Below are 57,671 nucleotides of genomic sequence, written 5' to 3'. Positions count from 1 at the left end.
GGCCAACTACCTGCGCATCGTGCGCGAGTTCACCCGGTTTCTCGGGCGCGCGCCCGACACGGCCACCGTCGAGGACCTGCGGCGCTACCAGTTGCATCTGGTCGATCACGGCACGTCACCCGTTTCGCTGAACGCCGCGATCACCGGACTGAAGTTCTCCTTCGGGATCACGCTCCTCACGCTCCATGAGCCCGACCTGATGGCCCGGATGCAGCCGGTGCGTGTGCCCCGCACGCTGCCAGTCGTGCTCAGCCCGGACGAAGTGGGCCGACTGATCGCTGCCACCGGCAACCTGAAGCACCAGACTGCGCTGTCGGTCGCCTACGGCGCCGGCCTGCGTACCAGTGAAGTCGTCGCGCTGAAGATCGGCGACATCGACAGCCAGCGCATGACGCTGCGCATCGAGCAGGGCAAGGGCCGCAAGGACCGCTACGCGATGCTCTCGCCGGTGCTGCTCGAGCGCCTGCGCGTCTGGTGGCGCGTGGCTCACGCGCAGGGCAGGATGCCCGACGGCGGGTGGTTGTTTCCGGGCCTCGATCCGGTGGATCCGCTGAGCACGCGGCAGCTGAACCGCGCCATCCATGCCGCGGCCGAGGCGGCCCAGATCGACAAGCGCGCGTCCATGCATACGCTGCGCCACAGCTTTGCAACCCACCTGCTCGAACAGAAGGTCGATATCCGTGTGATCCAGGTCCTGCTGGGGCACAGGAAGCTGGAGACGACAGCGCCCTATGCCCAGGTCGCCACCGACCTGCTGCGCGAAGTCATCAGTCCGCTGGAGAACCTGCACCACACCTAGCGCGCGGAGCACTTCCATGCCCGAAGTCGCGGACGTCTTCCGCGCGCATGGGCCGGCGTGGTGACAGACCGTACAGCTGAGCCAGGGACAGCTGAAGGTCATGTCGGCAATCGAACAGTGCCGCAGTGCGGCGCTGGGCGGACATGTGTTGCGCTGTTCCGGCTGCAAACAGATCGAAGTCGCCTACAACTCCTGTGCCGTAACCGCCATTGCCCGAAGTGCCAGGCGAGCGCCGCGCGCCGGTGGCTCGAGGCACGTCAGGCCGACCTGCTGCCCGTCGAGTACTACCACGTGGTCTTCACCTTGCCCGCTGCGATCAGCGCGATCGCCTGGTACAACAAGGCGGTGATCTATGCGCTGCTGTTCGATGTCGCGGCCGAAACCCTGCGCACCATCGCCGCCGATCCGAAGCATCTGGGCGCGCAGATCGGCGCGACGCTGGTGCTGCATACGTGGGGCTCGGCACTGACGCATCACCCCCACGTGCACGGCATCGTTCCTGGCGGAGGCCTGTCACCTGACGGCGAGCGGTGGGTCGCGTGCCGACCCGGCTTCTTCCTGCCGGTGCGCGTGCTCTCGCGCTTGTTCCGGCGCCGTTTCCTGGAGGAACTCGCGGCCTTGCATCGCCGCGGCCAGTTGCGCTTCTTCGGCGAGTATGCCGCGCTCACCGATCGGGCCGTCTTCGCCCGGTGGCTCGCGCCGCTGCGCACGTGTGAGTGGGTGGTGTATGCAAAGCGCCCGTTCGCGGGACCAGGGGCGGTCCTCGCCTATCTGTCACGCTATACGCATCGCGTGGCCATCTCCAACCAGCGCCTCATCGCGCTCGACGCGCGGGGCGTGACCTTCCGCTGGAAGGATTACCGCGCCAGGGGGCACACCCGCTACAAGACCATGACGCTCGAAGCCGGCGAGTTCATGCGTCGATTCCTGCTGCACGTGCTGCCTAGTGGCTTCCACCGCATCCGTCACTATGGGCTGCTTGCCAATCCGGTGCGGCGGCACAACCTGGCGACCCTACGTGCGTTGCTGCACGCTCCAGCAGTCATTGACGCCAGCGATGACGCGTCCGCGCATACCCGGGCGCCGACCTTTATCTGCAGACACTGCGGCGCGCCGATGATCATCATCGAGATCGTCCTGCGCACCCACCCGATTCGCGCGCCGCCGACATTGCGAGGCAGCGCATGAGCGTAAATGACCAGGATGTTCAATCCGACTGTCGGCTCTTCGGCAACGAGCGCCAACAGGAGATACTCGCGCCTGCCGCTCCAGGCGGACCTTGCCGCTACTCGCGGCATCGTCACAACATGGCGGGCGACAGCTTCGAAGCCACCCTTCGACATCATCCCGACCCGGGTTCGCCTCAGCATCCCCTGAAAAGGCAGCCGGTGAGCTTCCTTCAATCCCCATAGCCGCTCACGGTTCCGGCCGCGTCGGTCCACTCCGCGGTTTCCTCCCTCGAGCCTTGTCCAACGCCTGCCCGCATGCGTCGTCGTGCGCGCACGCAACAGCAGACAAGGGCAGGCGTCGAACAAGCCTTTACGGGAGTGTGAGTTCGCTGATGCAGGAAGCTGCCGCCCGGCCGCTCGATGCCGCCACCGTCGGCAATCTGTCCCACTGCCGACCTAGAACCCAGTACTCTCCAACGTCGGCATTGGCCGAATTGGTCGCCTGAAATCGTTACAATGGTCCAGATTCACCCCACCTTAACAGCATCGAGTGCGAGACATGCTGACTTCCTTTTTCTGGAGTGGCGACATCATCCGCAGTCGACGCGTGAGTGACATCGTGCTATCAGGCTCGGTTGACGTGCCCGTGCCCCCTGCGCGCCTGCTCGCAGATTGGGAAAGAGAGACATCGTCGCGCCTGGTCCTGGAGCCCGGGGACGTCGAGGCAATGCCTTTGGCGCGAGCGCAGGCGCGCTGGCCGGACTACACGCGCTGTGTGCAGGCAGTGTCCGATTGGACGTGCGCGCTTGGACTGCCTAAGGTGCTCGCCTCCAGTGACGTAGCCCTCATGGCCTGCCGCGGCGCGAAGTACCACCATGACGGTGCGCAATATGGCGGTGCGGCCTTTTGCAATCTCTTCCTGAGCGAGGACAGGGGTCTGGACTTGCATTTTCCCTCTACGGGCCATCGCATTCCCCTAACCCGGGGAACGGCTGTGATATTCGATACTGGTCAGCCTCATGGCGTCATTCAACGCAGCAGCAGCGGTTTTAACGTGGCCGACTTCGCGCCGGACCAGGATTGCATCCAAATATTTCTGACCTGGGAGCTTCCCATCGAAGATGCCCATGTTGGGCACGCCCTCAAGGTTGCCTTCGACATCGCGCCTTCAACCTCGTTGCAACTGGACGCAGAGGAAGTCTGGCTGAACGGCGCACGGGCCATTGTGTGCCCAGATTCTGGTCGTTGGTGCCAGGTTGACTAATCGTCTGCGTGACACCGCGGTGTTGCCATGACAGGCTCAAGTTCAGCGCGATAGCCGCGTGCAGCGTGCGCCGTTTGCGCTAGGGTCAACGATTTCAGGCTTCGCTATCAGACCCGTCACGCAGCGGCACAAAGCCGCAAAGTCAGGCTCCATCTTAAAAGCTTGGCACAATGACCGCTGTTGGCAGCCTGGCGCCTATGCTTGATCGGCGGCGCACGACCCAGATGGAATGGACACCGCCCTCCCTTCGGGGACGTGGGCACGATTGAGGGCCTCGGCACACGCTACCGTTCCTGACTTGGTGGTGAGGCAATTTCGCGCCCGTACAAGTCTTCGCCAATCAATCTGTTCGCTTCTCTCAGCAGATTTTCAAGAGCGTCATACTCGGGACCGACGTCCATCTTCCGTGCCGCAAGGTCCATGCAATTTGACCTTAGCTGCGTCGTCAAATCGCGTAGCGCAGCAATCACTTCGTCGTCACACGCAGACTCTTCCAACGCCTTGCGGCCGATCAAATATGCCTCGCGATACGCCGCAGCACGAACCATCTCTCGTACGCGCTGTGAGTTTAAGCTCATGGGTAATCTGTCCTCTGTCGGTTCAAGTCAGCAATTTTCAGCAATTTCGACGGCGACGTCGACCGACCGCACATGGCCGACTCTTGCCGAACTGCCATCCGGCAGAGCGCGACCCACAGCAGTCGACCGAATTTCTCCAAAGCAGCCGTTCGAACCGGGACCAACGATCTGGATCGGTCCCGATCCGCGGGTCCTGCTGTGACTGCTAGCGAGTCCGAGCGTTGCATATCATCGCCGCAAGGTATTGCTGTCAACCGTTTCTGCTAATAGTTCACCGTTTGTGGCGAGAACGGGTGTCCCGTGCGAGGTAAGGCCAGGAGGCCAGATTGACAATTCTGTCACCCTTAGCGTTGCAGTTAGGAATGAGCGACAGGATGTCCGTTGATTTTGGTAGCGTTCGGCGTGTCTTCGAATTTGGCTAGTGCGGCTGTCGAGGGGCGCGATTAGCGCATCGGCCTGAGGCGGCAGCAAGCGCAAATACCGGAGGTCATTTTTTTGATCTCGGACCGCGGACATCTCAGCGCGCAGACCAAAAACGCCAGGCAGTTTGGCACTTTGGATGTTTCTTAGGCGGCCTCCACCACTGTTCGCATTGATGGCGGTGAGAGTGTTATCGTGCTGCGCTTTGTCAGTCGTTCCGGGCAGTGAGTTCGTGCTCCGGGGGCAAAGCGACGCTAGCGGAAAAAACGGACACCGTCAGCGCTTCAATGGACACCGCTGGCAACATTCGCGATCTGCAACAGCAACTGCACTTGGTGACGGATAATAGCGGCTACATCATTTTGAGCACATTTTTGGAATTTCCCCATGGAAATTAAAGTCAATTTTCTCGATAAGCTACGTCTTGAAGCCAAGTTCGATGACTTCACGGTAGTGGCCGACCAGCCTATCCGTTATAAGGGCGATGGCTCGGCGCCTGGTCCGTTCGATTATTTTCTGGCCTCATCGGCTTTGTGTGCAGCTTACTTTGTGAAGTTGTACTGCGTAAATCGCAATATTCCTACCGAAAATATTCGTCTGTCGCAGAATAATATCGTTGATCCGGAAAACCGGTACCAACAGATTTTCAAGATTCAGGTTGAGTTGCCGTCGGATATCTCGGAAGTGGACCGCCGAGGTATTCTGCGCTTCATCGACCGTTGTACGGTGAAAAAAGTGGTGCAAGCCGGGCCCGAGTTTGTGATTGAAGAGGTAGAAAACCTGGATGCCGATGCTCAATCGTTGCTGACGTTGAAGTCGGCTTCTGATGCCAGCACCTATATTGCGGGCAAGGATTTGCCGTTGGAGCAAACCATCGCCAATATGTCGGGCGTTCTGGCGGGCTTGGGCATGAAGATAGAGATCGCTTCGTGGCGCAATATCGTTCCAAATGTGTGGTCGCTTCATATTCGCGATGCGCACTCGCCGATGTGTTTTACCAATGGCAAGGGAGCGACCAAAGAAAGCGCGTTGGCGTCAGCGTTGGGAGAGTTTATCGAGCGACTGAATTGCAACCATTTCTATGGCGGTGCATTTTGGGGCGAAGACATCGCCAATGCGGAGTTTGTGCATTACCCGAATGAGCGCTGGTTCAAGCCTGGCCCTAAGGATGTGCTGCCGGCTGAAATTCTGGATGAGTACTGCCTCGAAATTTATAATCCCGATGGCGAGTTGTATGGCTCGCGTCTATACGACACCAACTCCGGCAATGTGGAGCGCGGCATCTGTTCGCTGCCGTTTGTGCGGCAGTCGGACGGCGAAGTGGTGTATTTTCCGTCCAACCTGATCGAGAACCTGTTCGTCAGCAATGGCATGAGTGCCGGTAATACACTGGCCGAAGCGCAGGTGCAATGTCTGTCCGAAATTTTCGAACGGGCGGTAAAGCGCGAAATTCTGGAAGGCGAAATCGCTTTGCCTGATGTGCCGCACGAAGTGCTGGCGAAATACCCTGGCATTCTGGCCGGAATTCATGGATTGGAAGAGCAGGGCTTTCCGGTGCTGGTAAAGGATGCGTCGCTGGGTGGGACCTACCCGGTGATGTGCGTCACCTTGATGAACCCGCGCACAGGCGGTGTCTTTGCCTCGTTCGGCGCGCACCCAAGCTTCGAGGTGGCGCTGGAACGGAGTCTGACGGAATTACTGCAGGGGCGTAGTTTTGAAGGCCTGAACGATTTACCTCAGCCCACCTTTGTCAGTAACGCCGTGACTGAACCAAACAATTTTGTTGAGCACTTCATTGATTCCAGCGGTGTGGTGTCGTGGCGCTTTTTCAGCGCCAAAGCGAATTACGAGTTTGTTGAGTGGGATTTTTCGGGCCAGGGTGAAAACTCCAATGCCGAGGAAGCAGCAACCTTGTTCGGCATTCTCGAAGACATGGGCAAAGAGGTGTACACGGCGGTGTATGACCAACTGGGTGCCGTAGCCTGCCGGATTTTGGTGCCCGATTATTCGGAAGTTTACCCGGTAGAGGATTTGATCTGGGATAACACAAACAAGGCGCTATTGTTCCGCGCGGATATTTTGAACTTGCATCGACTGGACGATGCCTCCCTGGCAGCACTGCTTGAGCGGTTGGAGAACAGTGAGCTGGACGAGCACTCCGATATTGCCACTTTGATCGGCATCGAATTTGACGAGAATACGGACTGGGGGCAGCTAACAGTTCTCGAGTTGAAACTGTTGATTCATCTCGCCTTGAAGCAATTTGAGGAAGGGCAGGAACTGGTCGGAGCTTTTCTGCAGTACAACGACAACACGGTCGAGCGCGGATTGTTTTACCAGGCCTTGAATGTGGTCCTGGAGGTGATGCTCGATGACGACCTTGAACTGGACGACTACGTGGTCAACTTCCGTCGAATGTTTGGCAACGCCCGCATGGACGCGGTACTTGGGACAGTGGACGGCAGCGTGCGCTTCTTTGGGCTAACGCCAACGAGTATGAAGCTGGAGGGTCTCGACAGGCACCACCGGCTGATCGACAGCTACAAAAAATTGCATAAGGCGCGGGCCAATGCGGCGGCTATAGCGAAGTAGGGTTGCGAGTCATGGCTGGACGCGATGATACCGCTCATCCCCCGCTCAAAAAACACCCGTTCGATACCTGAGCGACCATCTGTGCCGGCGTGCATCAATGTTGATGCCGCCGACGTTGATGGCCAGATACAAAGGCAGATCGAGGGCCTTCGGTAGTCCCCCGTTTTTAACGGCGCTCAGAAGTAGAGCTTTCCGCTTCGGGCAACGATGTAATGTCGCTATTTCGGGCGGGCAGTATGACCGACCATAGTCCGCTATCTCACCCGCCCCGCTGATGAGATGTTGGGCGCCGCGCACCTTGTCACGACCGGAGCGGATATGTTTGTAGTCGCTATTTCTGCCGTTCAGGTTCACACGTTCTAAATCTTGCGCCGAGGCCACTGATGTCCGGTGGATCGGAACCTGTGCATGTTGGATCGTTTCGTAGAACCCATACGACGATTCGCGCGAACGCGTCGCCGATGTTCGCCGTGCCGAGGCGTGTACGTGCCCTCCCAAGGTGTCCCTGACGGGTGGTCACCTGATGCAGAGCGCCGGCCGGGTTGATCGGCGGATCGTCCACGATCCGTGGCGCGGCATCGACTGGCTGCTTGTGGCCGATATCTTGCATTGGAGCGCGCTTGTCCGCACGAATGCTGAAGACGTTGGCGAACGTCCGCGCGTCGCCCGCATGCAACGCCCGCCGCCCGCCTGGAGGTAACTCAGGCGATGACCTTCTGCTCCGCGGCAGCCTGCTCGCGCATGCGACGGGCTTCGTCGCGCAGGAACTGCTGGTAATCGTCCAGATCGCCGTCGAAGGGCTCGACGCCACCCTTGGTGACGAGCCAGAACTCGTCACATACCGCGCGCAGCAGCGACCGGTCGTGACTGACCAGCAACACTGTGCCTTCGAATTCGTTGAGTGCCATGCCGAGCGCTTCGCGTGTGGACAGGTCGAGGTGGTTGGTAGGCTCGTCGAGCAGCAACAGGTTGGGGCGCTGCCACACGATCATGCACAACACGAGCCGCGCCTTTTCGCCGCCGCTCATCGTGCCGACCGCCTGATGGACCATGTCACCACTGAAGTTGAAGGTGCCGAGGAAGGTGCGAAGCGATTGTTCGGTGCCACTCTGGCCGGGGGCACGCAGGTGCGCTGGCGTGTCCCTGGCAAGTCGGATCATGTGTTCCATCGGCGTGTCGAGAGGACGCAGCACGTCGAGTTCCTGTTGTGCGAAGTAGCCGATGTTCAGGCCTTTGCCTTCGCTGATTTCGCCGGCAATTGGCGCCAGCGCGTGCGCCACCGTCTTCACCAGGGTGGATTTGCCCTGGCCGTTGGCACCGAGAATGCCGATCCGCTGCCCGGCCAGCACGGATCGGCTGATGCCCCGCACGATGACTGTCGGCGGCGTGCCCGGCGGTGCGCCGGCTGGCGCGGGGTAGCCGAAGCTCGTGTCCAGCATCGACAACAGCGGGTTCGGGACGTTGAGGGGCTCCTTGAACTCGAAGGTGAACTCCGCGTCGGCAAGCACGGGTGCGATCTTCTCCATGCGTTCTAGCGCCTTGACACGGCTCTGCGCCTGCTTCGCCTTCGAGGCCTTCGCCTTGAAACGGTCGATAAATTTCTGCAGGTGGGCGATCTTGTCCGCCTGCCTGGCCATGGCGGCCTGCTGCAACAGCAGTTGCTCAGCGCGCATGTCTTCGAACTTGCTGTAGTTGCCGCCATAACGCACCAGCTTGGCGTTGTCGACGTGCACCGTCACCTGCGTCACCGCGTCGAGGAATTCGCGATCGTGGCTGATCACTATCAGGGTTCCTTGATAGCGCTTGAGCCACGCTTCCAGCCAGACCAGCGCGTCGAGGTCGAGGTGATTGGTCGGTTCGTCGAGCAACAGCAGGTCCGACGGGCACATGAGCGCGCGCGCCAGCTGCAGTCGCATGCGCCAGCCGCCGGAGAAACTGTTGACCGGCTGGCCAAGCTGTGCAGCACTGAAGCCAAGGCCCTGGATCAGCGCCTGGGCACGTGCGGGGGCATCATGTGCACCGGCGTCGTGCAGGGCCATGTAGGCGTGCGCCATGCGCATGCCATCGTCGCTGGCCTCAGCGGCGGCTACTTCGGCCTGCGCGGCCAGCAGTATGGCGTCACCCTCGATGACGAAGTCGGTCGCACTCTGCTCGGTCTCCGGCATCTCCTGCGCGACCTGGCCCATCTTCCATGCAGCGGGAATCGAGAACTCGCCGCCGTCTTCGTGCAGCGTGCCGTTGAGAAGGCCGAAGAAAGACGACTTGCCGGCGCCATTGCGGCCGACAAGGCCAATCTTTTCGCCGGGGGTGAAGGTGATGGACGCGCTATCGAGTACGACATTCACGCCGCGGCGCAGCGTGACATTACGGACGGAAATCATAAGGAGCTACTTCGGAGAGGATAGGCATGATAGCCGACCGGACGTACAAGGCGGTCTCTTTCCTGGCCGAACGAGTGAAGAGCCGCTTGCGCATTGCGGCGCCCACCGGCAACAAAGCGAGGTAGGCCATGGTGCACCGGGCCTTCCAGCTACGGAGCCAGCGAACTTAGCGGTGGAAGACGGATCTTGGTCGAAAAGCGCGGTTTAGCCGTGGCGCAAGCGCGGCTGGCGGCGAGCAACCTGTCGCGCAGCCACGTCCCGATGTTCGATTTCAGTTTGCTCAGATATTTCGAGGGCATCGTCGACCTCAATCCCGAGATATCGAACAGTGCTTTCCAATTTGCTGTGACCAAGCAGGAGTTGAACGGCTCTAAGATTCTTCGTCCGCTTGTCGATCAAGGTGGCCTTCGTCCGGCGCATCGTGTGCGTGCCGTAAGCGGTCGGATCAAGACCGATTGCAGCGACCCACTGATGAACCATCCTGGCGTATTGTCGCGTTGAAATGTGCGGCGAGCGAGAAAGCCGACTCGGGAATAGGTACTGATCGCAGCTTGGCTTTCTCAATCCATGCAGCAACGGCAGTGCGAGCTGGCTCCGTGACCTCAAACTGCACGGGCCGTTTAGTCTTGCTCTGCATGATCATCGCAAGCGGCAGTATCTGATTGCCGTGAGTCACGTCGCGGACATGCAGGTTGACGAGATCGCAACCGCGCAGCTTACTGTCGATCGCAAGATTGAACAAAGCAAGATCGCGGACAGCATGAGCGTTCTGAAGGTGGATCCGGATGGCCCAGACGTCTTTTGGCTTCAACGGCGGCTTCTGACCGATCAGCTTGGCCTTGTTCCAAGGCTCCCGGTTTTGAATGCTTCCCATGACAAACTCCCCTTGAGTTGATGGGAAATATATTGTCTGCCGTTATTTTTCCGCCACATCGTTTCCATCCGGTCTTCTTACCCGAATCGGCCTTTACTGACATTGGCGCGACCCAGGTTCAACGGCGGCCATCTGGCGCACTGCTGACAGTGACGGCATCCGGGAGGCAAACGTCGGCTTCCTGCAGCAACGTACTCGCACATCCAAGGTATTTTTGCGCCCCCCAGTTTAAGGACAAAACCTGGTTGATATTCGTCGAATGTATGACTAGAAATAATATCTTAAGGAAATCAAGGGCAGGTTGTAAGGGCATCGTTGAATATCCGATTTGCATGAGATACGGTCTAAAACATTGATTAATCACGTGTTGGCACTTTCGTTTCTTTTGATCACTTATCTGATGGAGGGCTTTCGCCATGGGTTATAGGGACGATCTTTATGTAAAGGGGAATATCATTGGGTGGACAGGTGATATCGACGGAGACGCATTTTCTGTCTATTTCGCGGACTGTGGCGGCGCTCAGCCGAAAACGGTGCGGATTGCAGACGTAGATCAGGTTGTCGTTCAGTTCGGCCATATTACGCAAAAGCATGATTGCCCATATAACATTGGGCGCGAGGAAGTCGATGAATGCTTTTCATACGCAATTTATAATAGTGACGGCGCAATGAGAGAAAGCGTTCTGGGGAAACCAGGCAAGTATAAACTTGCACGCGGCAAATCAATAAAGGATAAGGATTATGCAGTTTTTCACACCAGCCGGAGTTCGTTCAATCGCGTAACGAAAGGCAGTATTGCAAGACTCGCGTCAGTGATTGCCATTTTCCCGAACATTAAGACCCGTTACACAACTGATAGGCAGAAATTTGAAGAATGGCTTCGCGGATGAGGCACGCAAATTCTGATTTATGATGCGTGTCTGGCTTGGTCCACGTGGTGAACGTCGGGACGCCGGCTCATAACGGCTTCGCCAGGCCGTTGTCTCACTGTCGGCTCAGGCCGAACTGTACCAGACAGTTATCGGGCGGTTCTCCGATGCGCTCCAGTCATTCGAGTGACGGCTTCGAAGGATGGGCGAGCGGCGATAACTTGCCCGCCTCGCCCGAAGAGAGCCGCGACGGAAAGCGGTCGCACGAACCCGCCGTCAACATCGATTCGTGCGGCCAGCACCGATGCCCTAGAGTTCAGTCTGTTCCGAAATCTCAAGCGCGTCATCTACTTCGATGCCAAGGTACCTGATTGTGCTTTCAATCTTGCTATGGCCGAGCAGCAACTGGACGGCTCTGAGGTTCTTCGTGCGTTTGTAAATCAGGGTTGCCTTCGTACGGCGCATCGAATGTGTGCCGTAGACGGTCGGATCAAGTCCAACTGCGCCCGCCCATCGACGTATCATCCTGGCATATTGCCGGGTTGAAAGATGTGGGGACGCGGATAGTCGACTTGGGAAAAGGTACTGCTCCGGCCTCAGGGCGGCCTTCTCAAGCCACGCGCGGACTGCAGACCGGGTCGGCTCAGTCAGCTCAAATTGAACGGGACGCTGCGTCTTTCGCTGAACGACCTGCGCCCGCGGCAAGACCTGATTGACGTGGGTGACATCGCGAACTCGCAGACTGACGAGGTCACAGCCGCGCAGTTTGCTGTCGATTGCGAGGTTGAACAAAGCAAGATCGCGGACAGCATGAGCGTTCTGAAGGTGGATCCGGATGGCCCAAACGTCTTTGGGCCTGAGCGGTGGCTTCTGGCCGACCTGCTTGCCCTTGTTCCACGCCTGACGGGATTGTTCGGTCTTCATGACATACTCCCACAAGAAAGATGGGAGTTCCATTTTGAAACCACGCTCCGGCCAAGGTTCGCAATCGTGCCGATTGTTGCGACTAGAGCATTCCAAACCGGCGTGACTCGACGGCTGGTCCGCGCCGAAAGTTGCCGGATGGGTAACGGGGGGGGGGGGGGGGCGTCTCGGCCGATGCCGTTGCAGGTGGCTTTCGTTAGAATCTATTTTCGATTCTTTTATTCGTCTATTACCGGAGGCGAACGTGCCGGGTTTACTTCCCGATGTCGACCGCGAGGGACTCCTCGAATATTCAGTCGTCTACACCGACCGATCAATCAATCATATGTCGCAGCTCTTCCAAGGAGTCATGCGCGATATTTCCGACGCCCTGAAAAAAGTCTACAACGCGAAGTCGGCCGTTGTTGTCCCGGGCAGCGGGACTTTCGGCATGGAAGCTGTTGCCCGGCAGTTCGCGACCAACAGGAAGTGTCTGGTCATCCGCAATGGCTGGTTCAGTTTCCGCTGGTCGCAGATTTTCGACATGGGCAAAATTCCGTCTGAATCGATGGCGTTGAAGGCGCGTCCGGTCGGACAAGGAAGGCAGGCCGCATATGCACCTGCTCCGATCGAAGAAGTGGTCGCTGCGATCAGGGAAAACAAGCCGGATCTGGTCTTCGCGCCGCATGTCGAAACCGCGTCCGGGATGATGCTGCCTGATGCCTATTTGCGCGCGGTGTCCGACGCTGTTCATGCGGTCGGCGGCATGTTTGTACTGGATTGCATCGCCTCCGGTACGATCTGGGTCGACATGCAGGCCAGCGGCATCGATGTCCTGATCAGCGCACCGCAAAAAGGATGGAGCGCGCCACCCTGCTGCGCATTGGTTATGCTCAGCCCTCTCGCCCGCGAAAGAATCGACGTAACAACCAGCACTAGTTTCGCTTGCGATCTTCGCAAATGGCTGCAGATCATGGAAGCCTACGAGCACGGTGGATCCGCGTATCACGCCACGATGCCCACGGACAGTCTCGCGACGCTGCGCGACGTCATGAAGGAAACCGAGGCATACGGCTTCGACAAGGTGAGAGCGGAGCAGATTGAACTCGGCAAGCGCATTCGCTCACTGTTGACTGGCGCAGGTTTCAAAAGCGTGGCGGCCGAAGGTTTTCAGGCTCTGGGCGTGGTGGTCAGCTACACGGACGACGACGGCATACGATCAGGGAAGAAATTCGCCGACGCCGGCTTGCAGATCGCGCCAGGCGTTCCTCTTCAATGCGACGAGCCTGAAGATTTCAAGACCTTCCGCATCGGATTGTTCGGCCTCGACAAACTGCATGACGTCGAAGGCGCGGTCGCCAGGCTCGCCAAGGCGTTGGACAGTATTCTTTAGAGCGCTTTTCCGGAGCATGTGCGCATGGCTCGCCCTTGCAACCGCATCGGCAGGAAGACTCCGAAACCTGCCGAACAAGCTACGCGCACGATTCGGCCAATGCCGACGTTGGAGAGGACTGGATTCTATGTCGGCAGTGGGACGGATTGCCGACGGTGGCGGCATCGAGCGGCCGGCCGGCAGCTTCCTGCATCAGCGAACTCACACTCCCGACCCGATATAGATAGTCCGTTCCGCTTTCACTGATACTGGTAGCACTGGCAGCTTGCTGCCAGTGCAAGCGGAACATGCACCCGCGGGCTACGAATATCTCGACCCAAACGCCTGGACGTTTGCGGCTTTAGCTTCGAGTCCGCGGGTGCGCTTGCGCTCGTCAACGAATACTCAGGGTTCGCCGTCGCACCGGCTCACTATATTGGCTTCGCAGAGCGCAAGCATGCATGTCCCTGCCAGACAATCTATCACCTGCAGAGGTTCACACGTCGCCTCTATCGGATCAGCTAGTTTGCAGCGTATGTTGGCATCGACTGGGCGGATACGAAACACGATATCTGCCTGCAGGCTGCCGACGACACCAGGCGAGAGTTCAGTTGTGTTCCTCATCAGGTCACATGCATTGATGAGTGGGCAAAGGGATTACATCAGCGCTTTGACGGGATGATCGCGGTTGCCCTCGAGCCGGCAAGGGGACCAATAGTTTCCGCGCTTCAGAAGTATGATTTCCTGGTCCTCTTTCCGATTAATCCATCGACGCTCGCAAAATACCGCGAGGCGTTCAAACCGAGTCGGGCCAAAGACGATCCCACCGATGCCGAGCTGGCACTCGATCTGCTGCTTCGCCATCCCGAACGGTTCGCTCCACTGAGACCGCAAGGCGCGGCCATGCGTTCTCTGATGAGCCTGATCGAGCAGCGCCGTGAAATGGTCGGCGACAAGACGCGATTCACTAACCGCCTATGCAATACGCTCGATCCCGGCATCCTCTCACCCTGCCGGCTGCACGCGCTGGCGCTGGTGGCACAACTGCGAATGGCTCTCGCTGGGATCGATGTGTTCGACAGGGAGATTGCGACGGTCGCGCGAACGCTACCTGACTTCGCCCTGTTTGAATGCCTGCCGGGAGCGGGCCCACATCTGACACCGCGGCTGCTTGCCGCATTCGGCGAGCAGCGTGAGCGCTTCAGGCACGCTGCTGAACTGCAGAAGTATTCCGGCATTGCGCCGGTCACTGAGCGCAGTGGCAAGAAATGCTGGGTGCACTGGCGCTGGCAATGTCCGACGTTCCTGCGCCAGACATTCGTGGAATGGGCCGGCCAGACAATTAACAAGTCATTCTGGGCGGGCGCTTACTACCGGCAACAGCGAGCGAAGGGCAGTTCGTATCAGGCCGCCGTCAGAGCTTTGGCGTTCAAGTGGATACGGATCCTCTACCGCTGCTGGCAAACTCGGACACTGTACGACGAGAGCGTCTATCTGAATGCATTGAGGAAGCGCGGCTCGCCTCTCCTTGGAAGCCTCGCACTTCCCCCTCGAAATACTTGACGGACGGACTCAGGGCGTGAAGCCGTCTTTCGGTCGCTCTAATTTGAATGACCGCTACACGTCGACAACGCGCCACCTAACACCTACAAAAAAAACAGCGGCGGCGGGTCCGCGTCATTCATGACAATCCGGGCCGCCATACCCGGAAAGCCGGAAAAGCTGTCACTGCAGTCCATCAGCCTGCGCCGTTGCACCCTAAGCGGCCATCCAGTCTAGGCGTCACAACGGTAAGCGTCATTTGAAGGCCGTATCGACATCGACGTTGAGAGTGTCCAAAGTGATGCCCATCACTTCGAGTAGTGGGGACCACTTTGATGACAGAGATCGACTGTGCCGGGAGCCGCAAGGGGCGGCCGAATTACGCGCCTGAATTCAGGCGTGAAGTTGCGATGGCAGCGTGCGAGCCGGGCATCTCGGTGGCAAAGCTCGCGCAGTCGCACGGTCTGAATCCGAACATGGTGTTCAAGTGGCGCAGGCAGTACCGTGCTGGTCTGCTGGACAACAGGGCGGTGAGCGAGACGGCAGTGTTCGTTCCGGTGGCGATGTCGCCGGATGATTCGATGGCGGTTTCGTCGCTACCGGTGCCGACAGCGCAATTGCCATTGCGCGCACAGGAAGCCGCGACTTCAGGTATCGAGATCGAGCTCGATGGCGCACGCGTGCGAGTGAGCGGGAAGGTAGACCCAGCCCAGCTGCGACTGGTGCTGCATTGCCTGAGGCCGGCATGATCGCGCTGCCGACCGGCACCCGCATCTGGCTCGCCGCAGGCGTCACCGACATGCGCCGTGGCATGGATGGTCTGGCTGCACTGGCGCAGGTGGCCCTTGAGCAAGACCCGTTCTCGGGCCACGTGTTTGCCTTCCGTGGTCGCCGGGGCGATCTGGTGAAACTGCTGTGGTGGAGTGGCGATGGAATGAACCTGTACGTCAAGCGCCTGGAGCGAGGCCGTTTTATCTGGCCGCAGGCCGACGCGGGATGCATCCATCTGTCGGCGGCACAACTGTCGATGCTGCTCGAAGGCATCGACTGGCGACGCCCCGAACGGACGTGGAAGCCCACATGCGCCGCGTAAATTTGCTCCCACTTCTGAACGTGCCTGGTAAACTCCCAGACATGCCAGTCAACCGACTCCCCGACGACATCGACACACTCAAGCGCATGCTTGTTTCGCGCGAAGAAACCATCGCGCGCCTGCTCGCCGAGATCTCGCGTCTGAAGCGCTGGCAGTACGGGCGCTCGTCGGAACGCATGGCAGAACTGACGGGACAATTGCAGCTCGCACTGGGTGACGGGACACTGCCGCAACAGGGTGCCGTGCCGGCATCGGCGCCAGAAGCGGCGTCGGATGAACCCGCAGACACGACAGCGCCGGTGGTTCCACTGCGCCGCCGCTCGCGCGAATTCCCTGCGCACCTGCCACGCGAGGTGGTGGAGCACAGGCCACAGGGCTGCGACTGCCCCGAATGCGGTGGCCGGCTGCGCAAGCTGGGTGAAGACGCCTCCGAGATGCTGGACTACGTGCCGGGGTACTTCCGGGTGATTCGCCATGTGCGCCCCCGGCTGAGCTGCAGCCGTTGTGCGAAGGTCGTCCAGGAGGCGGCGCCGTCGCGCCCGATCGCACGCGGCATGGCCGCAGCCGGCCTGCTGGCGCAGGTGGTGGTTGCCAAGTACGCTGACCATATGCCGTTATACCGGCAGGCAGGAATCTATCGCCGTACCGGCATTGAACTCGACCGTGCCACGCTGGCCTCGTGGGTTCGCGAGTCCGCCGCACTGCTGCAGCCGCTGGCGGATGCCGTTGGCCGGTATGTGCGTGAGGCGCAAAAAATCCATACGGATGACACGCCCGTCCCGGTGCTGGAACCCGGACGCGGCAAGACGCGTACGGCGCGGTTGTGGACGTACGTACGCGATGACCGGCCGGCGGGCAGCCGGGCACCCCCGGCGGTCTGGTACCAGTACTCGCCCGACCGCAAGGGAGAGCGACCCCGTACGCATCTGCAGGGATGGTCAGGCATCCTGCAGGCGGATGCCTATAGTGGCTACGATGCGCTGTACCGCGATGGCTCGATCATCGAGGCAGCGTGCTGGGCGCATGTGCGGCGTAAGTTCTACGACCTGTACGAACTGGAGCGTTCGCCAGTGGCGCAGGAGGCACTCAGCCGCATCGCAGCCCTGTATGCCATCGAGCGCGAGGTGCGCGGCCGCAAGCCGGAGGTCCGGCGGTCGGTGCGCATGGCGCGGGCATTGCCGCTCGCAGGTGCACTGAAGGACTGGCTGGAACATACGCTCGCGCAGGTCTCGGCGAAGTCAGGCCTTGGCAAGGCGATCCGGTATGCGCTGGGGAACTGGCCGGTGCTGGTGCGCTACTGTGAAGACGGACGCATCGAGATAGATAACAACACCGCGGAGCGATCGATCAGGCCGCTGGTTCTCGGCAGGCGCAACTATCTGTTCGCCGGTTCTGACGGCGGTGGACAGAGTGCGGCGGTCATCTACAGCCTGATCGGCACGGCACGCCTGAATGGCATCGAACCGTATGCATATCTGCGTACGGTGTTCGAGCGCATTGCCGATCATCCCATCAACCGGATTGACGAGTTGCTGCCGTGGCATTTGATGCCGGTGGAGCAGCCGGTCCAGCAGGCTGCGTGACGATGGCATCGACTCGCAAACCCGCGTTGCGCGCGGTCAATTCACAGGTCCCGGTCTACCAGCTGCACATCGAGCTGAAGTATCTGAAGCCGGCGGTCTGGAGGCGGGTGCTGGTCCCTGCCTCGATCAGGCTGCCGAAGCTGCATGTCGTGCTGCTGTGGGCGATGGGCTGGGATGGCGGCCACCTGCACGAATTCGTGTTCGGCGACACCAACTACGGGGTGCCCGATCCGGACTTCCCGAGTGACCCGCCGATGCTCAACGAGGCGCGGGTGAACCTGGGCCGTGCGCTCGGTGCGCTGAAGTCATTCACCTACATCTACGATTACGGTGACAACTGGCAGCATCGCCTGAAGGTCGAGAAGGTCTTGCCACCTGACCCTCAGCTGCGCTCGCCCCTCTGCCTGGACGGCCGCAATGCCTGTCCACCGGAAGATGTTGGCGGCGTACCCGGCTACATCGAGTTCCTCGACGCGATCATCGATCCGGCTCATGACGAACACCAGCGGTTGCTCGACTGGTGCGGCGGTAGTTTCGATCCTGCTGCCTTTGACCTCCAGAGCGTCAACGAACGCCTCTTCGAAATCAAATTCTGATCGTCAAGGCGGCCTTCAAATGTCGCTTACTCACAACGTTCGTTTTTCCGCAACCATGCTTTCGCCCAGCCCGGCTTCTTCTAGACGGCGGGAAGCACGACTATACGTCCACGCCTCGACACATCGTCGCGGCCTCTTCCAAAAGGACGAGCAATCAAAGTGGACACCATTCATCGATATCGGATCGGCAGTGCGACCGTGACACGGGTCGCCGAGCTCGCTCTTCCTGAGATTCCTTCGGCCTACCTGTTTCCCGACCGGGATCGCACGATCCTTGCCAACGATCCGCCGCCATGGATCGGCCGCGAGAACGTCTCGCAAGACGGTGAAACGCTCGCGTTGAGCGTGCATAGCTGGATCGTGCAGACGGAGGGCAAAACCGTCCTGATCGACACGGGTGCCGGCAACGGCAAGCATCGACCACTGAACCCCGTGTTCAATCAACTCGATACGCCGTACCTCCAGCGCCTTGCCGCAGCCGGCGTTCAGCCGGCCGACGTCGACTTCGTGCTGGTCACGCATCTGCACGTCGATCACGTCGGCTGGAACACGGTGCGCAAAGGTGACGCGTGGCGCCCGACATTCGCCAATGCGACCTACGTGTTCTCGGGTGCCGAGTACCGTTTCTATGCCGACGAAGTGCACGTGCAGACACCGAGCGTCGGCGTATTCGAGGACAGCGTGCAGCCGATTATCGATGCGGGCCAGGCCCTGTTGATCGACGCACAAAGCCAGCCCACGCTCGAAGGCCTGGAGGGGTTCACGTTCTATCAAACCAAAGGCCACAGCTTCGACCATCTGTCGTTCGGCTTCACTTCTGAAGGGCAGCATGCGCTGTTTTCAGGCGACGTCATGCATCACCCGATTCAGATAGCCAAGCCCGAGTGGAACTCGACTTTCTGCGAGTTTCCCGACGATGCCGAGCGCTCGCGGCTCTGGGCGCTGAACCACGCCGCAGACCTGCACTCGCTGTTCTTCAGCAGTCATTTCCCTGGAACGTCCGTGGGCGTCGTCGAAAGGCAGGCCGGCGGTTTCGCCTGGCTGCCCCGCTAAACCTCTCCACCAAGAGAGCAAACATCATGGCAACGCAAGCACCGATTGAATCCCGCGACTTCATGATCCCGAGCGATACGCCCGAGATCGAGCTTCACATCCGCAACAAGCGGCCGGCAGGCCGCACCGACTTTGGCGAAGCACGCACCGTGATGTTGATGCACGGCGCCACCTACGGATCCGGCAGCCTTTACGACACGCCGATCGGCGGTTATTCGTTTATGGACTACCTCGCTCGCGCTGGCTTCGATGTTTACGCCGTGGATGTGCGCGGCTATGGTGAGTCGACACGACCACCGCAAATGAGTGTCGCCGCTGCGCAGAGCGAGCCGCTGGGGCGTACCGAATCCGGCGTGCGCGACTTCACGAGCGCCGTGAACTTCGTGCTGCGCACTTCAGGAATCGCGCGTATCAATGTGATCGGAATGTCCTGGGGCGGCAGCGTGACTGGTGCCTTCACGGCCCGCAACGGTCACAAGGTTCGCAGGCTCGGGCTCGTTGCACCACAGTGGGTCAGCGACAAGCCAATCCCAGTTGACGCAGGTGGCCCGCTGGGTGGTTACCGGGTGGTGCGCGCGGCTGATGCGCGCGAGCGCTGGGTCAATGCCGCCCCCGAGTGGAAGCGCAACACACTGATACCGGACGGCGGCTTCGAAGCATGGCTCGACAATACGGTTCGCACCGAGCCCGACGAGGCGTTGCGCAAGAACCAGTCGATCCGTGTCGCGAACGGGCCGATTCAGGACATTCGCGAGTACTGGGGAGCAGGTAAGGCGTTTTATGACCCGGGCCAGATCGAAGTGCCGGTCCTGCTGATTCATGGAGAATGGGATGTCGACGTGCCGCTCGCGCTTGCGCAGGATTACTTCACGCAACTGAGCGGGTCGCCGGACAAGCGTTGGCTCGAACTGGGCGAAGCAACCCACATGCTCATGCTCGAAAAGAACAGGGGGCACGCATATCAGGCATTGGTCAGCTTCCTGAGCGAGGCTTGATGGCGGCGCAAGCCTACCGGCGACCGACTCTACGACACGCTTTCAGCGCCGGCGCCGTGCGAGAATGCCGCAGCACATCGCATGCATCCTCGCACGACGCAAATATCTGTATCGACCCGCGACCCGCATGCATCCCAATCTGACAGGACTGATGCATGGATAAGCTGGCCGCGATGCAGACCTTCGTTCGTGTCGTCGACTCGGGCACTTTTACGCGTGCTGCAGACCTCATGAATGTGCCCAAATCGTCCGTCACCCGCCTCATACAGGAACTCGAAAAAGAACTGGGGGTGAGGCTACTGCACCGTACAAGTCGTCAACTCACGCTGACGCAGGAAGGCCAGATCTATTATGAGGGCTCGATTCGCGTGCTTGACGAGGTTGGCTCGCTGGATGGCAGCGTCCTGAGCGCAACCCGTTCGCCGAAGGGGAAAATCAGGGTGGAACTGCCCGGCTCGTTGGCGTACCAATTGGTCGTCCCGGCCATGCCGGACTTCTTTGCGCGCTATCCCGATGTCCAGGTCGAGCTGAGCGTCGGTAACCGGTCGGTTGATCTCATCGCCGAAAACCTTGACTGTGTTCTGCGTCTCGGGCCATTACTCAGCGACTCGCTGATCGCGCGCTCGGCCGGTACGCTGCCGCTCGTGACGTGCGCGTCGCCTGCCTACATTCAGCGCCACGGGCTACCCCGCGAGCCCGCGGACCTCATGCAAGGCCATACGATCGTCCGCATGAATTCGCCGCGCTCGGGGCGAGACTTCGTCTTCCAGCTCCATCGGGACGAACAGCTCTTCGAAATCCACGGCAATCATCGGTTAAGCGTCAACGACTCGTGCGCCGCGCTAGCGGCTGGACTTGCAGGGCTCGGCGTACTCACCACCTATGCGTTCCTCGTCACCCCGCACCTTCGCTCTGGTGCACTCGTGCGCCTCTTTCCCGATTGGCGCGGCGATGACATCGCTGTGCATGTTGCCTATCCGGCCAATCGGCATCTCGCCTCCAAGGTGCGCGTATTCGTCGAATGGGCGATCGAACTTCTCAGGGCAAGCGAACCCGCCTAACTCTTCGCGTCGTTCCGCTTCGCGCGGCGTCGGCCTGACGAACCCGTGGTCGGCTGCATCCGATCCCAATACGGCGGATCGCCGATGTGCTCACGCACGTGCTCAACGAACAGACGCGCGCGGGTCACGTTGGAGCGTCCGGGCAGGCGCACCGCATGAATCGCCGATGCCCCCTTTCCCGGGCTGCCGTCATTCTCGGGAAAGAGCGACACGAGTCTGCCATCACGCAGACAATCGCCTACCAGCCAGCTCGCCAAATGAACGATGCCCAAGCCCGCAACCGCCGCGTCGACCAAGGTCTCGGTATCATCGCATTGAAATCGCCCGTTGACCTGCAACGGTGCGCCCCGGTTGAGCCCCGGGAAGGTCCACCAGCCCGGCGGAGTCGGCTTCGACGAGACCGTCAGGCATTCATGTTCCAACAACTGCTCTCGCGTTTCCGGCTGGCCCGCCCGCGCCAGATACGAAGGTGCGGCGCATACCAGTCGTCGCACCGGCGCAAGACGCGTCGCAATCAGATCGCCACTCAGATCGCGTCCGATCCGAATCGCCAGATCGATGCGTTCGACCGAAAGATCCGTCAACCGATCGCTCAGATGCAGGTCGACCTGCATCCGCGGAAATTTCTCGAGAAAGGTATGCACCGCCGGTGCGATATGGCGCCTGCCAAACGATGCCGGCGCGGTGATCGTCAACAGGCCGCGCGGCTCCTGATCCCGACTCGATAGCTCATCGCGTGCCTCCGTCAGTTCCCCTAGTACGTTGCGCGCAGTACCGAGAAAGTGCTGCCCGGCATCGGTCAAGACCAGCTTGCGGTTGCCACGCAGGAACAGCGCGCAGCCTAGTTCCTCTTCCAGCCCGTCGATCCGGCGCGTGATCGACGACACCGCCACATCGAGCGCGCGCGCGGCCAGCGAGAAATTGCCGGCTTCGACGACCGCAACAAATACCTCCAGATCCTTGAGCATTGCCGCCTCGTATTTTGCGTTTATTGCAAACGTAGGTTGCATTGGCGCTAATTGTTTAGGGAATACAGCAAAGGCACAATCCCTCCCGTCACATCGTCGGCCTGGTGCCGAAAACAGGAGAACCTCTATGACAACGCCAAAACATCGCAAGCGTCCAGCACAACTTATCAGTGGCATGACGCTCGCGGCTGCCTTGCTCGCACCGAATCTCTCCAGCGCGGCAGACATCACGTTCACGGCCCCGCAGGCCTTTCCGGAGAGCATCACCTGGTCGGCCCGTCAACATGTTTTCATGGTGGGCTCGGTGCGGCACGGTACCGTGGGCAAGATCACGCCCGATGGTCACTACTCGGAATTCATCCATGACGACCGTCTGATCTCGACGCTGGGTCTGTTCGTCGATGATCGCCGCAACACGCTTTGGGTCACCAACTCGGACCCGGGTGTCGGCGAGCACACCAATGCGGCCACGAAGGGCAAACTTGCGGCCATCGCGACTTACGACGCGACTACCGGTGAGCCACGCGCCTACTACGATCTGTCGTCGATCCATCCGGGCGCGCATCTGGCCAACGATCTGGCGGTCGACGCCGATGGCAACGTCTATGTGACCGACAGCTTTGCACCGATCGTCTACCGCATCGACACGCGTGGGCAGATGTCGGCATGGGCCCGGGATCCGCGTTTTCACACCGGCGAGGGCTTCAACCTGAACGGGATCGCAATGCACCCGGACCGCTATCTGATCATCGGCAACTACAACTCTGGCGCGCTATTCAAGATCGATATTCATGAACCGTCGAGGATCGAGCAGATCACGTTGCCCGAAGCACTGAAAGGCGCGGACGGATTCGATCTGGTGGATTCGCAGCACCTGGTCGTGGTGCAGAACGAGGGCATCGATCGCACGGTCGAACTCGTCTCCACCGACGGCTGGCGAACCGCCACCATTGAGCGTGTACAGAAGAGCGAGCGCTCGATGCCGACTGCGGCCGTGACGGAAAACGGCAAGACGTACGTGCTCAATTCGCGAATCGACACGCTGTTCAAGCCGGGCTCGCCGCAGATCGATCAATTCGTTTTGCAGCAATTCTGAATAATTCGATCCAAAGGAAACACTATGCCGACACTTTATTTTCATCCCACGCCGAACGGCAGCAAGGTCGCCCTGATGCTCGAGGAGCTGCAGCTGCCGTTCGATATCGAGGTCGTCGATATTTTCCGCGGCGAGCAGCATCAGCCGGAATTTCTTGAGATCAATCCGAACGGCAAGGTGCCGGCCCTGGTCGATGACGGCATCACGGTGTTCGATTCGCACGCGATTCTGCTGCATCTGGCAGAAAAGCACGGTGCATTCATGCCGACGGATCCGGCCGGGCGTGCGGCCGCACTGTCCTGGCTGCAGCTCGTCGCGACGGGGCTGTCGCCGTTCAGCGGCCAGGCCGTGCACTTTCTGCACTACGCGCCGGAACCGCTGCCTTATGCCCGCAATCGCTACTTCAAGGAGGTCGAGCGGCACTACCGCGTGTTCGATCAGCGTCTGGCGAAAGTGCCTTACCTGGCCGGCAGCACCTACTCGATTGCCGATATCGCGCTGTGGGGCTGGGCTTGTTCGGCGGGTTACATCTTCGGCGAGCGTGGATTGACCGACTATCCGCACGTGCAGCGCCTGGTCGATGAGATCTCTGCACGTCCGGCGGCGGCGCGGGTCATCGCACTGAAGCAACGCATGACCCTCAGCACCGAGATGAACGAGGGTGCCAGTCGCGCCTTGTTCCCGCAAAACCAGTAACGACCGACTGGACCGTCGCGCAGCGTCAGGTCTGGATTGCTGCGCGACGCGGTTGGCGTGAGCGCCGAGAACGGTGGGCTTTGATGCTTCGAAGGTAGATTGGATGCAGAAAAAATCGAGACGTCGAAGGTCGGTTGGCCGACACTGAGCGGCCGTTCGAGCGTCCGTGTGCGTTCGCAAGCGAGTGTCGGAAACTGGCGGCTGCGGCCGATCATGATAGACAGTAGTCACCGGGTGGGCGGCACTCGAACTTCTGGCCGCATCGCCCACCCCTCAGTCCAGGAAACGATGGTTTGATGGATGCCGATTAGCCGGGAGCCCGGTATCGCGGGTGTGACTTTGATTGCTATTTGGCACTGAATATCAGCGCTATGTGGCACTTTTCGGATACCTCACACGACGGGCGGCAGTCCGCCAAAAACGGACAGTCGGAACCGTTAACAATTTCCTCGACGGCTCACTACTCGTCGCATCGTGATGCTGGCCCAACGACTTCAAGCAGTTCCTATCTAAAAAGCATGAGCAACGTCCCTCCTGTCGTTTTCGTTCATGGTTTCATCGGTACGCTCGACGTTCCCAGCTACAAGTTGCCGCATGCCGCGCCCGATCTGCTTGGGTAGCGAATTGGTTCATGGCTGCCTTCCAGTCCTTGGCTGCACGTCCCCAATCAGCGGTGATATTGCGCAGCGCCAAGCAGATGAGTTTGGTCGCTGCATCATCGGTCGGGAAGTGCCCTCGCGTTTTGATGATCTTGCGCAACTGCGAGTTGATAATCTTAATGGTATTCGTCGTGTATATAACCTTGCGGATGTCCGTTGGAAACGCAAAGAACGGGATCACGCGATCCCAGGCATTGCGCCACGACGTGCTGACAGTCGGGAATTTCTGGCCCCAGGGCCCTTCGGCAAACGCTTCGAGTTCGACCTGAGCCGCCTCCGCGCTGGGCGCCGTGTAGATCGGCTTGATCGCAGCGGCCAGTCCCTTGCGATCTTTCCAGCTCGCGTAAGCGAGGCTGTTGCGGATCAGGTGGACGATGCAGGTTTGCAGCGTGGTCGCCGGAAACACGGCCGCCAGCGCCTCGGCATGCCTTTGAGGCCGTCGGTCACGGCGATCAGGATGTCGTGGACGACGCGCGTTTTCAGGTCGTTGAACACCTTCATCCAGAACCTGGCGCCTTCGGTGTTTTCGATCCACAGCCCGAGGATGTCGCGAGAACCATCGGGCAGTACGCCCAGCGCCAAGTAAACCGCCTTGTTGCGAACCACGGCGTCTTCACGAATCTTGACCCGCAGCGCATCGAAGAACACGACCGGATACATCGGTTCCAGCGGTCGGGCCTGCCAGGCGGTGACTTCGGCCATTACCTCGTCGGTCACGGAGCTGGTGAAATCAGGCGAAACCTCGGTGCCGTATTGCTCCAGCAGGAAACCCTGGATCTCGCGTACCGTCATCCCCCTGGCATACATGGCCACGAGCTTGTCGTCGAAGCCCGTGAAGCGGCGCTCGTGCTTGGGAATCAGCAGTGGTTCAAGACTGCCGTCGCGGTCACGCGGGACCTCAATGCGCATCGGCCCGTCTTCGGTCAGGACCGTCTTGGCACCACGGCCGTTGCGCTGATTTGCCGTATTGGCTGGCTTGGCAGCACCGGATGGATAGTCGAGGTGATGGTTCATCTCGCCGCCCAGTGCCCGCTCGATCAGCGCCTTCTTGAGCGCCATCGTCGCGGCGTTGATGGCTTCGGCCGTCATCGGACCGTTGCCGAACTGCTCAAGCAGCTCGGCGGGAATTGCCGGCAGCGTTGCTGGCGGTGTTTTCGGTTTGCGTGGCATACGTTCTCCTTGGGAGCATCATATGCCTCGAACACGAAATTACTGACAGGCCCTCTGTGTGGGAGTACAGTCGCCGAGGAGATTCAGTTGTATATGGCCCATGATCCTCATACACCGTTTACTGCCGGGTCTCCTGAAACAGCACCGGCTCACGTATTAAACACAGTCAGAGACCAAGCCCATGCGATTACTGAGGAACGACTTGAGACAGGTCGTCACTACCTTGCCCAGAGCCGTCTTGATACGTCAGGCATGCCGTAATTCAGACATCTATTATCGAAGAATCGGTCTGATTTGTTACGTGGCGTCAAGGGTCATGATACCCCGTGAATGCAGGCTGAGAGTTAATGTAAACGCACCTCGTCGTGGACCATATTTAATCAGAAGGCGCAGCCATCATGCCAATGCATTCATCTAAAAGAAGATCTCCGGCGATGGCCAATGAGCTTGGCTCATTGCTGCGCAGTTGGCGTGATCTGCGCGGCCTCAGTCAGCTTGATCTGTCTCTTGATGCGGGCGTATCACAACGTCACATCAGTTTTGTTGAGAGCGGCAGAAGCATTCCCAGTCGTCAGATGCTGATCGATATTGCGCAGACCCTTGACGTCCCGCTCCGCGAGCGAAATACGCTCCTGCAAGCCGCAGGCTACGTGCCTGAATATTCGGAAAGCCCACTTGACGCGCTGGAGATGCAAAGTATCAAGAAGGCGCTTGATCGGATGCTGAGCCAGCACGCTCCATTCCCTGCCGTCGTCATGGATCGGTACTGGAATATTTTCATGGCCAATGAGTACGCACCACGCTTCTTTAACTGCTTCATCGATATGAAGGCGCGCAAGGGGCCGCGTAACATGCTCCACATCATCTTCGACCCTGAGGGCATGCGCCCCTTCGTATCGGACTGGGAGAGTGTTGCAAAAAGTCTCATGCGGCGAGTTTATCGTGAATCCGTTGGGCGCGTTATCGACAACAAAACGAAAGAGTTGCTGGCAGCACTAGTGACATATCCCGATGTGAGGACGGACTGGAAGAGTCCGCAAATATCCGACGTCACACCTACCATGCCAGTCATACCACTCAGTTTTATCAAGAACGGTACCGTGTTGAACTATTTCTCGATGGTCGCCACGGTTGGCACACCCCAGACAATCTCCGCTCAAGAGCTGCGCATTGAGTGCATGTTTCCTGCCGATGATGCAACAGAGATTTTTCACTTAAAGATGGTTCAAGAAACGTCGGCGTATCATTGATATCGCTGCAATGTGCCCTTTGTGGATCGCCAAGTTGTCCGAATGTCATCCGCTTGTTGATTTCCACCGAAAACAGAGCCGGGTTTTCCATCGAAAAGTGAGCCACCCATGGAAGCTGCAGGTTAGCTCAAGTCGGTGTGGATATCGGGGTGTTGGTCTCCTTTTCGGATGTCACTGACATGGTTCCGGAAGCGGTAGCTGTCATTGCCGGTTTCGAGGATGTGGCAACGATGAGTCAGCCGGTCGAGCAAGGCCGTGGTCATGTTGGCATCGCCAAACACACTGGCCCATTCGGCAAAGCTGAGGTTGGTGGTGATGGCCAGGCTGGTGTGCTCGTAGAGCTTGCCGACGAGGTGGAACAACAAGGCACCACCGGCTTGCGAGAACGGCAAATAACCCAGTTCATCGAGGATCACCAGATCCGCTTCCATGAGCCGCGTCGCCAACTGGCCTTGCTTGCCGGCAGCCTTTTCCTGCTCCAACGCGTTGACCAGTTCGATGGTCGGGAAGAAACGCACGCGACGGCGCCCATGGGTGATGGCCTGCACGCCGATGGCGGTGGCCAGATGCGTCTTGCCGGCGCCCGGGGCCACCGACGAAGACCAGGTTTTGCCGTTGATCCATGAAGTCGCCGTAGTGCAGTTGGCGCAGCAGCGTTTCCTCCACGGCACTCTGGGCGAAGTCGAAGCTGGTCAGGTCGCGATAGATGGGGAAGCGTGCGGTCTTCAGTTGGTAGTTGATGGAGCGCACTTCACGCTCGGCCACCTCGGCGTTGAGGAAAGTGTCCATCAGCGGCAGCGAGTCCCGATACAGCGTGGCACCTTGCTGCGCCAGCGACGTCCCCCCGATTTTAGTAGCACCATGGCTTGGGACATGCCAGGCGCAGCGTTTTAAGCATGGCGATGATGGCGTCATGTGCGACATGGTGGGTTCTCCGAAAATCGTCATAGCGCTCGACATTGGCGACCGGCTCCGCCTGCAAGGTCAGCCCCGGTGGTGCATCCACGGGAGCCGGCGGGGCCTCCCCGGTCAGTCGGGCCAGCAGGTTGAGGATGTGCGGCTTGGACGGTGCGTTGGCGTCCAGCGCCAACTCCACATGAGCTGCGGTTGCTCGTCTTGCCACACCGAAGCGATGGCGCGATGGGGAATGCCGATGCCCCTGGTGGTGAATATTCGAGCGACATTGAGGCACGGCGGTATTAACGTTACGCCATAGTCAGTATTTGCACTGTGCCTACGCGTAGCTATTTTTATGCGCTGAAAAGGTCTTGTAGCGCATTCCCAAGAAAGGCTTCGACCGCTTGCCAATCGCCATCCGCAACGGCGGCAACTGCCGTACGTTGGTTCAAAGCACCGACTGGCTCGCTGTAATACTAGTCGATGGCAACATCCACATCATCGATCGTGGCAGCCATAGCAAGGAGTGTTTTCTCCGTGGGGTCATTCATCTGGCGATCTCGCTTCTACGCATGTCGGCTATTGATATAGCCTTGGCAGGCATGCTGGAAAAGTAGTGACTTTATGGTGGTATAAAAACCAACAGGATTGGCGTGCCCGATGAGGCCGACTCATGTCACCGCGTCCACCGACGCTCTGACGGCTTCCATGTCCTTGCCTGGCGGTAAGCCAAACATTCGACGGTATTCTCGGGTGAACTGCTGCATGCTATCGTAGCCGATGGCAAATGCGGCACTACTAGCGGATACGCTTACCGTGATCGGCAACGATCCGGAGTGAGTCTTGGACCAGATAGCCAAGATGATGCGGCTTATCGTCCTCAGGATGTTTCGTGGTCCCGCTGTATTCGATAACGACGCCCGGTTTCCAGCCGCCGATCCGTTATCGCCCGCGCGCGTTCGGTGACAGTATTCAGTATGTGAGCCGGCGCGGTGTCGGGAGAACCGGCGGTAAAGGGCGTCTTGGGCTCATACGCCATGTAGAGTTGTATCTCTTGTGCAACGGTGTCGCCGCGAAGCAGGGACACGACAACCAGCGATCCATCGATACCCGCCGTCACGCCGCCGGCACTGATCATGCTGCCGTCGACTACCACGCGCTCCTTCAGCGGAATGGCGCCGTAACAAGGAAGTACGCCCATGGCTGTCCAATGCGTGGTGACCCGCTTGCCTTCAAGAAGACCTGCTGCACCACACAAAAGAGCACCGGTACACACGGAAAAAACATAGCGTGCTTGACGGGCCTGTTGTCGAATGAACCCAAGTATTAACTCGTCATGCATGAGCGCCTCCTGGCCATGACCCCCAGGTACAAGCAACACGTCCAGTTGAGGTGCATCCGCCAGAGAGCAGTCCGGAAGGATGCGCAAGCCCTGGATGTCGCGGACAGGCGAGGTATCTCTGGCAATGGTAACGAACGTAGCATTGGGGATGCGGGATAGCGCCTCGAACGGGCCAGTGAAATCGCATTGATCCATATCGGGGAAGATCAACGCACCGATCGTCAAGTGAGTATCTGGATGGATCGTCGACATGGCATAACCTCTTCAATAGGTAAGCGTGGCTGACCGTGCGGACTTCATGGATGCAAAGGTCGCCAAGTTGTGCCCATGCAGTCATGGAGGCCATGACTGCATGGGCGACAGTTACCACCGATCAGGCAGTCCAGGCATGCACCTGGAAATCCGCATCCAACGGCGGCTGGGTTACGCTGGTGGTGTAGTTCGTGATGGTCGAAGCCGCGACAATCGCGATCACTTCCAGCAGGTGACCAGTGCCGAAGCCAGCCTCCAGGAATTTTTCCTTGTCGAACGCATTGAGACGGCCACGCTTTTCGATCAAGGTCTTGGCGAGCCGGGACAAGGCGGCGTACTTGACTTCCTTGGGCAGGTCGCCATTACGGATGGCCTGAACATCGGCCGGCGAGATGCCATTCTGGAGCGCAAGCGTGGTGTGGAAAGCCACCGCCCACGTGCTTGCGTTGGTGACAGCGTCGGTAAGCAGGACGATCTGAACTTGAGGCTCGGAGAAGCTGCCACTGTGAACCGGGCCGAAGAGGGCAACCAGGCTGTTGATCAACACCGGCGAGGTCGACATGACACGGGCGATATTGGGAAGAAACCCGAAGGCCGATTGCAGTGCCTCCATGGCAGGCTTGGAAGCTTCGGGGGCTGAGTCGAGCGTGTGAAGGGGAAACTGTGACATGACTTTATCTCTCAAAGGAAGTTGAATCGGTGAGGGGGATTCCTGGGAGGTGGTGGTCTCCGAGTGGTTGTCACTATGCGAGAGGACCAGTGATGCCTCAATTACATGCGAGGTAATGAATCACCGAATGCCATCCTCATGGTGAAGCTTGCAAGTGTGAGGAGAATGCCCAGGATGAAGAATGTTCGGTCAGTGGCGTGTTGAGTTCCATCCAATATTGAGCCACTTACCCGGGGGGTGTCAGGATTTCCGTGTTCGAGGCGGGTTAAGAATCACACGGACGGCCGAACGAAACGATCCGCATAGAGGATAGCGAATTGGTTCATGGCTGCCTTCCAGTCCTTGGCTGCACGTCCCCAATCAGCGGTGATATTGCGCAGCGCCAATGGGATTCGGACTCGCACAACGTTCATTCAGGCGTTCCGCGCGCTGGGTCTTGGGCTTGACGTGGTTCATGTCTGTGTACGTCGCTTTCATGAGGTGAAGGCCAACGTGACGTTTGTGGAATCGCCCAGCATCACAGCGGACATCGTGATAACCGACGGGTGGCCGAAGAGCGTTGATACATCACATCCAAGCCTGACGAGACAGCACGTTACTGACATGGGCAATCCCAAGCTATTGCCCATCCCACCGTTTTTAATCGGGCGCGAATTATTCTTTGATCCACTGACGTACGATGGTTTTGTCGGCTACGAACAAAAGACATGCCTCGCGACAGTTCAGGCGGCCACTCATCCGACACGTTGATGGACCACGTTATCGGGCCGTTGCAGGCCGGCGATTCAAGTGCCGTGCGAGCATCGAGCAAGAGGAGTTGGCCCCGGATCTCTGAGACTGGTTTTCGACGTCGTTGGCTCCCACAAGCACTGCGCGAGTCGCCGCAAGGGCGATTTGGCGGCCGCGCTCGCGCTCGACCGTCAAGGCCGACTACGAGAGGTCAAAGGCGCGGCGCTAGCAGCGCCATCTATCGATCTTACGGCGCTGCGAATGCGGTTGGCGATTTGCGCGTCGAGCGGTGCGTACACGATCATGCTCAGGTCTGGCCGACCATCGACAGCGAACAGTGAATACTCCATCTCGATGACCCCGAGCTTGGGATGCAACAGGCGCTTAACGTGCTCACCTTCGCTGTGGCTGAATACCTGGTTTTCGCGCCACATGCGGTCGAAGTCGGGGCTGGCGCGGCACAGATCGTCCACCAGATCGCCCACTTCGGAAGCGAGCCCTGCGCGTGCCACATCCGCGCGGAACGTGCCCACGACGAGGCGCGCGACGCTTTCCCAGTCGTGCTGTTTCGCACGGGCGCCCGGGTCGCCGAACAGGAAGCGCAGGATGTTGCGCTGGCCCGCCGGCAGTCCGCTGTAGTCGGTAAGCACGACGGTTGCGGCACGATTCCACGCGATGACGTCCCAAGTCGCGGTCTTGATGAACGACGGGCTGGCGTCGAGCGAATCGAGCACGCGCTGCAAGCGCGGGTTCACCCCATCGGCGGATCGGTAGCGCACCTCTGGCGGTCGCCCGAGGCCCAGCATGAAAAGATGTTCGCGCTCGGTATTCGTCAACATCAGCGCCGTACAGATGCGCTCCAGCACCGTAGCGGAAGGCGCGCCGCCGCGGCCCTGCTCGAGCCACGTGTACCACGTCGAACTGATATTCGCGCGCTGGGCCACTTCTTCCCGGCGCAGTCCGGGCGTACGCCTGCGGCCTGAGAAGCCGAAGCTGGCCGGATCGAGCCGCGTGCGGCGGCTGCGCAGAAAGTCCCCGAGGGTTTGGGCGGTGTTCACTGGGATGATTAACCTGTTAGTCGCTTTACCGGGATAAGCTCACTACTTCAATAGAATAGTGAATGATCGCATAGTGCGCGGGTGGCTATCCTGGAGAGTTGACTATGCGAATCTTTCTGACGGGCGCAACCGGGTTTATCGGCTCGGCTTTGGTGCCTGAACTTATCGAAGCCGGTCATCAGGTCATCGGCACGACCCGGTCTGATCAGGGCGCGCAGGCACTGAGCGCAGCGGGTGCGGACGTCCATCGCGGCACGCTCGAAGACACCGACAGCCTGCGCATTGGCGCCGCGAAGGCGGATGCCGTCATACACCTTGCGTTCGATCACGATTTTTCGCACTTCGTGGAGAACTGCGAGAAGGACAAGCGCGCTATCGCGGCACTTGGCGCAGCGCTGGCCGGTTCCGATCGTCCCCTTCTCGTCACGTCGGGCACGGGCATCGGCAACCGTGACGACGGGCAACGGCCACCGAGGATGTGTTCAACACCACGCACCCGACTCCGCGCATCGCATCGGAACTGGCCGGCAATGCACTGCTGGAGGCGGGGGGCAACGTGTCGGTGATGCGCCTGCCGCAAGTGCATAACCCGTTCAAGCAGGGCCTCGTCAGGCTGCTCATCCAGATCGCTCGTGAGAAAGGCGTGAGCGCCTATGTGGCGGATGGCCATAACCGCTGGCCGGCGGGGCATCTGTCGGATGTCGTGCGGCTGTACCGGCTCGCGATCGAGAAGGGCGAACGCGGTGCGCGCTATCACGCCGTTGGTGAAGAAGGCGTATGCGCTCGCGAGATTGCAGAGGCGCTGGGGCGCAGCCTGAAGGTACCGGCCGTCTCGATCGCGCGCGAGGAGGCGCAGGCGCACTTCGGATGGATGGCGATCTTCGCCGCGCTCGATATGCCGGCATCGAGTGCGCAGACGCAGTCGCGTTTGGGCTGGCAACCGACGGGCCCGACACTTCTCTCCGATCTGAACGAAGCGCGCTACTCTACGTGTCGACATATCCTTCGCGGTCGCTGTCAGCCGGATAGCCGCAGTTTGGCAGCCAGCGGAGGTGCCGCGGCCAACGCGTGAGCGTCGGCGAAGACCGATCAGCCCTCGGTCTCGATGCCGGCGACCGTTGTCCCTTGAAAGCCGCCCTTGAAAGACTTCACGACGAGCGGCGGGAATGGGTCGGCTGCGGCCGGTCGCGACAAGCTGCGGTTACGCGAAAACTGCAGCAGATTGAAACGACCCGATAGATTGAAAGATTGAAGCGCCTCCCGATAGATTGGGACGTCGGATAGATTCGGTTGCTTCGTCGATTAGGTTGCGCTGATAGATTGGCTTGCTGGATAGATTCGAGGCCCCATAGAGCGGAGATCCCCTCTGATAGATTGGCGGCCGATGGCAACGTACTCTTTCGGTCCCGGCGTGTCAGATTGCGCAGATTGCAGCGACTAGCAACAAGCCCTAACCTCTAAGCCGCCACGTCACACCCCGTCTGCTCCAACACAGCCTGCGCCCTCTGGTGCAGATTGCGGCCAGCCAACGACGCATCCGGCGACCTGGCCCACGTGCCCAACGCGGCCGACATCGGCGCGAGGGTCGGGTCCGCGTGCGCCTTCGCGAACATCGCGCCGACGCGTGATGCGTTCCTGCCCCTCCGTTGCACCTCGCGGTACGCGACTTGCTCGCCGAAGCGGAGCGGACCGGCGACGCTACACGCCGCGCGGCAGCGCTGCCTCGATGAACACCGCGCACAACGCTTCCATGCCCTTCGCGTCCTCCTCGTCGAAGCGCGCGACGACCGGGCTATCGACATCCCACACGCCAATCAGCGTGCCGTCGGGCGCGACGAGCGGCACGACGATTTCCGATTGCGACGCCGAATCGCATGCGATATGGCCGGGAAACTCGTGCACGTCGCGCACAACCTGGGTCTGACGGGTTTGCGCGGCCGTACCGCAGACGCCCTTGCCGAGCGCAATGCGCACGCACGCGGGCTTGCCCTGGAACGGGCCGACCACCAGTTCGCGGCCGTCGTGAAAGTAAAAGCCGGCCCAGTTCAGATCGCTCAACGAATGAAAGACGAACGACGAGAAATTCGCGGCGTTGGCGATCCAGTCGGTTTCGCCGGCTAGCAGCGCGCGCGCCTGCGCGACCAGTTCTTCATATTGCGCGGCTTTGGGCAGATGCGAGGTGGGGGAAACTTCGAACATGACGGCGTCCGTGATCAGAGCGGGATGGCAAGCGGTAAGGGGTGAAGTGTAAAGCAAGCGCAATCCCCGCGCGCGGGTGTCGAACGCTGTGACACGCGCCGCGCGTCTACGCTCGCCGTCCCCGTCGGTTCTCGACTATCCCTTCTTATTAATAGTTTCTATCTTGATAACATCAATATTCATTTCGCATTGGTTTAAATCGAACGGGTTTTTGTCGACTCTATTTTTGCTATATTACCGACCGTGTCTTTTGCTTATAACTCGTCACGTCAGAACACACGCGACGCGTTAGGGCAACGCTGATTAAGTCCACGGATCCGGCACCTCAAGCCATAGCGTTATACACATTTCGTTGTCCGCGCCGCCCGCGCCAGCAAGCCGTTTACATTCAATGACTTGGAGGCTGGGCTTGTAAACTTTGGCCGAATCGCGTCTACTCTTGCAATTTGGGCGGGCGCGTGACGAAGGCTGCACAGCAGTGGATCGAGCAGGAATTTGCGGGGCTGGACCTTGGCGACGCCCGCCTGGACAGGAGGGCAAAGAAATTGATGGAACGACTTGCGGCCAATCCGACGGCCAGTATCCCGCAGGCGTGCGATAGCTGGAGCGAGACGTGCGCAGCGTACCGTTTTTTGCGCAATACGGATGTGGCCTGGGAAGCCATACTGGAGCCGCATTGGGCGAGCACGCAGGAACGCATGCGCAGCCAGTCGGTGGTGCTGTGCATCCAGGACACGACCGAGCTTGATTTCAACGGCCAGGACATCGACGGGCTGGGGCCGTTGAACTACGAAGCAAGGCGCGGGCTGTACTTGCACCCCACCTATGCGGTGACGACCGAACGCGAACCGCTGGGCGTGCTCGACGCGTGGATGTGGGCGCGTGAGGAGCTTGATGCCGATGGCGTTCGTCCTGGTCCGAAAGAAAGCACACGCTGGGTCGAAGGCTACGAGCGCGTGGCGGAAATGGCGCCGGACATGCCGCACACGCGACTGGTGTACGTGGCCGACCGCGAGGCCGACATGGTGCAAATGATGCGCCGGGCCAGCGAGCTGGGCACGCCGGCGGACTGGCTGGTGCGCGCCAAACATGACCGCTGTTTGCCCGGCGGCGACGGCGCCAGGCTGTGGGCGAGTACAACCAGCGCTGAGCCCTTGGGTGAAATCACCTTCGTGACCGGCGCCCGCGAGACTCAGAAGAGTCGCACCGTGCGCCAGCAACTGTGGGCTCGCGAAGTCGAGATCGCGGACGGCGAGCGCGGCAAGATCAAGGTTCACTGCGTAATCGCACGCGAAGTCGGGGCGCCGGCTGGCATCAAGCCGATTGAGTGGCGTTTGCTGACCAACCGAGCCGTCGCAACCCAGGAAGAAGCGGTCGAACTGATCAATTGGTACCGGGCGAGATGGGAAATCGAAATCTATTTCCATGTCCTCAAGAATGGCTGCGAAGTCGAGACCCTGCAATTGGCCGCTGTCGACCGGATTGAGCGCGCGCTGGCCTTGTTCCTGGTGGTGGCTTGGCGCGTGACGTATTTGATGCGCAAAGGCCGAACCTGCCCGGATCTGGATGCCGCCTTGTTCTTCGATCCGGACGAAATTCGTGGCGCCCATCTGCTGGCAAAAAAGAAGATGCCGGCGACGCCGCCCACTGTGAATGAGGTCGTGCGGCTGATTGCGCAAATCGGTGGCTTCCTCGGCCGAAAGAGTGACGGTGAGCCGGGCGCCAAGACCATCTGGCGAGGGCTCGATCAGGTACTCGCTGCCGCTGACACGCTACGCGCGCTCCGCGAAGGGCTCGGCTAATGACTTCTGTATAACGCTATGACCTCAAGCGTTATAGAAATCGGATTGAACGAAGAAGGCGAAACAGGATGAAGCAGCAGACGCTGGCGATGGCAGCCGATCAAGGTGCGGGTTTCGAGACCCACCGCAAACGCACGCGGCGCGACGAGTTTCTCGACACGATGAATGCGATCGTGCCATGGCCGCAGTTGTGCGCGGTGATCGAGCCGCATTATCCGAAGCGCGGCAATGGCCGCCCGCCAATTGGTCTGGAGCGCATGCTGCGGATCCATTTCGTGCAGCACTGGTTCAATCTGGCCGACTTCGCTTGCGAAGAGGCACTCTACGACAGCGCCAGCCTGCGTCGCTTTGCCGGAATTGACCTGGGTTGTGAAGCCGTACCGGACGCGACGACGCTGCTCAAATTCCGGCGCCTGCTGGAGACGCACAAACTGGGCGAGCAATTGTTTGCCGAAGTCGGCCGGGTGCTGCAGGCCAGCGGCATGAAGCTCAAGAGCGGCACCATCGTGGACGCCACGATCATCGGCGCGCCGAGCTCGACGAAGAATGAGCAGAAGGCGCGCGACCCCGAGATGCATCAGACCCGCAAGGGCAAGCAATGGTACTTCGGTGCCAAGCTGCACATCGGTGTGGACAGCCAGAGCGGCCTGGCGCACAGCGCGGTGCTCACGCCGGCCAACGTGCATGACAAGCATCCACTGCCGCAATTGCTGCACGGGCAGGAGCGGCGCGTCTACGGCGACAGCGCCTATGCGAGCCAGAAGGAACTGATCCACAGCAAGGCACCCAGGGCGCGCGACTTTACCAATCAGCGCACGCGCCGTGCGGGCGGCGAAGTCGACGAGGTGCAGCGCGGCAAGAATCGCACCAAGTCGAAGATTCGCGCCCGGGTCGAGCATGTCTTCGCGGTCGTGAAGCGACTGTGGGGATTTACCAAGGTGCGCTATCGCGGGCTGGCAAAGAACGCCAACCGGGCGTTCGTCGCGCTCGCGCTGGCGAACGTCTACCTGTCGCGCAAGAAACTGATGGCACCGGTACGTCCATAGTGGGCGAAAGGCGGGCAACCCGCCCGCCCAACAGGCCCGCGAGGGCCGAAAAGCAATGGCTCAAGCTCGGCCTCATGACCTGGCGACGTTCAAGTCGCTGACACGCTGCCGAATTCGCGGCTTGTTCAGCGTAGCCTTAGGTCCCGCAAATACCGGAGACATGCTAGCGGTAGCAGAAAAAATGATGCTTAATGTGATGATTACCCCGCGTGATCGCAATGGCCGAAAGATAGGTCCCGCGAAGATAAGCCGGGGACTAATGAGCCGCCGTCAACGAGAATCCGCGCCCTTCCGGCAGTCGGCACAATGACAGGCCACAAGCTTTTTTCGTATGTGGCTCTCACGCTGACCGCCTCGGCAAGCGTGTGCACGGCACAAACACCACCACACGCTACGATTAATGATTTCATCGGCAATTGGGTCGTGACCGATGTAGTTGACTATGCCGATATTTCTGGTGGCATCCCCGAAGCAAAACGGATTCTCGGCATGACGATGACAATTACGCCGCAATCCATGAGCTTCGACAGTGAAACCTGCAAGCCCAACACAGGTTTTACCGTCAAACGAATTGACACGCTTTCGGCGTTGAAGAAACAGTTCGACCTTCGCGTGAATGAAACCGGGTTGCCCGCTACAACCGCTGTCGTAGATAGCGACAATTGTTTTGCGATCTTCCGGATGGACGCTCACAGGATTGTTTTTGGATGGGACGGGATCATCGTTCGCGCCATCCGCGATCAGTGAGAGCTCGTTGAGTACCCGTCCCAGAGGCCCGGGCCTTTTACTGATCGACCCCAATGATCACGCTCGACGCCTTGAAAACCGCCGTCGCCGCCTTGCCGCTCGCGAGGCCGAGGCGCTCGACGCTGTCGTTCGTGATGATCGCCGCGATCTGCGCGCTGCCGGCACTGATCGTCACTTCCGAATTGACGGCGCCCGTCGTCACCGCCGCGACGGTCCCTTCGATGCAGTTGCGCGCCGACACCTGCTGCCTCGCGACATCGACCATTACGATCACCGACGACGCCTTCACGAGCGCAAACGCCTGCTTGCCGGTCGCCAGCCCGAGCGACTTCGCGCTGCCGTGCGTGATGATCGCGACGACCTCGAGACCGTCCGGCGTGCGCAGCGTGACTTCGTCGTTGACGGCACCGTGCTTGACGTCGGTGACTTCGCCGCTGAACTGATTGCGTGCGCTGGTTTTCATAGCGGACTCCCTGGCGATTGTCGCGCGTGGCGACGCGCGGGTGGACGGATAAAGCGAGTGTAGTCGAAGCCGCGCGCGCCCCCGCCCAACATCCGATGCGCCGTGCGCATCGCCGACACCGTATCATCTTGGCCGTGCACCTCATACGCCGAATCTTTATGCCCGTCGCCGTTCTCTCCCGCCGTGCCTGCCGCGCCGTCGTGCTGTGCGTCGCCGTCACGATGCTCGCCGCATGCAGCACGCCAACGCCGCCGCGCGGCACGCACGCGTTCGTCGACAACGTCACGCTGTTTTCGCTCGCCCATTACGACCAGAACGTCGATCACTGGCTCGATCCGAACAGCCCCGACTACGATCGGCCGTTTCTCAGCGCCGCCGAGCAGCGCGCACATTTCGACGCGCTGTTCGCGCGCTACTTCGGCACGGGCGAGAACGCGCCGTCGCCGTGGAATCCCGCCTGGGTGACGACACGCGTGTTTCGCGAGCAGGGCGAGGACATTGCCGCACTGCAACAGCGCCGCATCGACAGATTCGACAACACCGGCAAGCGTGGCGGCGTCATCGGTTACGGCGAAAACTTCCGGCCGCACGACAAGGCGTGGATCGACGCGATCGCGCGCAACATCAACGTCGCGCAGTTCACGCAAACGCCGGTCTATCAGCCCGAGCGGCGCGCGATCGCGACCGGCAACCTGATGGTGCGCGAGTTGCCTACCACCGATCCGTCGTTCTACGACCATCGCCTGGCCGGCGAGGGTTATCCGTTCGACAACCTGCAGATCTCGGCGGTGCGACCCGGCGCGCCGCTCTATGTGCTCGGTAGCAGCGTCGACGGCGCGTGGCATTACGTGCAGACGCCCGACGTGCAGGGCTGGGTGCGCAGCGACGGCGTCGCGTTCGCCGACGATGGTTTCATCGATCAATGGCGCGCGGCGGCCGGGAAGTCGCTAGGGGCGGTGATCGTGGCGTCGGCGGCGGTCAACGACAGCCACGGCGTGTTCCGCTTCGCTGCCCCGGCCGGGACGATGCTGCCGCTGGTGGCGGGTGTCTCGGCATCGCCAGCCGCGACCAGCACCAACACAGGCACCCTCCAGCTCCTCGTTCCCGCGCGCGACGTCGACGGCCGCGCGCTGATCCGCACCGCGTCGCTCGACGCCACGCAGATCACGCCGATGCCGCTCGCCGCGACGCCGCGCCATCTCGCGACGCTGTTGAAGGCGCTGATCGGCCGGCCGTACGGCTGGGGCAATAGCGGGCTCTACAACGACTGTTCGTCGGAACTGCAAAGCATCTTCGCCGCGTTCGGCGTGTGGCTGCCGCGCCATTCGTCGACGCAGATGAGTGCCGGCCGCATGGTCGATCTGTCGGAGTCGACACCCGCCGAACGGCTCGACTATCTGGCGCGGCATGGCGTGCCGCTGCGCACGCTGATCTACATCGGCGGCCACGTGATGCTGTACCTCGGCAACACGACGCGCAACGGCGCCACGGTCCCCGTCGTCTATCAGGACGTGTGGGGCCTGCGCCCGGCCGACAACAGCCGGCGCGCGGTCATCGGCGGCTCGGTGATCCTGCCGCTCGACGAGCGCATCCCCGAGGACGCGACGCTGCAGTCGCTCGCCGCGACGCCCACGTTCCAGATCAGCATCCTCGGCGCGCCGGCGGGCAGCACGGCGCCGTCCGCGCCGCCGGCGGACGAGGACAATCCGGCGGGATAAATGGCGGGCCGCCCTCCCCCGCGCCTGAAAATATTTTTTTCGGAGTGTCGATCCGACGGTGACCAACTCGTCGTAACGTTGAAGACCCAGCTCATGCAGCCGGTCTTTCCCCTGAGGAACCGTTACTTCAAGGAGTCACCGTCATGTCCAGCGCCGCAGCCAAACCGATCCCGGACGGGATGCACTCGCTCACGCCGTACCTGATCTGCAAGAACGCCGCCGAAGCGATCGCGTTCTACACGAAAGCCTTCAACGCCGTCGAACAGATCCGTCTGCCGGGCCCCGACGGCAAGGTGATGCACGCGACCCTGAAAATCGGGGACTCCATGCTGATGCTGACCGACGAATGGCCCGAGCACCAGACCTTCGGCCCGAACACGCTGAAGGGCTCGCCGGTCACGATTCACCACTACGTACCGGACGTCGATGCGAGTTTCAAACAGGCGGTCGACGCGGGCGCGACCGTCACGATGCCCGTCACCGACATGTTCTGGGGCGACCGCTACGGCCAGGTCAAGGACCCGTTCGGCCACAACTGGTCGCTCGCGACGCACAAGCGCGACCTGAGCGCCGAGGAAATCCAGCAGGCGATGGCCGCGATGGAGTGTTCGTCCCAAGAGAAGAAGTGAGCGGCCGATGGGCGTCGGGCAATCGCACGCCCACGCCCACCGACACCAATCCCGAAGGAGCAACGTCATGCAGAAAATCGCGCCGTGCCTGTGGTTCGACGGCAACGCGGAAGAAGCCGCGGAGTTCTACACGTCGGTGTTTTCGGCGTCGCGCATCGCCACCACGCTGCACGCCACGGACGCCGGCCCAGGACCGGCCGGCAAGGTCGTCGCCGTCACCTTCGAAATCGAAGGCCAGGAGTTCATGGCGCTGAACGGTGGCCCGCAATATAAATTCACGCCGGCCATCTCGCTGTTCGTGCACTGCGACTCGCAGGAGGAAATCGATCGCTACTGGTCGAAGCTGCTCGACGGCGGCGGCGAGCCGTGGGCCTGCGGCTGGCTGCGTGACCGCTTCGGCGTGTCGTGGCAGATCGCGCCCAACGTGCTGCTGCAGATGCTGCGCGACCCGGATCGCGCAAAGGCAAGCCGCGTGATGGCGCAGATGATGAAGATGGTCAAGCTCGATATCGCGCCGCTCGAACAGGCGTATCGCGGCGAATAGGACGGCGGCCAGCGGGCGCCCCCTCGCCCGCGCGATCTTTTGATAGGATCGGTCTCGACCCCAACACGGCGAGACAACCACGGTGCGCGTCAACCATCAGGCCTTCTTCTGCTCGCTGTTCATCGCGCGTCTCGCCGATCAGATCCTGCTCTTTCTGGTGCCGCTCGTGGTGTTTCAAACGACGCGCCAGGTCTCGTGGTCGGGGCTCGCGTTTTTCATCGAAACGCTGCCGCGCTACCTCGTGTTCCCGTTCTTCGGCGCGCTCTGCGACCGCTTTCCACCGCTGCGCCTGATGCGGCTGAGCCAGGCGGTGCGTGCGCTCGCATGCTTCGGCGGTATCGCCGCATATGCGCTGTTCGGCGGCATCGGCTGGCTGATCGCGCTGTCGGCCGCGTGCGGCGTGCTGACGAGCCAAGGGCTCGTCGCGCGCGAGGTGATGCTGCCGCAGATCTTCAGCACGCAGCAGATCCAGAAGGTGCTCGCGTATTCGCAACTGGCCGATCAGCTCGGCTTCGTGCTTGGGCCGATGCTCGCCGCGTTGCTGCTCGGTGTGTGGCATTGGGAATCGGTGGTCGCCGCGACCGGCGTGCTGTTTCTGTGCGCCGACGCCGCACTGTTCGTCTGGCAGCGACTGAGCGGCTTTCGCGCGCCTTCGCCTGTGTCCGCTCGATCGCTCACGCCCGCCGCTCACTGGACCACGCCGCTGCGCATCGCGCTCGATCACGTGTGGACGCTGCCGGGCCTGAAGAAGGTCATCATGCTCGCGGCCGCGGAGAACCTCGTCATCGGTGTCACGCTTGCGACGTCGGCGGCGATGGTGACGGGTTTGCATGCGCAATCGAGCCGCTACTACGCCGGTCTGCAAACGGCCGGCGCGCTCGCCACGGTGCTGGTGCTGCTGACGGTTGCGCGCGCCGGATGGCCGGCGCGCGTGCTCGGTCTCGTCGCATTCGTGACGATCTGCGCGGGCGGCGTGATCGCAGGCGCGAGCGCGTCGCCGTGGGGCTATGCGCTCGGCTTCCTGCTGATCGTCGGCTTCGACAAGATGTTCAACGTCTACATCCGCAGCGCGCGTTTGCAGATCATCCCGCCCGAGGACTACGGCAAGACCATCGGCGTCGCGATTCTGCTGAACAACCTGACGCAGCCGCTCGCCGGCCTGCTCGTCGGCGTGTTCTCGGCGAGCACCCAAACCGGCCCACTGATCGTCGCGCTGTCGCTGACGATGGGCGGCATCGGCGCGGCGGTATCGATCGGCTCGGCGCTGCTGCGCCGCAGGCGCGCGTGGGCGCTCGAAGACTAACGGCGCTTCGACGCGCGACGACACGCTCGAAGTTACCCACAGTTTTTGTTGGCAAATCTGTGCATAACTTCCCGGAAAAATCCGCAAGCCTTTGATACGCCTGTCGTTTTTTCGTCTGCATCGAAGGTGCGGCAGCGCACGGAGTTTTACCGGGGTTCATGAGTGGCCGGCTGTGCGCAGACCGTCGTCAGCGCCGTGCGCATGCGAAGAGTTTCATCAGATTTACACGCTCGTCAGCTAAACCCGGCACGCTGTAATTCGTGACAAAAATGCCACGTTCTATTGCAGCGCAATTAGCCGCATTTCTGCTTAAGAATTCACGAAAAGTAACGATCCACACATGGCCTAAATTTTTTGTATCGATGACAATGGGTCTGCATGCCCTGACGCAATCGGGGCCCACGCTTCCGCTTAGGATAAGGTATTGAGTCAATTCGCTGTGAACTCGATCCGAATATCCGCCGCAAATCATTATTAACAGATATAAATCTTTAAATCCCGATCTGCTAAATTCAATTTAAATCACATTTGTCAAATGCGTCCGGAGTACCGCATCTTTAACCAAATGCTTCGGCGAGCGCAGCAATTACGGCGCGAAACCGGCGCCGTGCCCGCGGACGTCGGCCCCGCGCTACGCGAAGACGCGGATGCTGCCGGCGTATCGCAGGGACGGCGGCGCGCGCTGAAAACGCTCTCGGGGCTTGCGATCGCCGCGCCCGCGGGCTGGCTCGCGAGCCGCTTGCCGTGGCAGATGTGGACCGCCGAATTCCGCACCGCGACTGGCGAACTGGACGACGTGCTGCTGGCGGACGGCACTCAGATCACGCTGGGCAGCGCGAGCGCGATCAACGCCGCGTTCGAGGCGAAGGTTCGGCGCGTCGATCTGCTCGGAGGGGAAATCATAGTGCGGCCCGTGAGCGATGTTGGCGGCGCACCGGGCGCCCGAACGACTCATGCGCCTTTGCTCGTGCAGACGGCCGAAGGCGTCGTCGAAGCGCGCGGCGCGCAGTTCAGCGTGAGGCAAGGGGATGGTTTCACACGCGTGGCCGCGTTTCGCGGCGACGCGCTGGTGAGGCCGGCATCGGGCGCGGCGCTGGTGCTGACACAAGGCCAACGGTGCACGCTGACACGCTTCGGCGTCGCGGCGCCGCAAGCGCTCGACCCGCGCGAGGCGATGTGGACGCGTGGCCTGCTCTACGCGAACAACATGCGTATCGCGGATCTCGTCGACGAACTCGCGCGCTATCACGCCGGCGTATTGCGCTATGCCGACGACGTCGCCGATCTGCGCGTGTCGGGCATCTATCAGCTCACCGATACCGACGCGACGCTCGCGCTGCTGCAGCGGACCTACCCGATCCGCTTGCGCTCGATCACGCCTTACTGGACCCTCGTCGAAGCGCTCGACAGCGCGAAAATCTGACGCTCAGGCCGCGACGGCCTGCGGCAACGCGAGCCCTTGCTCGCCCTGCTCGCCGCCCAGCGCATCGAGCAGATCGCGCAGCATGCGGTCGAGCTCGGCCGTCATCAGCGCAACGTCGGAATCGAAGCGCTCGTCGTCGTTCTGCGCGGTCGGGTCGCTCGCTTCCTTGAGCACGTCGAGCGGCGCGACGCGCTTGATCGTCAGCGACGGCGTCAGCACGAACGACACGCGATCGTTCCACGTCATCGCAAGCCGCATGCATTGCTTGCCCGCCTCGATATGGCGGCGCATGTCTTCGGCGTCCAGCGCATGCCCGACATAGCGCACCGTCGCGTTGCCCTCGGCGGGCGAACGCAGCTCGGTGTCCTGATCGAGCGTGAAACCCGCCGGCGCGTCGCCGTCGAGCAGCCAGCCGGTCATCGCCGCGACCGGCGACTGCGCGACGCGCACCGTCATCAGCGGCAATTGGTCGATCGACTTGACGAGCAGACCGCGCACATCGTCGGCGACCGCCTGCGACGCCGCATCGATCACGAGCCAGCCATTCGTGCAATCGATCCACACGCGCGTATCGCGGCGGATGCTGAACGCGCGCGGCCGCAGTTCGTCGGTGACCTGCTCCTTCAGGTCGCGCATCTGCTTGCGGCCCGGCTTGAAGCCCTGCTGCTCCTCGAGCTCGGCCGCGCGCTCGCGCGTGACCTGGGTGACGACCGACGCGGGCAGCAGCTTCTTCTCGGCACGGAACGTCAGCAGCATCTGACCGTTCATTGCGTAGACCAGCGAGTCGCCGTCGCGCGGGGGCGCCCAGCCTTGGGCCTGCATCTCGACGCTCTGGCCGGGCGCGAACGCGTACGGCGCGAGCCACTTCTGCATCTGTTCAGGGTTAACGGACCACGGCGCGGGCAGACGGTGCAGCTGAAGGTTTTTGAACCACATGAGCGAAGTCGGATTTAGGCAAAGCGCAACATTTTATCCGAGGAGAACCAGCCGGGGCGTCCTGACGGACGCAATCCCGCAGACCGCCTAATTTCAAAAATTAAACGAAAATCTCTCCAACTGCAGGCCAATTATCAAACGCCGCTGATGTCAGCCGAATGCGCTTCATCAACTTACTTCCCAAGAGCGCCTCCATAGTCGAAGCCGTCATGGTTTGGCCGTAGCCGGCCGCCCGCGCGTTTTGGCGGCAAATCACCTAGACTTTTGGACAGGACAGACCCAGACGGAGGCGGTCATGGCCGACCAAACCGCAAGCTGGCAGACGGTGCAATACGAGGGCTTCGAGATACACGTGTCACCTGTCGCGAAGGATCCGCCCGACGCGGCGCATGCCGCCGATGCGGCCGCGAAAAACAGCCGCTACACGTATCTAGGCTACGTCTGCCATCCGGGCGCCAACCCCCAGCTTCCCGGCCATGCGGTGCCGTTTCACGCGGACGGCGAGGAGAGCTTCGCGAGCCTGGCCGACGCGCTCTCCGAAGCGGTGCACGTGGGACGCAGCATCGTCGACGGCACGCATCCGGATCTGACGGTGCTGCCACTAGTAACGCGCGGCGTTTGACACACGCAGCGCGTCAAGCAGCCGTTTTCGGCTCGCCGCCCGTCAGCCCAACGCGCGCTTGATGCGCGACTTCAGCAGTGCACGGCGCAGCCGGCCGGTGCGCTCGGGCTCGCTGACCGCGAGCGCGCCGTCGATGGCGGTGCCGCGGCGCAGGTAATAGCGGTCGAAGGTCGCCTGTGTCATCCCCCACTTGTTGAGGAACTGGCGACGCCCGTCGTTCTTCACGATCTTGCCGGTGCTCTTCTGCTGGAAGTGATAGACGAGACTGTCGCCGACGCCGACGAACACGCGGCAGCCCGCGTCCCACAGCTTCATCGAGAAATCGTTGTCGCTGCTCATGCCGGGGCTCAGTTCGCTGCTGTAGCCGCCCACCTTGAACCACCAGTCCCGATGCACGAGCGTCGGCGGCCACGTCGCGCCGCGCCAGTCGGCGCGCACGAGACCGGCCGCGGCGGCGACCAGTTCGTCGGCGCGAAACGCCTGCGCGTCGCGGCCGAAGTCGCGCACGACCACGCATGGATTGCCCGAATCGACCGGCTCGATCATCGTGCCCGACAACATGAACAGGTTGTCGGCCGGCATCTGCGCGAGACGCTTGACGAGCGCGTCGTCCCAGCCGGGGCAGCAGTACATGTCGTCGTTCATGTAGACGATGTAGTCCTGCGTCGCGCGCGCCGCCGCGATATTGACCGCGTGGCAGATGCCGATATTGCCGGGCGACGCCGTGTGCTCGATGCCCTCGTCGCGCACCCACGCGAGCGTGCCGTCCGAACCGTCGTTCACGTGGACGATGAGCTGGTGCGGATGCGTCGAATGACGGCGCAGGCTTTTGATCACGAGGCGCAGATAAGGCAGGTTGTTCCAGGTCGGGATGATGATTGAGAACATCGAGTCGGTCCGTTGAGCTGGGCGCGGGGCGCGGCATGCGCCGCGCCCCGGCCATGAATGTCGCGCGATTGTACCGCCCCCGCCTGCTCGCACGACAGACGCCGCCCGCGCCCGCCCCACCCGCATGCCGCGGACCAGCGGAACCTTCCCGCGTGCGGCAGCAAGCATTTCGCAAGGAAGTGCATGGTTATAATCCGGATCGCTCTACCGTCTTGAGAAACTCAAATGGTCCGGCACCCCCTGCAATTTCACCACCGGAACGGTAGTGTTTTCATCGATAACGTAGACCTATGATTTTTGCTTCCAGTCTGGTCTGGCTCACGTCGGCTCTGCTGTTTCTCGCGCCCGCCGTCAATCTGATGTGGCGCGGCGGCACCGGCTACTGCTTTTTCGCGCTCGTCGCGCTCGCGCTCGGCGCGGCCATCGTCAACCGGCGCATGCCGGGCTATTTCTCCGCGTTGCGGACCTACCGCTGGTTCACGATCGGCATGCTCGCGTTCGTCGTCGGGATCGGCGCGCAGCAGTTGGTGCTCGGCTACTGGCTGCCACGCGAGTTCGACAATGCGTCGCGTTTCGTGCTCGCGCTCCTGGTATTCCTGCTGCTGCGGCAATTGCCGTCGCGCAATCTGCGCATGATCGGCTGGGGCTGCGCGGCCGGCGCGCTCGCGGTCGGCGCATGGGCGTTCATCGATCAGCCGCCCGGCGGCTGGACCGACGCGAACCGCCTGAACAACTCGTACACGAACGCGATTCCGTTCGGCGATACCGCGCTGCTGCTCGGGTTCCTGTCGGTGTTCACGCTTGGCTGGGACAATCCGCGCGACTGGCGCGTGCTGGTGCCGCGCGTGCTCGCGCTGGTGTCGGGCGGCTATGCATCGTTTCTGTCGGGCTCGCGCGGCGGCTGGGTCGCCGTGCCGGTGTTCGTCGTGCTGCTCGGCATGCAATACCACTGGTTCACGCACAAGAAGCGCCTGCTGATCGCGACGCTCGTCATCGTGATCGGGGCGGGCGGTCTGTTGTCGACCGAACGGGTTCAGAAACGCTTTGCCGAGGTGCCGAACGACGTGTCGATGATGCGCAAGGGCGAGGACGACACGGCCACCGGCCTGCGCCTGCAACTGTGGAACGCGTCGCGGATGATGTTCGAGCGGCATCCGGTGTGGGGCGTCGGCAAAGGCCATCTGGTCGACGAGCTCGGCGTGATGGCGAAGCGCGGCGAAGTGAAGGCCGAGATCGTCAACGAGCGCGCGCATAGCGACTTTTTCTCGACGCTCGCCGAGATGGGCGCGGTCGGCGTGATCTGCCTGTTGCTGTTCTACTACGGGATCACGGTGTATTTCTGGCAACACCGGCATGCGACCGATCCGGCGATTCGCGCCGCGTCGTACGCGGGTCTCGCGGTCGCGGCGAGCACGGTGATCTTCGGGCTCACTATCGACGTGCTGGTGCCGATGATGGTGGCGGTGCTGCTCGCCTCGCTGGTGGCGACGCTGCTGGCGGTGATCGATGCGCGCAAGCGCGAGTTGCGAAGCGAAGCGCGGACCACGCCGGCGGCGCCAGCCGCGGTCGTGCGCGAGACGCAGCCGCGCGATTGATTTTGATTTGACGAGAAGCGGCAACCCGAGCGCGGAGCGCCGCCCTCATCCCCGCGTGAACACCTCGTAAAGCGCCGCGACGTGCGCGTCGACGCTCGGGTCGTACACGAGGCTGTCGCGCGGCGTCGCGATGCGCGCGGCGCCGCTCTTCACGCGCTCGACCGCCTGCTCGATCGCGCGCTCGAAACTGCCCGCGGTCTGCCGCGAGAACTCGATCTTCGCGGCACCGGTCACCGTCTCCGCCGAGCCGACGTTGTCGGCGATCACGAGCGGCGTGCCGCACATCACCGACTCCACGCCGACGAGCCCGAACGGCTCGTACGCCGACGCGACGACCGTGAAATCGGCGGCCGCGAACAATTTCTCGATCTCCTTGCTGTAACCCGCGTAACGAATCGTGTCGCCGGTTTTCGGCACCGGGCGTCCCGCGACGACGAGGCAGACCGGCAGCGTCGTGCGCGAGAAAAACGCTTCGAGCAGCGGATAGCCCTTGCGCTCGTGACTCGTCGACGAGAACACGAACATCACGCGATCGTCGGGCACGCCGAGCTGGCGGCGCACGGCCGCGCGCGCGGCGGCGTCGAGCGGCCTGAAGCGTGCGGTATCGACGGGCGGATAGAGCACGTCGATCCGCGCGGCCGGCACGTCATAAAAACGCTGCAACTCGCGGCTCATCAATTGCGAATGCGCGACGATCGAGCGCGCCCGCGTGTAGACGCGCCGCTCGAGCTCGATCTGCCATTCGTCGCTGCGGCGCGGCGCGCGGCCCGCGGCTTCGAGCGAACCCGGATGCGTGCCGCCGCACAACGCGACGTCGGCATGCGTCGAGTGATTGATCGAGAACACGCACGCCGGACGATGCCGCTTCAACCGCTGCTTCAGACGCCAGTCGAACGCGAGGTTGCGCAGCTTGCGCGGCGCCCAGCGTACGTCGAGCGGCTGCGCATCGATCCACGCGGCCTCGGGCAGCGCGCGGTCGATCTCGCGCGCGAACAGCGTCGGGCGCAAACCCATGCGATGCAGGCCGGCGATCACGTCGCGCGTGTAACGCTCGGCGCCACCGCTGTTCTTCAGCGCCTGGGCGGTCAGCGCGATGTCGGTGAGGGAGCGGCGGTTCGGGTCGAGGGCTGCGTCGCGGGTTGGCTCTGACAAGGATCGGTCTCGGTGAGGCGCACGCGCGGGCGAGGCCGTGGGTGCGCAGTTTCGGGGCAGCGGCAATTGTAAAGGATGGGTTTCGCCGGGCTCAGCTCGGGGTGCCCGGGTTTGCCGCGTGCGTCGCGCGGCGCGACCGTCAGCGGCTAGAATCTAGGCCAATCGCCTTCGTCCCGACTCCATGACCGATAGCCCGCCGTCCGCCGCAACCGCCGACACCACCCGCCCGCTCGTCTCGATGCTGGTGATCGCCTACAACCAGGCAGAGCAGATCGGCGACGCCGTGCGCAGCGCGCTCGCGCAAACCTACGAGCCGCTCGAAATCATCGTCTCCGACGACGCGTCCAGCGACGCCACCTACGCCGCGATCGAAGCGGCGCTCGCCGGCTACGCGGGCCCGCATCGCGTGATCGCACGGCGCAATACCGTGAACCAGGGCATCAGCGCGCACCTGTCGCAACTCGCGCAGCTCGCGCACGGCGAACTGCTGTTCGTCGCCGCCGGCGACGACATGTCGACGCCCGAGCGCTGCGAGCGCGTCGTCGACTGCTGGCTCGCGCATGGGCGCCGCCCCGACCTGATCGCCACCGATCTCGCCGACATGGACGAAGCGGGTCACGTGCACGAGCGCGTGAGCCCGACCGAGCTCGATCGCTATCGCAGCTTCGACGACTGGCTCGTCGAGCGTCCATGGCTGATCGGCGCGGCACATACGTGGTCGCGACGCCTGATCGAGCGCTTCGGGCCGATGCTGCCGGGCGCCGCGGCCGAGGATCAGATCATGGTGCTGCGCGCGATCCTGTCGGGCGGCGCGATCAGTCTGCGCGAGCCGCTGGTGCGCTATCGGCGCGGCGGACTTTCGCGCAAGCGCCGCTACCAGTCGGTCGACGAGCTGATCGCGCGGATGCGGCAAAGCAATCGCTACGGACTCGCGGAGCTCGCGCAACTGCAGCGCGACGCTCAGATCGCCGGTGTGGGCGAACGCATGCGCGCGGCGATGGCGCCGAAGCTCGCGCGCGAGCAGTTCATCCATGCGATGTTCAAAGCGGGCAGCCTCGGCGAACGCCTCGGGCTGGCGACGCGCAGCGCCGGCGTGAAGCTCGGGCTGCGGATTCGGATGTTCCTGTATGCGAGTTGCCCGATGGTCTACGCGCCGGGCATCTGGATCAAGCGGGTCGTGCGGGGCAGAAAGGCCTGAAGATGACGATAGGATCTCGCGGTGCCTGGCGACGCCACATGGGTCACGAAAGTCCGCGCGACGCGCCCCGCCGCTGCCGCAAGCGTCGCGCGAGACTCGGCCTTCGCACCTCGACGCCGAAGCTCAGCACGCTCGCGCGCAAGCGCCGCAGGATCTTCACCGAGCGCACGAAGGTCTCGCCGGTGTGGCTGATCATCACGAACTCGAATGCGCCACGCCAGCTCGCGACACCGCGCGAAAACGCATACATGTCGTGACGCGCATCGACGGGCAGCTCGGCGCCGAAGCGTCGCGCGAACACCCGCACCTGATCCGCGATGGCTTCGATCTGCCGCTGCCGGCTCGCGCCGCGCCGTCGTGCCGCCTCGGCGCCGCATTCGTCGCGCGCCGCGCCGCGCTCGTTGGTCGCGCTCGCGCCGACCGCATTGCCGTCATGCTGCCGATACTTCAGATGCGGCGCCGCGACGTGGCGAATCTCGCCGAACGACGCGACCACCATCGCGAGCCACCAGTCGTGCATCACGATGCCGGGCGGGAACGGCAGCGCGCGTTCGAGCGTCGCGCGATTGACGAGCATCGCGCAGCCGGGCACATGGTTGCTCAGCAGAAAATCGCGCAGTCGCGTCGCGCAGCGCGACTTCGCGGTGATATCGAACAGCGAGCGTGACATACAGCACAGCGTCGAGTCGACGAGCTCGATGTCGCAGAACGCGAGCGCCGGCGTCGCGGCGGCGTCGCCCGCGCTTTCCACGCGCCGCAGCTCGCGCATCAGATCGGTGACCTTCTCGGGCGCCCAGACGTCGTCCTGGTCGGCGAGCGCGATGTAGTCGCCGCGGCAGCCGGCGAGCGCGCGCTCGAAATTACCGACGATGCCGGCCCGCGTGCCATCGCCGACGAGCCGCACCGGCACGCGTCCCGTATGGGACGCGAGCAGTTCGCGGGTGCCGTCGCAGGAGGCGTCGTCGGATACCACGACTTCGAGATGGGGCCAGCTCTGCGCTTCGAGCGAAGCCAGCAGCTCGGGCAGATAAGTGCGGCCGTTGTACGTCGCGAGCGCGATGGAGACGAGCGGCTTGCTCGGATCGTCGTGAGACATGGGCAGTCGATTTCCGCGAGGCGGACCGTGATTGCCCGCCAGCATGCGATTAGCGCCGAAAAAGCGCAATAAATTGAGACTTAAACGCAACACCGGCCCGCGCTCCCGTTCGCAATGGCCGGATCAAACCGGGCTTTGCTGGAACTGGATGCGATGCAGATGGGCGTACAAGCCGTCGTGCTCGAGCAGCTCGCGATGGCTGCCGCGCTCGACGATCCGCCCCGCCTCCATCACGAGGATGCGGTCGGCGCGCTCGATCGTCGACAGGCGGTGCGCGATCACGAGCGTGGTGCGGCCTTTCATCAGCGTTTCGAGCGCCGCCTGCACGTGGCGCTCGGACTCGGAATCGAGCGCCGACGTCGCTTCGTCGAGAATCAGGATCGGCGCGTTCTTGTAGATCGCGCGCGCGATCGCGAGACGCTGGCGTTGGCCGCCCGACAGCATCATGCCGTTGTCGCCGACGAGCGTCTCGATGCCCTGCGGCATCGCCTGCACGGTGTCCCACAGGTTAGCCGCGCGCAACGCTGCCTTGACCTTCTCCGCATCGACTTCCTGACCGTACGCGACGTTGTGCGCGATGGTGTCGTTGAACAGCACGACGTCCTGGCTCACCATCGCGATCTGGCTGCGCAGCGCGTGCAGGTCGTACTCGGGCAGCGCGACGCCGTCGACCAGAATCGCGCCGCCGGTCGGATCGAAGAAGCGCGGCAACAGATTCACCAGCGTGGTCTTGCCGCTGCCCGACGGCCCCGCGAGCGCGACCATCTCGCCTGGCGCGATCTTGAACGACACCTGGTCGAGCGTATGGCGGTTGTGCGTGGAGTTCGTGCCGTAGATGAACGACACGTCGCGGAACTCGACCTCGCCGCGCGCGTGAGCGAGCGGCTTGCCGCCGCCTTCCGGCTCGGCCGGCTCGTCGATCAGGCCGAAGATCAGCTCGGCCGCGGTCATGCCGCGCTGCAACGGCTGGTTCACGTCCATCAGATGCTTGAGCGGCGAGATGATCAGGAGCATCGACGTGACGAACGCGACGAAGCCGCCGACCGTCGTCTGATCCGACGACGACTGCACCACCGCGATCGTGATCACGACCGCGAGCGCGATCGACGCCAGGAACTGCGTCAACGGCTGCGCGAGGCCACCGGAGACCGTCATGCGCATCGCGTAGCCGCGCAGGCGCCGGCTCATCGCGGTGAAGCGGTCCGTCTCGTATTGCTCGCCGTTATGCACCTTGACGACCTTGTAGCCGCCCACCGTTTCTTCGACGATATACGACAGCTCGTTGGTGAGCAGCTGATGCTCGCGGTTCAGTCGCCGCAGCCGGCGATTGATCTTGCCGACCAGCCAGCCGATGCCTGGCAGCAGCACCGCGACGATCAACGTCAGGCGCCAGTTCAGATAGAACAGATAGCCGAGCAGGAAGATCACCGTCAGCGAGTCGCGCACGAGCGTGACCATCACGCTCAGCAGCACGTTCAGGATCTGATTGACCTCGAAGACGATCGCGTTGATCACCGTGCTCGCGGTTTCGCGCTGGAAGAACGCGACGCTCGTGTGGATCATGCGGTCGAACATCTTCAGACGCAGCTCGAGCAGGATCTTGTTCGACACGTACGCGAGCAGATAGCCGGACGCGTACTGTGACACGCCGCGAATCAGCGCGAGGCCGATCACCGCGATCGGCACGAGCCACTTGGTCTTGTCGACTGCGTGCGAGCCGAAGCCCTTGTCGAGCAGCGGCTTGAGCAGCGCGGGAATGGCGGCGTCGGTGCCGGCGCTCACCGCCATCGCGATGATCGCGCCGACCCCGACCCACAGCAGCGGCTTGATGAAAGGCCACAGGCGCCGCAGGACGACGGCCGGCGACGACGCATCGCCTGCCCCCATGGGTTTGCTTAACGTTGGCTTCGCGCTCAAGGAATCCTCTGGAAATGCGGAACGGCGAGCACGCGGCGCATGATCGGGCGGCCACGTGAAATATCAAAAAAGAGCATTGTAATCGGTTGCAGATGACGGCCGGCGCTCGGCGCGCGACGGCATGCGCGCAACGCCTGGCGGATCGGCGCCGTGGTGTGGGGACGGATGAGATGTGTATACTCGCTGCTCGATTGCCGGGTCGCGACCCGCTCCGTCACTTCGTCCTCCACGCAACTCAGGTATGCAAGAAACCACTCTTGGCGTTGCCATCATCACCCGGAACGCGGCGGCGCGGCTGGCCGAATGCCTGCAAGCCGTGGCCTTTGCCGACCAGATCGTCGTGATCGACGGCGGCAGCACCGACGGCACCGCCGACATCGCCCGCGCGCACGGCGCTCGCGTCATCGAACAGACGGACTGGCCGGGCTTCGGCCCGCAAAAGAACCGCGCGGTCGATGCACTGACCACCAGCTGGATCCTGTCGCTCGACGCCGACGAAATCGTCACACCGGAACTCGCCGCATCGATTCGCGCGACGCTCGCCGCGCCCGTCGCCGACGTCTATGCGGTGGACCGTCTGTCGAGTTTCTGCGGCCACTGGGTCCATCACAGCGGCTGGTATCCGGACTGGATTCCGCGGCTCTTCAAACGCGGCACCGCGCGCTTCTCCGACGACCTCGTGCACGAGCGCCTCGTGTTCGACACGCCCGCGCAACGCCTCGCCGGCAAGCTGATGCACTACTCGTACGAGGACTACGAGGGTGTGCTGCGCAAGCTCGACGCGTATTCGACGGCCGGCGCGCGGCAGCGTTACGAGGCCGGGCAGAAAGGCAGCATTCGCCTCGCGCTCGGGCGCGGCCTGTGGGCGTTCGTGCGGACTTATCTGCTGCGGCGCGGTTTTCTGGATGGCCGCACCGGGCTGATGATCGCGCTGTTCAATGCGGAGACGGTGTACTACCGGTTTCTGAAGCTGGCGCGCCTGGAAAAAACGGGCGGGCGGTAAGGCTAGCCGGTACACGCTGCACTGGCCCATCGATACCGCGGATCTCGCTCAATACACGATTTCGATCGAGCTTCCCGCAAACTCGCCGCGCAGCGCGGCGAGCAGTTCATCGGTCGGCTTCACGCGCCACGCGTCGCCCAGACGCATTTCGCCTTGCGCATGCTCGCTGCGATAAACGACCTGCACCGCGAGCCCGTTCGGAATCTGCACCGCTTGACGCTGACGGCCGCCGTCGCCGCCGAAGCCGCCACGCCCACCGCCATTGCCGCGCGGCGCGGCCGCCGGCGCGGCTGTGGCGGACGGCTCGTCCTTGCCGGCGGTGTGCGCTTCGAGCACCCGGCGCAATGCCTGCGCGTCCGCGTTGCCGTTCATCTGCACCTTCAGCGAGTCCGCGTAACGGCAGCGCGCGCGGCCGAGATCCATCACCGTTTCGACCGTGAAGCGGATGCCGCCCGTGAACGCGTCGTTGCGCGCCTGGCCCTGCACGACCAGCAGCTCGTCTTCCTTGAACAACTGCTTGTGCTCTTCGAAGACCTCGTTGAACACCGTCACTTCGCACTGGCCGGTGCCGTCGTCGAGCAGCGCGATCAGCATCTTGCCGCGCTGGGTCATCTGCGTGCGCAGCGACACGATCACGCCCGCGACCAGCTTGTCGCGCCCTTCCTTCAGCTCGCCGATCTTCTGGCGCACGAAGCGACGCACTTCGTCCTTGTATGCATCGAACAGATGGCCCGACAGGTAGAAACCGAGCGCGGCCTTCTCTTCCTGCAGCTTGCGCTTTTCCGGCCACTCCGGTTCGTCGACGAGTTCGTGGCCTTGCGACGGCGCGTCGCCCATGTCGAACAGGCCAGCCTGCAGCGCATTGGCCGCCGCCTGCTCGGCCGCTTCCATCGCGAGCGACACCGACGCGATCAGCTGCGCGCGGTTCAGATGCAGCGTGTCGAACGCGCCGGCGCGAATCAGCGCCTCGATCGTGCGACGATTGACGATGCGCCGATCGACGCGGTTGCAGAAATCGAAGATGTCGATGAAGCGGCCTTCCTCGCGCGCGCGCAGGATTTCTTCGATCGCGTTCTGGCCGCTGCCCTTGATCGCGCCGAGACCGTAGCGGATCGTGCGCGAGCGCTTGCCGTCGGCTTCGGCGACCGGCTCGAAGCGATACGCGGACAGGTTCACGTCCGGCGGCAGCACGGCCATCTTGTTCGCGAGGCAGTCTTCGAACAGGATCTTGACCTTGTCCGTGTCGTCCATCGCGAGCGACATGTTGGCCGCCATGAATTCGGCCGGATGGTGCGCCTTCAGCCACGCGGTGTAGTACGCAAGCAGCGCGTAGGCGGCCGCGTGCGACTTGTTGAAGCCATAGCCCGCGAACTTCTCCATCAGGTCGAAGATTTCGTCGGACTTCTCGCGCGTGAGGCCGTTGGTGGCCGCGCCTTCCGCGAAAATTTCGCGGTGCTTGGCCATTTCCTCGGGCTTTTTCTTACCCATCGCGCGACGCAGCAGGTCGGCACCGCCCAGCGAGTAGCCGCCGATGATCTGCGCCATCTGCATCACCTGCTCCTGGTAGACCATGATGCCGTAGGTCTCTTTCAGAACAGGTTCGACGCGCGGGTCCGGATATTCCACCACCTCGCGGCCGTGCTTACGCGCACAGAAGCTCGGGATCAGGTCCATCGGACCCGGGCGGTACAACGCGACGAGCGCGATGATGTCTTCGAAGCGGTCGGGCTGCGCGTCCTTCAGCATGCCCTGCATGCCGCGGCTTTCCAGCTGGAACACGGCGACCGTATTCGCTTTCTTCAGGATCGAGAACGACGCCGGGTCGTCGAGCGGCACCTGGGCGAGCGACCAGTCCTGCTTCGACGGATCGAGGCGGCGGATGTAGCGCTCGGCCCAATCCAGAATGGTCAGCGTGGTCAGGCCCAGAAAGTCGAACTTCACGAGGCCGACTGCTTCGACGTCGTCCTTGTCGTACTGGCTGACGACGCCGCTTTCGTCGCCCTGCGTGTACAAGGGGCAGAAATCGGTCAGCTTGCCCGGCGCGATCAGCACGCCGCCCGCGTGCATGCCGACGTTACGCGTCAAGCCTTCGACGCGCTGCGCGAGTTCGAGCAGCTGGTGCACTTCGTCTTCGTTGTCGAAGCGCTCCTGCAACAGCGGCTCTTCCTTCATCGCGTCGGCGATCGTCACGTGCTTGCCCGGCTTGAACGGGATCAACTTCGCGATGCCGTCCGTGAACATGTAGCCGAGATCGAGCACGCGGCCGATGTCGCGCACCGCCGCCTTCGCCGCCATCGTGCCGAACGTCGCGATCTGCGACACCGCATTCGCGCCGTATTTTTCCTTCACGTACTGGATCACGCGATCGCGGCCGTGCTGGCAGAAGTCGATATCGAAGTCGGGCATCGACACCCGCTCCGGATTCAGGAAACGCTCGAACAGCAGGTTGTAGCGCAGCGGATCGAGATCGGTCACGCCGAGCGCATAGGCGACCAGCGAACCCGCGCCCGAACCCCGGCCCGGCCCGACCGGCACGCCGTTGTTCTTGGCCCAGTTGATGAAGTCCGCGACGATCAGGAAGTAGCCCGGAAAGCCCATCTTGATGATCGTGCCGCACTCGAATTCAAGGCGCTGGTAGTACGTCGGGCGTTGCGAGTCGCGCTCGGCCTCGTCCGGATACAACTGTTCGAGCCGCTTTTCGAGGCCCTCTTTCGATAGCTGCACCAGGTAGTCGTCGAGCGACATGCCATCGGGCGTCGGAAAGAGCGGCAGCTTCGGCTTGCCGAGTTCGAGCGTCAGATTGCAGCGCTTGGCGATCTGCACCGTGTTCGCCAGCGCCGAAGGAATGTCCGCGAACAGCGTGGCCATTTCCTGTTGCGTGCGGAAATACTGCTCGGCCGTGAAGCGCTTCTGGCGACGCGGATTCGCGAGAATGTCGCCTTCGGAAATACACACGCGCGCTTCGTGCGCGGTGAAGTCGTCCGGCGTCATGAACTGCATCGGGTGCGTCGCGACGACCGGCAGTTTCAGCGATGCCGCGAGCGCGACCACCTGCTGCACGTACTGCTCGCCGCCAGGCTGGCCGTAGCGCTGCAGCTCGATATAGAAGCCGCCTGGGAACACCTTCGCCCAATGCTGCGCGTGGCGCTTCGCCGCCTCTTCGTTGCCGGCCGCCAGCGCGAGACCGATGTCACCCTGCTGCGCGCCCGACAGCGCGAGCAGCCCTTCGCCCAGACCGGATTCGAGCCAGCCGGCTTCGATTTCCGCGCGGCCGCGATACTGGTTCGTCAGCGAGGCCTTGCTGAGCAATTCGCAGAGGTTCAGGTAACCGCGGCGGTCCTTGACCAGCAGCAGCAGGCGGGAAGGCTTGTCGCGGTCGTCAGGATTGGTGATCCAGACGTCGCAGCCGGCAATGGGTTTGATCCCTTTGCCACGCGCTTCCTGGTAGAAACGGACGAG

The 57,671-nt window shown here is 61.9% G+C and carries 47 protein-coding genes and 6 pseudogenes (2 of these 53 running past the window's edge); 33 read left to right on the top strand and 20 right to left on the bottom strand.

Annotation, left to right across the window (positions count from 1 at the left end):
* The 3 genes and pseudogenes from OKW40_RS21745 to OKW40_RS21735 all read left to right on the top strand — a co-directional run.
* A protein-coding gene (locus tag OKW40_RS21745; RefSeq protein WP_429491450.1) for a tyrosine-type recombinase/integrase crosses the window boundary here: on the top strand, nt 1-799 show its 3' portion. It extends 86 nt beyond the left edge of the window; only the last 799 of its 885 coding nucleotides appear in the window; the start codon falls outside the window, past its left edge; the stop codon is at nt 797-799.
* Between the two features lie 76 nt (nt 800-875).
* Nucleotides 876-1,987, top strand: a pseudogene (locus tag OKW40_RS21740) (IS91 family transposase).
* A 540-nt stretch (nt 1,988-2,527) separates the two neighbouring features.
* Entirely contained in the window at nt 2,528-3,232 is a 705-nt protein-coding gene (locus OKW40_RS21735) for a hypothetical protein (RefSeq protein WP_090812300.1), read from the top strand.
* A 284-nt stretch (nt 3,233-3,516) separates the two neighbouring features.
* Here OKW40_RS21735 and OKW40_RS21730 read toward each other — a convergent pair whose 3' ends face one another.
* Entirely contained in the window at nt 3,517-3,810 is a 294-nt protein-coding gene (locus tag OKW40_RS21730) for a hypothetical protein (RefSeq protein ID WP_429491449.1), read from the bottom strand.
* 807 nt (nt 3,811-4,617) lie between these two features.
* Here OKW40_RS21730 and OKW40_RS21725 point away from each other — a divergent pair.
* Entirely contained in the window at nt 4,618-6,822 is a 2,205-nt protein-coding gene (locus OKW40_RS21725) for an OsmC domain/YcaO domain-containing protein (protein WP_429491447.1), read from the top strand.
* 45 nt (nt 6,823-6,867) lie between these two features.
* On the opposite strand, the gene OKW40_RS21720 is transcribed toward OKW40_RS21725, so the two are convergent.
* The 3 genes and pseudogenes from OKW40_RS21720 to OKW40_RS21710 all read right to left on the bottom strand — a co-directional run.
* Nucleotides 6,868-7,176, bottom strand: a complete 309-nt coding sequence (locus tag OKW40_RS21720) for a hypothetical protein (RefSeq protein ID WP_429491445.1) — start codon at nt 7,174-7,176, stop codon at nt 6,868-6,870.
* 347 nt (nt 7,177-7,523) lie between these two features.
* Entirely contained in the window at nt 7,524-9,203 is a 1,680-nt protein-coding gene (locus OKW40_RS21715; RefSeq protein WP_429491443.1) for an ABC-F family ATP-binding cassette domain-containing protein, read from the bottom strand.
* Nucleotides 9,204-9,470: 267 nt separating this feature from the next.
* Nucleotides 9,471-10,077 (bottom strand): annotated as a pseudogene (locus tag OKW40_RS21710) (tyrosine-type recombinase/integrase); the annotation flags it as partial.
* Between the two features lie 416 nt (nt 10,078-10,493).
* On the opposite strand from OKW40_RS21710, the gene OKW40_RS21705 reads away from it, so the two are divergent.
* The gene (locus OKW40_RS21705; RefSeq protein ID WP_429491441.1) at nt 10,494-10,967 is read left to right on the top strand and encodes a hypothetical protein; all 474 of its coding nucleotides are present in this window, start codon (nt 10,494-10,496) and stop codon (nt 10,965-10,967) included.
* Between the two features lie 288 nt (nt 10,968-11,255).
* Here OKW40_RS21705 and OKW40_RS21700 read toward each other — a convergent pair whose 3' ends face one another.
* Nucleotides 11,256-11,870 carry a tyrosine-type recombinase/integrase gene (locus OKW40_RS21700; protein ID WP_429491439.1) on the bottom strand — a complete coding sequence of 205 codons (615 nt, stop codon included), beginning with the start codon at nt 11,868-11,870 and terminating at the stop codon, nt 11,256-11,258.
* Between the two features lie 244 nt (nt 11,871-12,114).
* On the opposite strand from OKW40_RS21700, the gene OKW40_RS21695 reads away from it, so the two are divergent.
* The 9 genes from OKW40_RS21695 to OKW40_RS21655 all read left to right on the top strand — a co-directional run bounded on the left by OKW40_RS21695 (nt 12,115) and on the right by OKW40_RS21655 (nt 21,144).
* Nucleotides 12,115-13,242 carry an aminotransferase class V-fold PLP-dependent enzyme gene (locus OKW40_RS21695; RefSeq protein ID WP_429491437.1) on the top strand — a complete coding sequence of 376 codons (1,128 nt, stop codon included), beginning with the start codon at nt 12,115-12,117 and terminating at the stop codon, nt 13,240-13,242.
* Nucleotides 13,243-13,764: 522 nt separating this feature from the next.
* The gene (locus OKW40_RS21690) at nt 13,765-14,784 is read left to right on the top strand and encodes an IS110 family transposase (RefSeq protein ID WP_429492019.1); all 1,020 of its coding nucleotides are present in this window, start codon (nt 13,765-13,767) and stop codon (nt 14,782-14,784) included.
* 314 nt (nt 14,785-15,098) lie between these two features.
* Nucleotides 15,099-15,512, top strand: a complete 414-nt coding sequence (gene tnpA / locus OKW40_RS21685; protein WP_429488551.1) for an IS66-like element accessory protein TnpA — start codon at nt 15,099-15,101, stop codon at nt 15,510-15,512.
* Nucleotides 15,509-15,856, top strand: a complete 348-nt coding sequence (tnpB, locus tag OKW40_RS21680; RefSeq protein ID WP_090801994.1) for an IS66 family insertion sequence element accessory protein TnpB — start codon at nt 15,509-15,511, stop codon at nt 15,854-15,856. The genes tnpA and tnpB overlap by 4 nt, the downstream gene beginning before the upstream one ends.
* Nucleotides 15,857-15,897: 41 nt before the next feature.
* Nucleotides 15,898-17,439 (top strand): IS66 family transposase, encoded by a 1,542-nt coding sequence (tnpC, locus tag OKW40_RS21675; protein WP_429488549.1) that lies wholly within the window; start codon nt 15,898-15,900, stop codon nt 17,437-17,439.
* A 2-nt stretch (nt 17,440-17,441) separates the two neighbouring features.
* Nucleotides 17,442-18,035, top strand: a complete 594-nt coding sequence (locus tag OKW40_RS21670) for a plasmid pRiA4b ORF-3 family protein (RefSeq protein WP_429488547.1) — start codon at nt 17,442-17,444, stop codon at nt 18,033-18,035.
* Between the two features lie 159 nt (nt 18,036-18,194).
* Nucleotides 18,195-19,088 (top strand): MBL fold metallo-hydrolase, encoded by an 894-nt coding sequence (locus OKW40_RS21665; RefSeq protein WP_429491435.1) that lies wholly within the window; start codon nt 18,195-18,197, stop codon nt 19,086-19,088.
* Nucleotides 19,089-19,114: 26 nt separating this feature from the next.
* Complete coding sequence (locus tag OKW40_RS21660) at nt 19,115-20,083, top strand: alpha/beta hydrolase (protein ID WP_429491433.1); 969 nt, start codon at nt 19,115-19,117, stop codon at nt 20,081-20,083.
* A 155-nt stretch (nt 20,084-20,238) separates the two neighbouring features.
* A complete protein-coding gene (locus tag OKW40_RS21655; RefSeq protein WP_429491431.1) occupies nt 20,239-21,144 on the top strand; it encodes a LysR family transcriptional regulator in 906 nt (301 codons plus the stop codon).
* Here OKW40_RS21655 and OKW40_RS21650 read toward each other — a convergent pair.
* Nucleotides 21,141-22,112: a LysR substrate-binding domain-containing protein gene (locus OKW40_RS21650; protein ID WP_429492017.1), complete on the bottom strand. Its 972-nt coding sequence runs from the start codon at nt 22,110-22,112 to the stop codon at nt 21,141-21,143. The two genes, OKW40_RS21655 and OKW40_RS21650, sit on opposite strands and share 4 nt — an antisense overlap.
* Between OKW40_RS21650 and OKW40_RS21645 the strand changes: the two genes are divergently transcribed.
* From OKW40_RS21645 to OKW40_RS21635, 3 genes and pseudogenes are all read left to right on the top strand, one after another.
* The gene (locus tag OKW40_RS21645) at nt 22,018-23,208 is read left to right on the top strand and encodes an SMP-30/gluconolactonase/LRE family protein (RefSeq protein WP_429492067.1); all 1,191 of its coding nucleotides are present in this window, start codon (nt 22,018-22,020) and stop codon (nt 23,206-23,208) included. The two genes, OKW40_RS21650 and OKW40_RS21645, sit on opposite strands and share 95 nt — an antisense overlap.
* A gap of 24 nt (nt 23,209-23,232) precedes the next feature.
* Nucleotides 23,233-23,904, top strand: coding sequence for a glutathione S-transferase family protein (locus tag OKW40_RS21640; protein ID WP_429491429.1), 672 nt, complete (start codon nt 23,233-23,235; stop codon nt 23,902-23,904).
* Between the two features lie 518 nt (nt 23,905-24,422).
* Nucleotides 24,423-24,521, top strand: a pseudogene (locus OKW40_RS21635) (alpha/beta fold hydrolase); the annotation flags it as partial.
* A gap of 1 nt (nt 24,522) precedes the next feature.
* Here OKW40_RS21635 and OKW40_RS21630 read toward each other — a convergent pair.
* A pseudogene (locus OKW40_RS21630) lies at nt 24,523-25,733 on the bottom strand (IS256 family transposase); the annotation flags it as partial.
* A 404-nt stretch (nt 25,734-26,137) separates the two neighbouring features.
* On the opposite strand from OKW40_RS21630, the gene OKW40_RS21625 reads away from it, so the two are divergent.
* Nucleotides 26,138-26,983, top strand: coding sequence for a helix-turn-helix domain-containing protein (locus tag OKW40_RS21625; RefSeq protein WP_429492015.1), 846 nt, complete (start codon nt 26,138-26,140; stop codon nt 26,981-26,983).
* Between the two features lie 122 nt (nt 26,984-27,105).
* Here the strand turns inward: OKW40_RS21625 and istB are convergent.
* Nucleotides 27,106-27,760, bottom strand: a pseudogene (gene istB / locus OKW40_RS21620) (IS21-like element helper ATPase IstB); the annotation flags it as partial.
* A 73-nt stretch (nt 27,761-27,833) separates the two neighbouring features.
* Nucleotides 27,834-28,079, bottom strand: coding sequence for a hypothetical protein (locus OKW40_RS21615; protein WP_429491427.1), 246 nt, complete (start codon nt 28,077-28,079; stop codon nt 27,834-27,836).
* A gap of 205 nt (nt 28,080-28,284) precedes the next feature.
* Here OKW40_RS21615 and OKW40_RS21610 point away from each other — a divergent pair, with 205 nt between their 5' ends.
* Entirely contained in the window at nt 28,285-28,497 is a 213-nt protein-coding gene (locus OKW40_RS21610; RefSeq protein WP_429491426.1) for a hypothetical protein, read from the top strand.
* A gap of 263 nt (nt 28,498-28,760) precedes the next feature.
* Here OKW40_RS21610 and OKW40_RS21605 read toward each other — a convergent pair whose 3' ends face one another.
* Both OKW40_RS21605 and OKW40_RS21600 read right to left on the bottom strand, forming a co-directional pair.
* Nucleotides 28,761-29,474 carry a DJ-1/PfpI family protein gene (locus OKW40_RS21605; RefSeq protein ID WP_429491424.1) on the bottom strand — a complete coding sequence of 238 codons (714 nt, stop codon included), beginning with the start codon at nt 29,472-29,474 and terminating at the stop codon, nt 28,761-28,763.
* Nucleotides 29,475-29,595: 121 nt separating this feature from the next.
* Nucleotides 29,596-30,144, bottom strand: coding sequence for a carboxymuconolactone decarboxylase family protein (locus tag OKW40_RS21600; RefSeq protein WP_429491423.1), 549 nt, complete (start codon nt 30,142-30,144; stop codon nt 29,596-29,598).
* A 324-nt stretch (nt 30,145-30,468) separates the two neighbouring features.
* Between OKW40_RS21600 and OKW40_RS21595 the strand changes: the two genes are divergently transcribed.
* Complete coding sequence (locus tag OKW40_RS21595; protein ID WP_429492065.1) at nt 30,469-30,894, top strand: hypothetical protein; 426 nt, start codon at nt 30,469-30,471, stop codon at nt 30,892-30,894.
* A 170-nt stretch (nt 30,895-31,064) separates the two neighbouring features.
* Here the strand turns inward: OKW40_RS21595 and OKW40_RS21590 are convergent, their stop codons facing one another.
* Nucleotides 31,065-31,931, bottom strand: coding sequence for a helix-turn-helix transcriptional regulator (locus OKW40_RS21590; RefSeq protein ID WP_429491421.1), 867 nt, complete (start codon nt 31,929-31,931; stop codon nt 31,065-31,067).
* Between the two features lie 104 nt (nt 31,932-32,035).
* Here OKW40_RS21590 and OKW40_RS21585 point away from each other — a divergent pair.
* Nucleotides 32,036-32,916, top strand: a pseudogene (locus OKW40_RS21585) (SDR family oxidoreductase); the annotation flags it as partial.
* A gap of 713 nt (nt 32,917-33,629) precedes the next feature.
* Here OKW40_RS21585 and OKW40_RS21580 read toward each other — a convergent pair.
* Nucleotides 33,630-34,130 (bottom strand): GAF domain-containing protein, encoded by a 501-nt coding sequence (locus OKW40_RS21580; RefSeq protein ID WP_184059394.1) that lies wholly within the window; start codon nt 34,128-34,130, stop codon nt 33,630-33,632.
* Between the two features lie 458 nt (nt 34,131-34,588).
* On the opposite strand from OKW40_RS21580, the gene OKW40_RS21575 reads away from it, so the two are divergent.
* From OKW40_RS21575 to OKW40_RS21565, 3 genes are all read left to right on the top strand, one after another.
* Nucleotides 34,589-35,932 carry an IS4 family transposase gene (locus OKW40_RS21575; protein ID WP_429491420.1) on the top strand — a complete coding sequence of 448 codons (1,344 nt, stop codon included), beginning with the start codon at nt 34,589-34,591 and terminating at the stop codon, nt 35,930-35,932.
* Nucleotides 35,933-36,000: 68 nt separating this feature from the next.
* Nucleotides 36,001-36,978: an IS5 family transposase gene (locus OKW40_RS21570; RefSeq protein ID WP_429491419.1), complete on the top strand. Its 978-nt coding sequence runs from the start codon at nt 36,001-36,003 to the stop codon at nt 36,976-36,978.
* Nucleotides 36,979-37,284: 306 nt separating this feature from the next.
* Entirely contained in the window at nt 37,285-37,725 is a 441-nt protein-coding gene (locus OKW40_RS21565) for a hypothetical protein (protein ID WP_429491417.1), read from the top strand.
* Nucleotides 37,726-37,762: 37 nt separating this feature from the next.
* On the opposite strand, the gene OKW40_RS21560 is transcribed toward OKW40_RS21565, so the two are convergent.
* The gene (locus OKW40_RS21560; RefSeq protein ID WP_184045857.1) at nt 37,763-38,188 is read right to left on the bottom strand and encodes a TOBE domain-containing protein; all 426 of its coding nucleotides are present in this window, start codon (nt 38,186-38,188) and stop codon (nt 37,763-37,765) included.
* Between the two features lie 158 nt (nt 38,189-38,346).
* Here OKW40_RS21560 and OKW40_RS21555 point away from each other — a divergent pair, with 158 nt between their 5' ends.
* The 5 genes from OKW40_RS21555 (at nt 38,347) to OKW40_RS21535 (ending at nt 43,805) form a co-directional block, all read left to right on the top strand.
* Nucleotides 38,347-39,906 (top strand): SH3 domain-containing protein, encoded by a 1,560-nt coding sequence (locus OKW40_RS21555; RefSeq protein WP_429491415.1) that lies wholly within the window; start codon nt 38,347-38,349, stop codon nt 39,904-39,906.
* A gap of 143 nt (nt 39,907-40,049) precedes the next feature.
* Nucleotides 40,050-40,535 carry a VOC family protein gene (locus OKW40_RS21550; protein WP_429491413.1) on the top strand — a complete coding sequence of 162 codons (486 nt, stop codon included), beginning with the start codon at nt 40,050-40,052 and terminating at the stop codon, nt 40,533-40,535.
* A 67-nt stretch (nt 40,536-40,602) separates the two neighbouring features.
* Nucleotides 40,603-41,079, top strand: coding sequence for a VOC family protein (locus tag OKW40_RS21545; protein WP_184059400.1), 477 nt, complete (start codon nt 40,603-40,605; stop codon nt 41,077-41,079).
* Nucleotides 41,080-41,161: 82 nt separating this feature from the next.
* On the top strand, nt 41,162-42,382 hold the full coding sequence (locus tag OKW40_RS21540) for an MFS transporter (protein WP_429491412.1): 1,221 nt from the start codon (nt 41,162-41,164) through the stop codon (nt 42,380-42,382).
* 607 nt (nt 42,383-42,989) lie between these two features.
* A complete protein-coding gene (locus tag OKW40_RS21535) occupies nt 42,990-43,805 on the top strand; it encodes a FecR family protein (protein ID WP_429491410.1) in 816 nt (271 codons plus the stop codon).
* Nucleotides 43,806-43,808: 3 nt separating this feature from the next.
* Here OKW40_RS21535 and OKW40_RS21530 read toward each other — a convergent pair whose 3' ends face one another.
* A complete protein-coding gene (locus tag OKW40_RS21530) occupies nt 43,809-44,741 on the bottom strand; it encodes a recombination-associated protein RdgC (protein ID WP_429491408.1) in 933 nt (310 codons plus the stop codon).
* Between the two features lie 295 nt (nt 44,742-45,036).
* Here OKW40_RS21530 and OKW40_RS21525 point away from each other — a divergent pair, with 295 nt between their 5' ends.
* Nucleotides 45,037-45,363 (top strand): hypothetical protein, encoded by a 327-nt coding sequence (locus OKW40_RS21525; protein WP_429356853.1) that lies wholly within the window; start codon nt 45,037-45,039, stop codon nt 45,361-45,363.
* 42 nt (nt 45,364-45,405) lie between these two features.
* On the opposite strand, the gene OKW40_RS21520 is transcribed toward OKW40_RS21525, so the two are convergent.
* Entirely contained in the window at nt 45,406-46,251 is an 846-nt protein-coding gene (locus OKW40_RS21520) for a glycosyltransferase family 2 protein (protein WP_184045841.1), read from the bottom strand.
* A gap of 290 nt (nt 46,252-46,541) precedes the next feature.
* Between OKW40_RS21520 and OKW40_RS21515 the strand changes: the two genes are divergently transcribed.
* The gene (locus OKW40_RS21515) at nt 46,542-47,846 is read left to right on the top strand and encodes an O-antigen ligase family protein (protein ID WP_429491406.1); all 1,305 of its coding nucleotides are present in this window, start codon (nt 46,542-46,544) and stop codon (nt 47,844-47,846) included.
* A 45-nt stretch (nt 47,847-47,891) separates the two neighbouring features.
* Here the strand turns inward: OKW40_RS21515 and OKW40_RS21510 are convergent, their stop codons facing one another.
* Nucleotides 47,892-48,998 (bottom strand): glycosyltransferase family 4 protein, encoded by a 1,107-nt coding sequence (locus OKW40_RS21510; protein ID WP_429491404.1) that lies wholly within the window; start codon nt 48,996-48,998, stop codon nt 47,892-47,894.
* A 181-nt stretch (nt 48,999-49,179) separates the two neighbouring features.
* Between OKW40_RS21510 and OKW40_RS21505 the strand changes: the two genes are divergently transcribed.
* Nucleotides 49,180-50,196 (top strand): glycosyltransferase family 2 protein, encoded by a 1,017-nt coding sequence (locus tag OKW40_RS21505; RefSeq protein WP_429491402.1) that lies wholly within the window; start codon nt 49,180-49,182, stop codon nt 50,194-50,196.
* Between the two features lie 43 nt (nt 50,197-50,239).
* Here OKW40_RS21505 and OKW40_RS21500 read toward each other — a convergent pair whose 3' ends face one another.
* Entirely contained in the window at nt 50,240-51,292 is a 1,053-nt protein-coding gene (locus tag OKW40_RS21500) for a glycosyltransferase family 2 protein (protein ID WP_429491400.1), read from the bottom strand.
* 123 nt (nt 51,293-51,415) lie between these two features.
* Complete coding sequence (gene msbA, locus OKW40_RS21495) at nt 51,416-53,209, bottom strand: lipid A export permease/ATP-binding protein MsbA (RefSeq protein ID WP_090803670.1); 1,794 nt, start codon at nt 53,207-53,209, stop codon at nt 51,416-51,418.
* Between the two features lie 241 nt (nt 53,210-53,450).
* Here msbA and OKW40_RS21490 point away from each other — a divergent pair, with 241 nt between their 5' ends.
* The gene (locus OKW40_RS21490; RefSeq protein WP_429491397.1) at nt 53,451-54,212 is read left to right on the top strand and encodes a glycosyltransferase family 2 protein; all 762 of its coding nucleotides are present in this window, start codon (nt 53,451-53,453) and stop codon (nt 54,210-54,212) included.
* 48 nt (nt 54,213-54,260) lie between these two features.
* Here the strand turns inward: OKW40_RS21490 and dnaE are convergent, their stop codons facing one another.
* On the bottom strand, nt 54,261-57,671 hold the 3' portion of the coding sequence (gene dnaE / locus OKW40_RS21485) for a DNA polymerase III subunit alpha (RefSeq protein ID WP_184059420.1). It continues 156 nt past the right edge of the window; the window shows 3,411 of its 3,567 coding nt (coding positions 157-3,567); the start codon falls outside the window, past its right edge — the gene reads right to left on this strand; it ends in the stop codon at nt 54,261-54,263.

Source organism: Paraburkholderia sp. RAU6.4a (genome assembly GCF_050435625.1).
Classification (GTDB): Bacteria; Pseudomonadota; Gammaproteobacteria; order Burkholderiales; family Burkholderiaceae; genus Paraburkholderia; species Paraburkholderia tuberum.
The sequence above is the reverse complement of the archived record's forward strand: the minus strand, read 5'-3'. Positions and strand labels throughout refer to the sequence as shown.

Excerpts from the sequence above, each read along its gene's own strand:
- OKW40_RS21735 (WP_090812300.1), top strand. The coding sequence starts at position 2,528 with ATGCTGACTTCCTTTTTCTGGAGTGGCGACATCATCCGCAGTCGACGC.
- tnpA (WP_429488551.1), top strand. The coding sequence starts at position 15,099 with ATGACAGAGATCGACTGTGCCGGGAGCCGCAAGGGGCGGCCGAATTAC.
- OKW40_RS21660 (WP_429491433.1), top strand. The coding sequence starts at position 19,115 with ATGGCAACGCAAGCACCGATTGAATCCCGCGACTTCATGATCCCGAGC.
- OKW40_RS21550 (WP_429491413.1), top strand. The coding sequence starts at position 40,050 with ATGTCCAGCGCCGCAGCCAAACCGATCCCGGACGGGATGCACTCGCTC.
- OKW40_RS21730 (WP_429491449.1), bottom strand. The coding sequence starts at position 3,810 with ATGAGCTTAAACTCACAGCGCGTACGAGAGATGGTTCGTGCTGCGGCG.
- OKW40_RS21580 (WP_184059394.1), bottom strand. The coding sequence starts at position 34,130 with ATGTTCGAAGTTTCCCCCACCTCGCATCTGCCCAAAGCCGCGCAATAT.
- OKW40_RS21670 (WP_429488547.1), top strand. The coding sequence starts at position 17,442 with ATGGCATCGACTCGCAAACCCGCGTTGCGCGCGGTCAATTCACAGGTC.
- OKW40_RS21520 (WP_184045841.1), bottom strand. The coding sequence starts at position 46,251 with ATGTTCTCAATCATCATCCCGACCTGGAACAACCTGCCTTATCTGCGC.
- OKW40_RS21515 (WP_429491406.1), top strand. The coding sequence starts at position 46,542 with ATGATTTTTGCTTCCAGTCTGGTCTGGCTCACGTCGGCTCTGCTGTTT.
- OKW40_RS21715 (WP_429491443.1), bottom strand. The coding sequence starts at position 9,203 with ATGATTTCCGTCCGTAATGTCACGCTGCGCCGCGGCGTGAATGTCGTA.
- OKW40_RS21650 (WP_429492017.1), bottom strand. The coding sequence starts at position 22,112 with ATGCTCAAGGATCTGGAGGTATTTGTTGCGGTCGTCGAAGCCGGCAAT.
- OKW40_RS21505 (WP_429491402.1), top strand. The coding sequence starts at position 49,180 with ATGACCGATAGCCCGCCGTCCGCCGCAACCGCCGACACCACCCGCCCG.
- OKW40_RS21500 (WP_429491400.1), bottom strand. The coding sequence starts at position 51,292 with ATGTCTCACGACGATCCGAGCAAGCCGCTCGTCTCCATCGCGCTCGCG.
- OKW40_RS21595 (WP_429492065.1), top strand. The coding sequence starts at position 30,469 with ATGGCTGCCTTCCAGTCCTTGGCTGCACGTCCCCAATCAGCGGTGATA.
- OKW40_RS21605 (WP_429491424.1), bottom strand. The coding sequence starts at position 29,474 with ATGTCGACGATCCATCCAGATACTCACTTGACGATCGGTGCGTTGATC.
- OKW40_RS21570 (WP_429491419.1), top strand. The coding sequence starts at position 36,001 with ATGAAGCAGCAGACGCTGGCGATGGCAGCCGATCAAGGTGCGGGTTTC.
- OKW40_RS21545 (WP_184059400.1), top strand. The coding sequence starts at position 40,603 with ATGCAGAAAATCGCGCCGTGCCTGTGGTTCGACGGCAACGCGGAAGAA.
- OKW40_RS21600 (WP_429491423.1), bottom strand. The coding sequence starts at position 30,144 with ATGTCACAGTTTCCCCTTCACACGCTCGACTCAGCCCCCGAAGCTTCC.
- OKW40_RS21725 (WP_429491447.1), top strand. The coding sequence starts at position 4,618 with ATGGAAATTAAAGTCAATTTTCTCGATAAGCTACGTCTTGAAGCCAAG.
- OKW40_RS21565 (WP_429491417.1), top strand. The coding sequence starts at position 37,285 with ATGACAGGCCACAAGCTTTTTTCGTATGTGGCTCTCACGCTGACCGCC.
- OKW40_RS21560 (WP_184045857.1), bottom strand. The coding sequence starts at position 38,188 with ATGAAAACCAGCGCACGCAATCAGTTCAGCGGCGAAGTCACCGACGTC.
- OKW40_RS21700 (WP_429491439.1), bottom strand. The coding sequence starts at position 11,870 with ATGAAGACCGAACAATCCCGTCAGGCGTGGAACAAGGGCAAGCAGGTC.
- OKW40_RS21705 (WP_429491441.1), top strand. The coding sequence starts at position 10,494 with ATGGGTTATAGGGACGATCTTTATGTAAAGGGGAATATCATTGGGTGG.
- tnpB (WP_090801994.1), top strand. The coding sequence starts at position 15,509 with ATGATCGCGCTGCCGACCGGCACCCGCATCTGGCTCGCCGCAGGCGTC.
- OKW40_RS21525 (WP_429356853.1), top strand. The coding sequence starts at position 45,037 with ATGGCCGACCAAACCGCAAGCTGGCAGACGGTGCAATACGAGGGCTTC.
- OKW40_RS21640 (WP_429491429.1), top strand. The coding sequence starts at position 23,233 with ATGCCGACACTTTATTTTCATCCCACGCCGAACGGCAGCAAGGTCGCC.
- tnpC (WP_429488549.1), top strand. The coding sequence starts at position 15,898 with ATGCCAGTCAACCGACTCCCCGACGACATCGACACACTCAAGCGCATG.
- OKW40_RS21490 (WP_429491397.1), top strand. The coding sequence starts at position 53,451 with ATGCAAGAAACCACTCTTGGCGTTGCCATCATCACCCGGAACGCGGCG.
- OKW40_RS21555 (WP_429491415.1), top strand. The coding sequence starts at position 38,347 with ATGCCCGTCGCCGTTCTCTCCCGCCGTGCCTGCCGCGCCGTCGTGCTG.
- OKW40_RS21530 (WP_429491408.1), bottom strand. The coding sequence starts at position 44,741 with ATGTGGTTCAAAAACCTTCAGCTGCACCGTCTGCCCGCGCCGTGGTCC.
- OKW40_RS21625 (WP_429492015.1), top strand. The coding sequence starts at position 26,138 with ATGCATTCATCTAAAAGAAGATCTCCGGCGATGGCCAATGAGCTTGGC.
- OKW40_RS21655 (WP_429491431.1), top strand. The coding sequence starts at position 20,239 with ATGGATAAGCTGGCCGCGATGCAGACCTTCGTTCGTGTCGTCGACTCG.